Here is a 41,508-nt window from a genome sequence, read left to right as displayed (position 1 = left end):
CCGCAGCCATGTTTTCACGCCAGCAAGGCGTACCCGAAGGGAACAGGGAGACTGACCTGAGAAAAGACGTATCCGACGCTGAACGCCGGGAGGCGTACGGCCGTACTACCCGGCATCCCCGGCGGCGATCAGCCGGGGAGCAGACGCGCCGCACCTGGAGGGTCGTCCGTTGTTCAGCATCACCGTTCGCGATCACATCATGATCGCCCACAGCTTCCACGGCGAGGTCTTCGGACCGGCCCAACGCCTGCACGGGGCCACGTTCCTCGTGGACGCCACGTTCCGGCGCGAACAGTTGGACGAGGACAACATCGTCGTCGACATCGGCCTGGCCACACAGGAACTCGGGGCCCTGGTCGGCGAGCTGAACTACCGCAACCTCGACAACGAACCGGACTTCGCGGGGATCAACACCTCCACGGAGTACCTGGCCAAGGTCATCGCGGACCGGCTCGCCGAGCGCATCCACAAGGGTGCGCTGGGCGAGGGCGCCAAGGGCATCGCGGGGCTCACGGTCACCCTGCACGAGTCGCACATCGCCTGGGCGAGTTACGAGCGTGCGCTGTGACCGACACGACGATCCACGTGACCGGCAAGGCCATGGACAAAGCCACCGCCAACGCCTTCGACCGGGCCCGCCTGGACTACGTACCCCAGCAATCCGCCGCCCAGGCCTCCGCTCGATGGAACGGCGGGATCATTCCCATGTCCCTGCGCCGTGTGCACTTCCTGATGCCGGGTGGCGTCGACGACCCGTCGGTGCCGAGCGGCGGCAACGCGTACGACCGGCGCGTGTGCCTGGACCTGCCCGGATTCGGCTGGCAGGTGGAGCGGCACGCCGTGGCCGGCGACTGGCCCCGCCCGGACGCCACCGCCCGCGCCGCACTCGCCCGCACCCTGCGCGAACTGCCGGACGGCACCGTCGTCATGCTGGACGGACTGGTCGCCTGCGGGGTCCCCGAGATCGTCGTCCCGGAGGCGCAGCGGCTGCGCATGGCCGTCCTCGTCCACCTTCCGCTCGGCGACGAGACCGGGCTCGCCCCGGCCCTCGCCGCCGACCTGGACGCCCGCGAGCGTACGGTGCTGCGCGCGGTGCCCGCCGTGATCGCCACCAGCGACTGGGCGGTACGCCGCCTGGTCTCCCACCACGGACTCGCGCCCGACCGCGTCCACGTCGCCGCCCCCGGCGCCGACATCGCACCCCTCGCCTCCGGCACCGACGGCGTCTCCCGCCTCCTCTGCGTCGCCGCCATCACCCCGCGCAAGGGGCAGCACCGGCTGGTGGAGGCACTGGCCGCGGTGTCCGACCTGCCGTGGAGCTGCGCCCTGGTCGGCGGGCTCGCCCACGACCCCGAGTACGTCACCCATCTGCGGTACCTGATCGGCAAGCACGGTCTTGAGGACCGGCTCGAACTGACGGGGCCGAAGGCCGGAGCCGAACTCGACGCCAGTTACGCCGCCGCCGACCTGATGGTCCTCACCTCGTACGCCGAGACGTACGGCATGGCGGTCACCGAGGCGCTGGCCCGCGGCATCCCGGTCCTGGCCACCGACGTCGGCGGCCTGCCCGAGGCGGTCGGCCGCGCCCCCGACGGCGGGGTGCCCGGCATCCTCGTCCCGCCGGAGAACCCCGCCGCCATCGCCGTCGAACTGCGCGGCTGGTTCGGTGAGGCGGACGTCCGCCGCCGGCTGAAGGCGGCCGCGCGCGGCCGGCGTGCCGCGCTCGGTGGCTGGGCGAGCACCGCACAGAGCCTGGCGACGGTACTGCGCCGGCTTCCTACCGAACCCCGGAGGGCCGCATGACCAACCAGGCGACGACACAGCAGGCCGGCGGCGGCACGGACATCGGCACGAGTGCGGCTACGGCTATGGCTACGGACACAGGCCCCGGCACCGGCACCGGCACGCCGGGCGGTGCGATCCCGGCCCAGCCCGGTCCCCAGGACGACGAGGCCGCGCATTCCGTCATCCCCGGCGCCGGTCCCGCACTCCGTCCCGGTGAGCGGGCCACGCTCCGGCTGCGGGGCAACGACACCGGTTCCGAGGCCGACGAACCCGCCCGCTACGCGCCCGAATGGCTCCAGCTGCGCGAGCCCGCCGACGCCTTCGCACGGGCCCACGATCTGCTCGACCCGCTGCGCATCCGGCTCGCCAACCTGCCGAAACGGGCCGACGGTTTCATCATCCACGACATCGGCTGCGGCACCGGCTCGATGGGCCGCTGGCTCGCGCCCCGCCTGGACGGCGCCCAGCACTGGATCCTGCACGACCGGGACCCCTACCTCCTGCACTTCGCCGCCGTCGCCTCCCCGCGGTCCGCCGCCGACGGCAGCCGCGTCAGCGTGGAGACCCGGCGCGGTGACGTCGCCCGGCTCACCCCGGACGCCCTGTCCGGGGCCTCCCTGGTGACGGCGTCCGCACTCCTCGACGTCCTCACCCGCGAGGACGTCGACGCCCTCGCCGCCGCCTGTGCCGGAGCCGGCTGCCCGGCGCTGCTGACGCTGTCGGTGGCCGGACGCGTCGAGCTGACCGCGCCGCACCCGCTGGACCAGGAGATCACCGAGGCGTTCAACGCCCACCAGAAGCGGGGCGGACTGCTCGGCCCGGACGCGGCCACCGCGGCCGCGGAGGCCTTCTCCGAACACGGGGCGACCGTACGGCTCGCCCCGAGCCCCTGGCGGCTCGGCCCCGAGCATGCCGAGCTGACCGCACAGTGGCTGCGGGGCTGGGTCGGCGCGGCGGTGGAGGAACGCCCCGAACTGGCCGAGCCCGCGGGCCGTTACCTGACCGAGCGCCTGGAGGCCTGTGCCGCGGGCGATCTGCGGGTCGTCGTCCACCACAGCGACCTGCTAGCCCTGTGCCGGCCGGTGGGTGGCGCGGCGTGACTGCCAGGGCGGTGGAGTCTTTGGTACCGGGCATGCAGGTTCCGGAGACAGCGGCCTCGGGGACGGGAACGGGGAGGCGGACGGGGACGGGGACGGAGACATCCACGCCGGACCCCGTACGCACCGGCGCCGGTGTCGGCGCCGGCCCCCGCGCCTTCCTCGCCCGGCTCAACACCCCCGCCGTACGCACCCGTCTGGGCACCCTCGCCGGCGTCGTCATCCTCGCCGTGCTGCTGTGGCGCCTGGGCACCGGTGTCTTCGTCGACGGGCTGCGCCGGATCGACGGGCCGTCCCTGCTGGCGGCGCTCGGGATCGGGCTGGTGACCACGGTGTTCAGTGCCTGGCGCTGGGCGCTGGTGGCCCGCGGCCTGCGCATCCGGCTGCCGCTCGGCCCGGCGGTCGCCGACTACTACCGCGCCCTGTTCCTGAACGCGGCCCTGCCCGGTGGTGTCCTCGGTGACGTCCACCGCGCGGTGCGGCACGGGCAGAGCACCGGTGACCTGGGCCGCGGGGTGCGGTCCGTCGTCCTGGAGCGGATGGCCGGACAGTTCGCGCTGTTCGCCGCCGGGGCCGTGATGCTGCTGACCCTGCCGTCCCCGGTCCGGGACGACCTCCGGCAGGCGGCACCGCCGGCGGGTCTCGCCGTGCTGGGCGCCTGCGCCGTCGTCCTCGCCCTGCGCATGAACCGGTCGACGCCGTCCCGCCGTGGCCGGGCACTGCGGTCGGCGCTCGCCGAGGCACGCGAAGGGCTGCTGTCCCGGCGCAACGGACCGGGTGTCCTCGTCTCCTCCGCCGTCGTCCTCGCCGGATACCTGGCGATGTTCGTCCTCGCCGCCCGCGTCGCCGGAGTCGATGCGGCGGTGACCGAGCTGCTGCCACTGGCCGTGCTGGCGCTGCTCGCCATGTCGCTGCCGCTGAACGTCGGCGGCTGGGGACCCCGCGAGGGCGTCGCCGCCTGGGCGTTCGGCGCCGCGGGACTGGGCGCGGGCCGGGGCCTGACCGTCGCCGTGGTCTACGGAGTGCTCAGCCTCGCGGCGAGCCTGCCCGGCGTGATCGTGCTCGTCGCCCGCTGGTACGCCGGCCTGCGCGCCGGACGCCGGACGGCCGCCACCACGGCCCCGGCAGCACCCGCACCCGTCTCCCACGCCCAGGACGCCCCCGACCACGCGCCGCTCGCCCCGGACTACGCGCCACCGCCGCCACCGGAGGTGAGCATCGAGAAATACGCGCCGAAGGAATCCACAAGGCTCACCAGAAGTTCCCTGCCCTTTTCCGCGGAACCCAGCGAAGGGCGGCCGATGACACCGGAATCGGTGTAGGCGGACATTCCCAGCGTGAGCAACTGGCGCCGTTCGTCGGCGACATGATCGGAGGTCTCATAACCGGGTCGGAGCAATTCGGGATGAGTGTGCAGAAGGATGGAGGTCTCGATTTCCCCCGCGTGCATGTCGGTGAGCAGTGAGGTTGCCACGCCGGCGTGCCGGAGCGCGGTCTCCCAGTCCTCCGGGGCGGGGAACAGCGCCATGCGCTCGCCGCGGGCGGAGGATTCCTGAACGACGTTGCCGAGTACGTAGTTTCCGCCGTGTCCGTTGACCACCACCAGGGTGTCCACGCCGGACCGGCGCAGCGAGTCGGCGATGTCCCGTACCACCGCGTGAAGGGTCACGGAGGAGATGGAGACGGTCCCCGGCCAGGCCGCATGCTCGTGCGAGCAGCCGATCGTCACCGGAGGCAGGAGATGCACCGGGTACGCGTCGGCGATCTCCCGCGCGACGGCACACGCCACCAGCGTGTCGGTCGCCAGCGGCAGGAACGGGCCGTGCTGCTCGAAACTGCCGACGGGAAGGACCGCGATCTGCCGTGAGACGTCGGCGCCCCGCTTCCGTACATCTTCTGTAGTATCCGCCGGCAACAGACCGTGGACCGGGCCGTATGCCGCCGACCGCTTTGGTGAACCACTCATATCCTCACGGCCTTTCGTCTCTGCTTAGGAACTCGAGAATCATGACAGAAAACATAGGCGTACTCGGCAAGAAGCCCTCGCAGCGGACCGGCGTGGAACGCGTCGTGAATGCGCCGTTGCCCACCGTGTACGGAAAGTTCCAGGCAGTCGGCTACCTGGACCACGACCGCGGTGACGAACAAGTCGCCCTGGTCTACGGAGACATCGGCACGGACCAGGTCCTCACCCGGCTGCACTCGGAATGCCTGACCGGGGACGCGTTCGGCTCCCAGCACTGCGAGTGCGGCGACCAGCTCGCCTCCGCGCTGCGCGCCGTCGCCGCCGAAGGAGCGGGCGTCGTCGTCTACTTGAGAGGGCACGAGGGCCGCGGCATCGGCCTGCTGGCAAAGCTGCGCGCGATGGCCCTGCAGGCGGAGGGCCTGGACACGGTCGAGGCGAACCTCGCCCTCGGCCTGCCGGTGGATGCCCGCGACTACGGCGTCGCCGCCGGCATCCTCCAGGACCTGGGCGTGGAGTCGGTCCGGCTGATGTCCAACAACCCCCGCAAACGCGACGCGTTGCAGCGGCACGGTATCCAGGTCACCGAACAGGTACCGCTGTTGATCCCGCCGTGCGAGAGCAACATCACGTACCTGCGCACCAAGCGGGAGCGCCTCGACCACAACCTGCCCCATCTCGACGCGGTGGCGCACTGGTCCTGACGGCGCCCCCGGCCGGACAGCAGCGGGTTCAGCCGGTCACGGCCTCGTGCACGAGCCGCTTGAGGTCCCGGAAGGCCGTGTGGGAGGACCTGGGCCGCACCTGCGTGTAGAACTGCACGGTCAGGTCGCGGCCCGGGTCGACCCAGAACGCCGTGGTGGCGACCCCCGTCCAGCCGTACGTGCCGAGGCCGGACGGGGCCTGCGTACGGGACGGGGTGACGACGACGGAGACGCCGAGGCCGAAGCCGACCCCCTCGTTGCCGGGCCCGTCGTGGGCCGGACGGCTGCCGAAGGCGCGCAGATCGGCGCCGCCGGGAAGCTGGTTGCGGGTCATCAGGTCCACGGTCTGCGGAGCGAGCAGTCGGACCCCGTCCAACTCGCCTCGTCGCCGCAGGAGTTCCATGAAGCGGTGCATGTCGTGGGCCGAGGCCACCAGGCCACCGCTGCCGGACAGGAACCGGGGCCGGCTGTGCAGCGGCAGCCCGGCGACGGGCTCGAGGCCGTAGCCGGCACCGTCGCCGGAGCCGTCCGTCTCCCCGTACAACTCCGCGAGTCGCCCGGCCTGTTCGCCGGTGACGTGGAACCCGGCGTCCGTCATCCCCAGCGGGCCGAGGATCCGCTCGGCGAAGAAGACGTCGAGCGGCTGCCCGGAGACCACCTCGATGATCCGCCCCAGCACATTGGAGGAGACCGAGTAGTTCCACTGCGTCCCCGGGTCGAACTGCAGCGGCAGCCGCGCGTACACGTCGACCGTCCCGGCGAGGTCCGTTCCCGGCGCCACGGACGACTCCAGCCCGGCCTCGCGGTACAGGCCGTCCACGGGATGGGCGTGGTAGAAGGCGAACGTCAGCCCGGCCGTGTGGGTCATCAGATGCCGTACGAGCAGGGGGCCCGCGGCAGGACGCGTCCGTATCCCGTCGCCGGAGCCGCTCTCGTACACGCGGGGCTCGGCGAACGCCGGCAGGTGGCGGCCGACCGGGTCGTCCAGGGACAGCCGGCCCTCCTCCACGAGGATCAGCGCGGCCACGGCCGTCACCGGTTTGGTCATCGAGTAGATCCGCCACAGTGTGTCGCTCTCCACCGAAAGCCCGGCCGCGACGTCCCGTCGCCCGTACGCCGTGAGGTGGGCGATCCGCCCGCCCCGCGCGACGGACACCAGGAATCCGGGCAGCCGCCCCTCGTCGACCTCGTGCGCGAAGTGCCGGTCCAGCCGGCGCAGCGCCTTCGGGTCCAGACCGGTCTCCTCCGGGTCGGCCTCTTGCCGCAGCAGCCCCATGGCACTCCTTCGATCATGCTCACAAACCGATTGCGGCATACCCCGCCCGGACCATGTCGGACCTCGCCGGAGCACGGGAACACACCAGCGAACCCCGCCGGGAACACCCGACCCCATGTGTCCCGTTGAGCCGGGTATGACACAGGACACACAGCGGGCCCTGCTGGAGCTGATCGGTGACGAGAACGGCGGAGTGCTCGTCACCCTGAAGCAGGACGGACGGCCCCAGCTGTCGAACGTCAATCACGCCTACTACCCCGACGAGCGGTTGATCCGCGTCTCGATCACGGACGACCGCGCCAAGACCCGCAACCTGCGGCGCGACCCCCGGGCCTCCTACCACGTGACGACCTCCGACCGGTGGGCGTACACGGTCGCCGAGGGCACCGCCGAGCTGTCGCCCGTCGCCGCCGACCCGCACGACGAGACGGTGGAGGAACTCATCCGGCTCTACCGCGACGTCAACGGCGAACACCCCGACTGGGACGACTACCGCGCCGCCATGATCCGCGACGGCCGCCTCGTGCTGCGGCTGCGGGTGGAACGGGCGTACGGGATTCCGCGGCGCGGCGAGTCGTAGGCCCCCGGGCCCCGCCGGACGGCCGATGCCGACGCGAGACCCCCGGAGCCGGGGTACGGCTCCGGGGGCCGAAGCCGGCGGGTCGGGCCGTCACTTCCGGTGGGTCAGGTCGTCACTTTCTCCGGCCGGGCCACGCCGCCGTCGGCCGTGCGTTCGCCGAGCAGTTCGGTCGGAACGCGGTGCGTCTCCCGGGCGGAGAGCGCCGCGACCACCGGCGGCACGCACAGGGCGGCCGTGAACAGCGCCACCGCCATCCAGTCGTCGCCGTCCGGGCCGGCGATCTGCGCGGCGAAGGTGACCGCGAACCCGGCCACCGCGAACCCGATCTGGGTGCCGATCGCCACGCCCGAGAGCCGCACCCGGGTCGGGAACATCTCGCCGTAGAAGGAGGGCCACACACCGTTCGCCGCGCTGTAGACGACACCGAAGGTGATGATGCCCAGGAGCATCGTCAGCGCGAAGTTGCCGGTGGAGATGGCCCACAGGTAGACGAACATCGCCACCGCGCTGCCCGCGGCGCCGACCAGGTAGACCGGCCGGCGGCCGATCCGGTCGGAGAGCGTGGCCCACAGCGGGATCGCGGCGAGCGCGGCGACGTTCGCCAGCGCGGCCACCCACAGCATCGACGTACGGGACATGCCGACCGAGTCACTGGTCGAGTACGCCAGCGCCCACACCGTGAAGATCGTGCTGACCGAGGCGACCAGCGCACCCGCGATCACCCGTAGGACGTCCGCCCAGTGCTCGCGCAGCAGCACCACCAGCGGCAGCTTCACGACACCCTCGGTCGCGGTCTGCTGCTCGAAGGCCGGCGTCTCGTCGAGCTTGCGGCGGATCACGTACCCGACGACGGCGACCGCGACGCTCATCCAGAACGGCACCCGCCAGCCCCACGAGAGCAACTGCTCCTCGGGCATCGAGGCCACCGGGATGAAGACCAGCGTGGCAAGCAGCTGACCGCCCTGCGTGCCGCTCAGGGTGAAACTGGTGAAGAAGCCGCGCCGGTGGGGCGGCGCGTGTTCCAGGGTCATCGAGTTCGCGCTGGCCTGCTCACCCGCCGCCGAGATGCCCTGCAGGATGCGGCACAGCACCAGCAGGACCGGCGCGAGGGTGCCGACCTGGTCACGGGTGGGCAGGCAGCCGATGAGGAACGTCGACAGGCCCATCAGCATCAGGGTGAAGACCATGATCTTCTTCCGGCCGACCCGGTCCCCGTAGTGGCCCAGGAACAGCGCGCCGACGGGCCGGGCCGCGTACGCGACACCGAACGTCGCCAGTGACAGCAGGGTGGCGGTGGCCGGGTCGGAGTCGTCGAAGAAGACCTCCGGGAAGATCAGCGCCGCCGCGCTGCCGTAGATGAAGAAGTCGTAGTACTCCAGGGCACTGCCGATCCAGGCGGCGGTCGCCGCCTTCTTCGGCTGCCCGGGCGGCTGTCCGGGCGGAGAGGAGTCACGGGGCGGGTTGGGGACGGACACGGCGGGCTCCTTCGGGGGACTCCGCGACAGTACGCGGAGGACGAGCGGAGGGGAGGCGCCGCAGTGCTAATTAACCCACTGGGTAGTTAGTCGCGGCTGGATACGGATGCTGCGCCCGACCGTCCGCGGTGTCAAGGGGTGGCGTCGTACGGACTTGGCCCGGGGCCCGCCGGAGCGGGCGCCGACACGCGCCGTGCGCAGGTCAGTCCGTCGCCCGCTCCGCCGTCAGGTACGCGATCACCATGTCGCCCAGCATCGCCCGGTAGTGTTCGCGTCGGTCCGCGTCGACCAGGTCGCGGCCGAACAGCGCGCCGAAGGTGTGCCGGTTGGACACCCGGAAGAAGCAGAACGCGCTGATCATCGCGTGCAGGTCGACGGCGTCCACATCGGCCGTGAACAGGCCCGACCTCTGTCCGGCGGCCAGGATCCGGCGGATCACGTCGAGCGCGGGCGAGCCCATCCGGCCGAGCTTCTCGGAGGCTGCGATGTGCTGTGCGTCGTGGATGTTCTCGATGCTCACCAGGCGGATGAAGTCCGGATGCTGCTCATGGTGGTCGAAGGTCACCTCGGCGAGGCGCCGAATGGCCGCCACCGGGTCCAGGTGATCGACGTCCAGCTCCTGTTCGGCCTCCCGGATCACGCCGTACGCGCGCTCCAGCACGGCCGTGAACAGCCGCTCCTTGCCGCCGAAGTAGTAGTAGATCATCCGCTTGGTGGTGCGGGTGCGGGCGGCGATCTCGTCGACGCGGGCACCGTCGTAGCCGGCCCGTGCGAACTCCCGGGTCGCCACGTCGAGGATCTCGGCCCTGGTGCGGGCGGCGTCACGGACACGCTCGCGCTCGCCGGGCCGTGCCGGTTCTTCGGCGCTGGTCATGGGTTCCTTCGGGTGAGAGGGCAGTGCCGGTGATTGTAGAAGGGGGCCGTTGCCGACCCGTCGGGTCTTCCGTGCCGTCCGACCGGCTGATATAGCTAACGTACTGGTTCGTACATTCGTGAGCCGTTCTCTGGAGGCGTCGGTGCTCAAGGACTCGTATCTCGTCGGGCTGATCGGCTCCGGCATCGGCCCGTCGCTCAGCCCCGCGCTGCACGAGCGGGAGGCCGACCGGCAGGGCCTGCGCTGTCTGTACCGGCTCCTCGACCTGGACACGATCGGCGTACCGCCCGAGGGTGTGGGCGAGCTGCTGAGCGCGGCCCGGCTGCTCGGATTCGACGGGCTCAACATCACCCATCCGTGCAAGCGGCACGTCGTCGAGCACCTGGACGCGCTCGATCCGCAGGCCGAGGCGCTCGGCGCGGTCAACACCGTCCTCTTCGAGGACGGCCGGGCCGTCGGCCACAACACGGACGTCACCGGCTTCGCCGCCTCCTTCGCCCGCGGCCTGCCCGACGTGCCGCTGGAGCGCGTGGTGCAGCTCGGCGCGGGCGGCGCCGGCGCCGCCGTCGCGCACGCCGTCCTCACCCTCGGCGCCGGACGGGTCACCGTGGTCGACGCCCTGCCGGAACGGGCCGACGAACTCGCCGGCTCCCTGAACCGCACCTTCGGTGCCGACCGCGCCACGGCCGCACCGCCGGCCCTGCTGCCCGAGCTCCTCGCCCAGGCCGACGGCAGCGGCGGCCTGGTGCACGCGACCCCCACCGGCATGGCCGCCCACCCGGGCCTGCCCCTGCCCGCGAAGCTGCTGCACCCCGGACTGTGGGTCGCCGAGGTCGTCTACCGGCCGCTCGAGACGGACCTGCTGCGTGCCGCCCGTGCCGCGGGCTGCGCCACTCTCGACGGCGGCGGCATGGCCGCCTTCCAGGCCGCCGACGCGTTCCGCCTGTTCACCGGCCGGGAACCCGACCGCGCCCGCATGCTCGCCCATCTCACCGACCTCACCGGCCCGGTGCCCGCCCCCAAGTAGCCCTCAGCGGACCTTCACGAGCCTCGTGAACCGCAGGTACTCCACGGAACGTCACGGAAGCAGAGGTACCGACGTGCGTACGTCCATCGCCACCGTCTCCCTCAGCGGCACCCTCACCGAGAAGCTCACGGCCGCCGCCCGCGCAGGCTTCGACGGCGTGGAGATCTTCGAGAACGATCTGCTCGCCAGCCCGCTCACCCCGCGGGAGATCCGCGCCCGCTGCGCCGACCTGGGACTCACCGTCGACCTCTATCAACCGATGCGGGACGTCGAGGCGGTGCCCGCCGAGCTGTTCGCCCGCAATCTGCGGCGCGCCCGGCACAAGTTCGGGCTGATGCGTGAACTCGGCGCCGACACCGTGCTCGTCTGCTCCAGCGTCGACCCCGAGGCGGTCGACGACGACGCCCTCGCCGCCGCGCACCTGCGCGAACTCGCAGACCTGGCCCAGAACTTCGGCATCCGCGTCGCCTACGAGGCGCTGGCCTGGGGGCGGCACGTCAGTACGTACGACCACGCCTGGCGCATTGTCGAGGCGGCAGGGCATCCGGCGCTCGGCACCTGTCTGGACAGCTTCCACATCCTCTCCCGGGGCTCCGACCCGAAGGGCATCGAGGACATCCCCGGCGAGAAGATCTTCTTCCTCCAGCTGGCCGATGCCCCGCTGCCCGCGATGGACGTGCTCCAGTGGAGCCGCCATCACCGCTGCTTCCCCGGACAGGGCGGCCTCGACGTCGCCGGTCTCGTCCGGCACGTACTGCGCACCGGCTACGCGGGGCCCCTGTCCCTCGAGGTGTTCAACGACGTGTTCCGGCAGGCCGAGGCGGCCCCGACCGCCGTAGACGCCCGCCGCTCCCTGCTCGCGCTGCAGGAGGAGGTGAGCGGGGCGGAGGGGAAGCGGCCGTCCGCCCCGCTCACGGCCACCCCGGTCCTCCCGGCCCCCGTCGTTCCCACCGGCTTCGCCTTCGCCGAACTCGTCGCCGCCGACGCCGAACCCCTCACCGGGCTGCTTGCCGCCCTGGGCTTCGCCCGTACCGCCCGCCACCGCAGCAAGCCCGTCGACCTCTGGCAGCAGGGCGAGGCCCGGATCCTCGTCAACACGGGAGCCGTCGTACGCCGCGACGGGGCCCAACTCGCCGCCGTGGGTCTGGAGTCACCCGACCCCGGCGGGGCCGCCGGCCGCGCGGAGGCCCTGCTGGCGCCCGTGCTGCCCCGCCGCCGCGCCCCCGAGGACGCCCCGCTGGACGCGGTCGCCGCCCCCGACGGCACCGAACTCTTCTTCTGCGACACCCGGCGCGACGCCCGACACACCGACTGGCGGGCCGACTTCGAGGACGTCGGACAGGCCCCGGCCGTTCCCGGTGTCCGCCGCATCGACCATCTCGCGCTCACCCAGCCCTGGCACCACTTCGACGAGGCGGCCCTCTTCCACCGCAGCGTGCTCGGACTGAAGGCCGAGGAGAGTGTCGACGTCGCCGATCCCTACGGCCTGCAGCGCAGCCGCGCGCTCAGCAACGCCGACGGCACCGTACGGATCGTCCTCACCGTCGGCGCCGCGCCCACCGACGACACCGTGCACGCCCAGCACATCGCGTTCGCCACCGACGACGTGGTCGCCGCCGCCCGCAGACTCCGCGACGCGGGCGCCCCGTTGCTGCCGATCCCGGCCAACTACTACGACGACCTCGCGGCCCGCTACGAGTTCACCGACGGCGAGCTGGAGACCTACCGCGAACTGGGCATCCTCTACGACCGCGACGAGCACGGGGGCAACCTGCGGCACTGCTACACCCGCACCGTCGGCCGGGTGTTCTTCGAACTCATCCAGCGTGACGGCGGCCACCGCGGCTACGGCGCCCGCAACGCGCCGGTACGGCTGGCCGCCCAGCACGCCGTACGGACCGCGAGCGCCCTTGGCGGCGGCTGAGGTGCCGAGAGCCGGCCCCGCAGTGCCGAGTCGTCGCTCAAGGCCGGATGTTCCACTCCGCGACCACCGGACTGCCGTGCTCCAGTGACAGCCGGCTCAGCGTGCCCGTCTCCAGCCGGAACAGCCGTCCGTCCGCGGGCGGCAGGCCCAGTCGGCGTGCCGTCAGGACCCGCAGCAGATGGCCGTGCGCCACCAGCAGCACATCGCCCGTGCCGAGCGCCCCGGCCACCGCGGACAGCACCCGGTCGGCTCGCTCGCCGACCTGGCCGGGGGACTCGCCGGGGAACTCGGGCCCGGCCGGTACCCCGTCGGTCCACAGGTCCCAGTCGGGCCGGGTGCGGCGGATGTCGGCGGTGGTGACGCCCTCATAGCCGCCGTAGTCCCACTCCCGCAGGTCCGGCTCAGTCAACGCCCTCGACAGACCGGCCAGTTCGGCGGTACGCCGGGCGCGAACCAGCGGGCTGGTGAGGACGAGGGCCAAGGAGCGGTCCGCGACCAGAGGGGCCAGGGCCCTCGCCTGTGCCTCACCGTCCTCGGTCAGGGGCAGGTCGGTATGGCCGGTGTGCCGCCCCGACCTGCTCCACTCCGTCTCACCGTGCCGGGCGAGCAGCAGATCGCCCACGGCCGCTACGCCTCGTCCGGGTTTCCCGGGCTCCCCGGGCTTCCCGGGCCCGCCGGGCTTTTCCGGTCGGGCCGGTCCGCGGACGTGACCGCGTGCCCGCCGAACTGGTTGCGCAGTGCCGCGACCATCTTCATCTGCGGCGAGTCCTCCTGCCGGGAGGAGAACCGGGCGAACAGCGAGGCGGTGATCGCGGGCAGCGGCACCGCGTTGTCGATGGCCGCCTCCACGGTCCAGCGGCCCTCGCCCGAATCGTCGGCGTACCCGCGCAGCTTCTCCAGGTGGGCGTCGTCGTCGAGGGCGTTGACCGCGAGGTCGAGCAGCCAGGAGCGGATGACCGTGCCGTTCTGCCAGGAGCGGTACACCTCGCGGACGTTGTCCACCGAGTCGACCTTCTCCAGCAGCTCCCAGCCCTCGGCGTAGGCCTGCATCATCGCGTACTCGATGCCGTTGTGGACCATCTTCGCGAAGTGCCCGGCACCGACCCGGCCCGCGTGGACATAGCCGTACGGGCCGTCCGGCTTCAGCGCGTCGAAGATCGGCTTCAGGCGCTCCACGTGTTCCTCCTCGCCGCCGACCATGAGGGCGTAGCCGTTCTCCAGCCCCCACACACCGCCCGAGACACCCGCGTCGACGAAGCCGATGTCCCGGACGCCCAGCTCCTTGGCGTGTTTCTCGTCGTCCTTCCAGTGGGAGTTGCCGCCGTCGACGACGGTGTCACCGGGCTTGAGCAGGCTTCCCAGCTGGTCGATGACGTGCTGGGTGACCGCCCCGGCCGGGACCATCACCCATACCGCGCGCGGCCCGTCGAGCCGGTCGACCACGTCGGACAGATGGCCGACGTCGGAGAGGTCGGGATTGGTGTCGTAGCCGACGACGGTGTGCCCGGCGGCACGGATGCGCTCGCGCATGTTGCCGCCCATCTTGCCGAGACCAACAAGACCGATCTGCATGTCAGTTCACTTCCCGATGTCGTGGTGGGCGGCCCACCGGGGCGGCGGGTCGGTGCGGACGTGTCACACATGTCAGGCGCGGGCGGGGGGAGTCTCAGGCAGGGGCGGGGGCCTCCTCCGCGGTCCCGCCGCGCAGGGCAACGGCGTACATCTCGTCCGCGTCGAGCCGCCGGAGCTCCTCGGCGATCAGCTCGGACATGGGGCGGATCTTCAGTGCGAGTCGCCGCGAGGGCTGCCCCGGCAACGACAGCGTCGCCATCGGGCCCTCCGGACGGTCGATGGCGATCTCGCCGTCCACCGTGCCCAGCCGTACCCCCGTGACCACCGGGCCGGCCGTCAGCACCCGCTCGACCGGCACGTTCAGCCGGGCCCCGAGCCAGCGCGCCAGCAACTCCGCGCTGGGGTTCTCGGCCTCGCTCTCCACGGCCGCCGACGTCACCGTCAGCCGGGCCTGATCCAGGGCGGCCGCCAGCATCGAACGCCACGGCGTCAGCCTGGTCCAGGCCAGGTCGGTGTCCCCGGGCGCATAGGTCCGCTCCCGGGCCGACAGGACCTCCAGGGGGTCCTCGACCGCGTACAGGTCGGTGATCCTGCGCTGGCCCAGCGCGCCCAGCGGGTCATTCGAGGGGTGCTCGGGCGCGTCGGCCGGCCACCAGACCACCACCGGCGCGTCCGGCAGCAGCAGCGGCAGCACCACGGAGTCGGCGTGGTCGGACACCTCGCCGTAGGTCCGCAGGATGACGGTCTCGCCGGTACCGGCCTCCAAGCCGACCCGCACCTCGGCGTCCAGCCTCGGATGGGTGCGCTCGCGCGGGGTGCGGGCATGCCGCTTGATGACGACCAGCATGCGCGAGGGGTGCTCGTGCGAGGCCTCCTCGACGGCCTTGATCGCGTCGTAGGCGTTCTCCTCGTTCGTGACGATCACCATCGTCAGGACCATGCCCACCGCGGGGGTGCCGATGGCGCGGCGCCCCCGCACCAGCGCCTTGTTGACATCGCTTGCCGTGGTGTCGGTCAGATCGATCTTCATGGCCTGCGCCAGCTCCGTCCGTCTCGTGCGAGCATCTCGTCGGCTTCCGCGGGTCCCCAGGTACCGGCCGAATACTGGGCCGGCCTGCCGTGGTTGTCCCAGTGCTCCTCGACGGGGTCGAGGATCCTCCAGGACTCTTCCACTTCCTGATGGCGGGGGAACAGGTTGGCGTCCCCCAGCAGGACGTCGAGGATGAGCCGTTCGTACGCCTCCGGGCTGGACTCGGTGAACGACTCGCCGTAGGCGAAGTCCATCGACACGTCCCGGATCTCCATCGAGGTGCCCGGCACCTTGGAGCCGAACCGCACCGTGACACCCTCGTCCGGCTGGACGCGGATCACGACGGCGTTCTGCCCGAGCTCCTCGGTCGCCGTGGAGTCGAAGGGGGAGTGCGGTGCCCGCTGGAACACCACCGCGATCTCGGTGACCCGGCGGCCCAGCCGCTTGCCGGTGCGCAGGTAGAAGGGGACGCCCGCCCAGCGGCGGTTGTCCACGCCCAGCTTGATCGCGGCGTACGTGTCGGTGTTCGAGGAGGCGTCGATGCCCTCCTCTTCCGTGTAACCGCACACCCGCCTGCCGCCCTGCCAGCCCGCCGCGTACTGCCCGCGCACGGTGTGCCGGCCCAGGTCCTTCGGCAGCCGCGCGGCCCGGAGCACCTTCAGCTTCTCGGTGAGCAGCGACGCCGCGCCGAAGGAGGCCGGCTCCTCCATGGCGGTCAGCGCCATGAGCTGGAGCAGGTGGTTCTGGATGACGTCACGGGCGGCACCGATGCCGTCGTAGTAGCCGGCCCGGCCGCCGATGCCGATGTCCTCGGCCATGGTGATCTGCACGTGGTCGACGAAGGACCGGTTCCAGACCGGCTCGAACATCGTGTTCGCGAAGCGGAGCGCCAGGATGTTCTGGACGGTCTCCTTGCCCAGGTAGTGGTCGATGCGGAAGACCTGGTCCGGGGCGAACACCTCGTGGACGATCGCGTTGAGTTCCTTGGCCGACTTCAGGTCGTGGCCGAACGGCTTCTCGATCACCGCGCGCCGCCAGGCGCCGGCGGGCGCGTCGGCCAGCCCGTGCTTCTTCAGCTGCTGGAGCACCTTCGGGAAGAACCTCGGCGGTACGGAGAGATAGAAGGCGAAGTTGCCACTCGTGCCCTGGGAGCTGTCCAACTCGTCGACGGCCAAGCGCAGTCGCTCGAACGCCGTGTCGTCGTCGAAGTCACCCGGCACGAACCGCATGCCCTCGGCGAGCTGCTGCCAGACCTCTTCGCGGAAGGGGGTGCGGGCATGCTCCTCGACCGCGTCGTGCACCACTTCCGCGAAATCCTGGTCCTCCCAGTCCCGGCGGGCGAAACCGACCAGTGAGAAGCCCGGCGGCAGCAGACCCCGGTTGGCGAGGTCGTACACCGCCGGCATCAGCTTCTTGCGCGACAGGTCGCCGGTCACCCCGAAGATGACGAGCCCGGAGGGGCCGGCGATGTGCGGGAGACGGCGGTCGCGCGGGTCACGCAGGGGATTGGACCATTCGGTACCGGCCGGATCCCCGGGCGTCTCCTTGTTCGGAGCCTCGGTCGTCTCCTCGGTCATTCCCGTCAGCTCCTTGTCGTCGAGGTGGTCGAGGGCCTGCCCCACCGTTGCCGCGGATTCCTGCCGGGCGTGCCCGTCCTTCGTGACGCCCTCGGTCCTCCTCTTCCCCTACAGGGTGTCCCGGTACGCCCGAACCTTCACCTCCGTAACACGTTTACCAGTAAAAGTATGACGTATTCGCGGGAAGACGGCCCTGCAGTGCGGGCGTCCCAGGGAAGCGTCGGGCCGCTGACATGGGTGAGGGGGCCCCACGCGTGCGTGGAACCCCCTCGGCCGGTCGGGGAAGTCGGTGGTTCAGGTCAGCGGCCGGTCACGGGGACCGGCCGGTGGTCAGCGGCTGAACGTGAACCAGTTGACGTTCACGAAGTCCTGCGGCTGGCCGCTCGTGAAGGTCAGATACACGTCGTGCGTGCCCGTCACGGACGCGATGTTCGCCGGCACGGTCCGCCACGACTGCCAGCCGCCCGTGTTGCCCACCGAGAAACTCCCGATGGGGGCGTTGTCGCGGCTGTCCAGACGCACCTCGACCAGACCGCTGACCCCGGTGGGCGCACCGCTCGCCACCCGGGCCGAGAACTGCCGGGCCGCGGGCGAGCCGAAGTTGACACCCTTGAACTGCAGCCAGTCGCCGTTGGCCAGCGCGCCCACGTTCTGACCGCCGCCGGAGTCCGAGGTGGTCTCCGTGATCGTGCCGGACTGGCCGTCGAAGGACTCGGCCTGGATGGTGCCGTACGCGTCGCGGTTGCCGGTCGGCGGGGGCGTGGTGCCACCGCCGCCGGAGGTCAGGACCTGGACGTAGTCGACGAGCATCGAGTGTCCGGGCTGCGTACCGGCGTCCGGGCCGCCGCCGAAGGCGTCGGGGAAGCCGCCGCCCATCGCCACGTTGAGAATGACGAAGAAGCCGTGGTCGGTGGCGTTCCTCCAGGTCGTCGCGTCGACCTGGTTCTCCCGCACGGTGTGGAAGGTGTTGCCGTCGAGGGAGAAGCGGATCTCCTCCACGCTTCTCGAGCGGTCCCACTCCAGCCGGTAGGTGTGGAAGCCGGCCTGACAGGTCGTTCCCTGACAGGTGGTCGAACTCCCGATACCGCTGTTCTCGTTGCACGGCCCGCCGGGCGCGGTGCCGCAGTGCATCGTGGCGAAGACGGTGTTGTTGCCCTGCGTGTTCTCCATGATGTCCAGCTCGCCGACAGCCGGCCAGTTCCAGTAGTTGCCCCGGTACGGCGCGCCCAGCATCCAGAACGCCGGCCAGTAGCCCTTGGCGGCGGCACCGGTCACGTTCGGCACCTGGATGCGGCTCTCGACGCGCAGGGTGCCGCCGACCGGCGGCACGAAGTCGGCACGGTTGGTCTCGACACGGCCGGAGGTCCAGTTTCCGGAGGCGTCCCGGCGCGGGGTGATACGGAGATTGCCGTTGCCGTCGAGGGAGACGTTCTCCGTGCTCGACGTCATCGTCTCGATCTCACCGGTGCCCCAGTTGGTGGGGCCGCCCGGATAACCCTTGCCGGTCGCGTACCGCCAGTTGGAGGTGTTGACGCCGCTGCCCGCGGCGCCGTTGAAGTCGTCGACGAAGACCTGGTTCCAGCCCGACGGGGGAGCCGGGGCGGAGGCGCTCGCCGACGGCAGGGCGACGGTGGAGGCCGCGAGCGCGAGCCCGAGGGTGCCGACGGCGGCCAGCAGCGCCCGCCGCAGCGGGCGGGATCTGCGCGGGACGCGGGGTCTGCGGGGGGTGCCGGAGGTGTCACTCATGTGGGGATGCCTCTCGGAGACGGATGCGGATGCGTTGGTCGATCCAGGTGCGGATCCAGGTGCGGATCCAGGTGCGGGGGAGTGCCTGAGAGCCCTGCTCGTCGGTTTTGAGAGCGCTCTCAAGGTGTCGCCAATGTGCTCCGCGGCCCTCTGGACGTCAAGAGGTGTAACCGAGAAAGTCCTTGCGTGCGAGGAGGGTTCACCTCATGAATTGACGCGAATGGGTGCAACAGCGCCACGCCCGGCCGTACGAAGCGGCGTCCGTCCGGTGACCGGGTGCCGCGCGCGGCTTTCCGTTCGACCACACGCCGGACGCGTGTGCGCCGCTCGGTCTCGGACCTTCGCCGGCACCCGCGGGCGGGGCCTCACCGGTGAGAGGGGTGCCCCCGGGCCCGGGCGGGTGCCCCGCTGCCGGCCGAAGGCGTCATGATCGAGGGCAGTGACGTGGTGGACGATCGGATCGGCAGGCGTCGACGCCGCCGCGGTGGGAAGGGTGCGGACGTGAGACTGACGATTCTGGGCGGCGGGGGATTCCGGGTCCCGCTGGTGTACGGCGCGCTCCTCGGGGACCACGCCGAGGGACGGGTGACACGGGTCGTTCTCCATGATGTCGACGACCGTCGACTGTATGCGGTCGCCCGTGTACTGGCCGAACAGGCAGCCGGCGTGGCCGACGCTCCCGAGGTGAGCACCACCACCGACCTGGACGAAGCACTGCGGGGCGCCGACTTCGTCTTCTCCGCGATCCGCGTCGGCGGCCTCGAGGGCCGGGCGAACGACGAACGGGTCGCGCTCGCCGAGGGCGTCCTCGGGCAGGAGACGGTCGGCGCGGGCGGCATCGCCTACGGGCTGCGTACCGTCCCCGTCGCCGTGGACATCGCCCGGCGGGTGGCCCGGCTCGCCCCCGACGCCTGGGTCATCAACTTCACCAACCCGGCGGGCCTGGTCACCGAGGCCATGTCCCGTCACCTCGGCGACCGGGTCATCGGCATCTGCGACTCGCCGGTCGGCCTCGGCCGTCGCATCGCCCGGGTCCTCGGCGCGGACCCGCGGGAGGCGTGGATCGACTACGTCGGCCTCAACCACCTCGGCTGGGTGCGCGGCCTGTACGTCAAGGGCCGTGACGAACTCCCGCGCCTGCTCGGCGACCTGCCCCTGCTCGGCTCCTTCGAGGAGGGCAGGCTCTTCGGTGCCGACTGGCTCCAGTCCCTGGGCGCCGTCCCCAACGAGTACCTGCACTACTACTACTTCAACCGGGAGACCGTACGCGCCTACCAGCAGGCCGAGAAGACCCGCGGCGCCTTCCTCCACGACCAGCAGGCCCGCTTCTACACGCAGGTGGGCAACCCGGACATCCCCGCTCTCGCCACCTGGGACCGCACCCGCGCCGAACGCGAGGCCACCTACATGGCCGAGAACCGCGAGACCGCCGGCGCCGGCGACCGCGACGAGGACGACCTGTCCGGCGGCTACGAGAAAGTGGCCCTCGCCCTGATGCGGGCCGTCGCCCGCGACGAACGCACCACCCTGATCCTCAACGTCCGCAACCGCAGCACCCTTTCGGCGCTGGACGGGGACGCGGTCATCGAGGTCCCCTGTCTGGTCGACGCCCAGGGGGCGCACCCCGTCTCCGTCGATCCGCTGCCGGACCACGCCACCGGCCTGGTCTGCGCGGTCAAGGCGGTCGAGCGCGAGGTGCTCCGTGCCGCCGAGTCCGGCTCCCGTACCCATGCGGTCAAGGCGTTCGCGCTGCACCCGCTCGTCGACTCCGTGAACGTGGCCCACCGCCTCGTCGACGGCTACACCGCCGTCCACCCCGGCCTCGCCTACCTCAAGTAGCCGTGCGAGAAGAGCACTTCAGGAGGAGAGCGCTTCATGCATGACGAACGCCACCGGATCGAGCACCGCGCCGAGCGGCTCCACCACCAGCGCGTCAAACCCGCGGTTCACGCCGCCACCGTCCCGCTCACCGTCGAGGCCTGGCACGCGCCGGGCGATGCCTCCGGTGACGTCGTCGTCCGCCTCTACGAGTCCCGCGGCGGGCGGGCCGCCGGCACTCTGCGCACCGGCTTCCCGCTCGGCGCCGCCATGGTGACCGACCTCCTGGAGCGCCCGCTGGAACCGGCGGACACCGACGGGGACGCCGTGCCGGTGGCCCTGCGACCCTTCCAGGTGCTGACCCTGCGGCTAGGGCCTGTCCGGCGGATCATGCCGGAGACGTGAGGGCGGGCACGCGCTACCCCCAGCGGCGTTGCCGTCGGTTGCCGACTCCCCCCGAACTCTCGGCTTCTCCCCCACTCTCGACTTCGCTCGAGCGGGGGGACCCCCATGAGCGGGGGCCCCATGAGCAGGGGGACCCCCCTCGCGTCGACGCCCTCCTCCGCCGTGCGGCCGAGCGCACCAGCCCCCGCTCACCCCAGCCGGACGGATACCGCCCGTCACCCCCGACCCGATCCGCCGGACAGGCCCTGACGGTGGGGCGGGACTGACGGTGTGCATCGGGTCGGCCGGTCGCTCCCCGTGACAGCGGCCGACCGACCCGAGCCCCCCGTTCCCCCGTGCTTTCCCCCGCCCCCCTTCGAAAGGCTTCCCCGTCCCCCGGAAGGGGTTCCCCCGTCGCCCTTCACCGTTAAGAGCGCGACACTCGCCGCCTGATACACCCTCCGGCGAAATTTCCCGAAAAAAATCCGGTCCCGGCACAGGAAGCGCGCCGGGACCGGTCGGTGGGGAAGGAGTGCGGACGACATTCGGCTTCTAGCGGTGGTGCGTTCCCCAGGCGGGGCCCCCGGCCACGGCGTCCGCGGCGGTGGCGCGCACCTGACCGGAGTCGGCCGCGGCCCGCGGCCCGGTGGGCACGGCGGGGGCCGGTACACCGCCCAGCGCGGGGGCGGGGACGTCCGTGGGGACGTCCGCGGGCACGTCCGCGCGCTGCTGCGGCACCGACACCGGGCGCAGCGGACGCGGCCCCGACACCACCGAGTAGTCCTGGCCCAGGAACGGCGGGGACATCTCGCCCGGATCGTCACCGAGCGCCAGCCGCACGGCGGCCCACGGCGCGTTCACCCCGCACAGCGACAGCTGGTGCAGCCCGCCGGCCGGGCGGGTGTTGACGTCCATCAGCACGGGCCGCTCGCCGAACATCCGGAACTGGATGTTGGACAGATGGTGCAACCCGAAACCCTCCGCGATCCGCCGGGCCGGCTCCAGCCAGCGCTCGTGCACGGTGAACCCCCTGCGGCGGCCGTTCTTGGTGCGGCCGACGGCCAGCCGGACCCGGTTGTCCGGCCCGGTGAGGCAGTCCACCGACACCTCCGGCTGCTCCAGCACCGGCATCACCAGCCAGTCCACCGGCTCCTCGGCCTGCCGCACCGCCTCCAGTACCAGATCCAGCGGCACATGCGGACTGGGGAAGCCGTTCAGCTGCGTGAGTGAGAAGGGAGTCCGGGTGATCACCCGGAAGCCCACACCGCCCGCGCCGGACGCGGGCTTGAAGCAGGCCCGATGGCCCTGCGCCTCCAGCTCGTCCACCGCGCGGACCAGCTCGTCCGCCGACCGTACCCGCCACCACGGCGGCACCGGCGCCCCGATCGCCTGGACGGCCTCGTAGGCGATCACCTTGTCGTGGAAGACGGCCACCGCCTCGGGCGGCGGAGCCAGCAGCGCCGTACCGGCCGCCTCGAACTCCGCGCGGTGCGCGGCGATCGCTCCCTGGTGCAGCCGGGGCACGAACACGTCGATGCCGCGCCGCGCGCACTGGGCGAGCGCGTACTCGACGTACGCCGCCGGGGACAGACCCTCGGGCTCCAGCTCGGCGGTGTCGGCGGCGGCCAGTACGGGGGAGTCCGGGTCGCCGTGGGTGGCATGGATCTCCACGGCCCGGTCGCTGGGATTCTTTCTCAGCTGATCCATGAAGAACACGTTCTCCGCGTACGTGCGGTTGAGCCATACGCGTACGCCAGAGGCCATGCAGGGCCGCCTTTCACGGTTCGCGGGCAGGCGTCGGCGGCCCGTGCCCGGGCAGAGGGTATGAGGGATCGCCGGACGGCCCTGCGAAAGGGCTACACTGCGGCGGTGTTGCGGCCGATCATACGGCTTCGGCACGCGGCCCCGAACCACAGGCGTGTTACGGATCCGCGCTCCCTTCCTCCTGCGACCATACTCCTCGTGCATGCTGTTCGTACGGGTTGATCGTTCATGCTCAGGGGGCAACGGGTGACGTCAAGGGCAGGCCGCGGCGGACAGATGTGGGCCATCAGCGACCTTCACATCGGCTACGACGAGAACCGCGCCCTGGTGGAGCGGATGCGCCCCGAGTCGGACGAGGACTGGCTCCTCGTGGCCGGAGACGTCGCGGAGACCGTGGACGACATCCGCTGGACGCTCAGGACCCTCGCGGGCCGGTTCCGAAAGGTCGTCTGGGCGCCCGGCAACCACGAACTGTGGACCCACCCGAAGGACACCGTCACCCTGCGCGGCGTCGCCCGCTACGACCATCTCGTCGAACAGTGCCGCGACCTCGGCGTGATCACCCCCGAGGACCCCTACCCCGTCTGGGAGGGCCCCGGCGGTCCCGCGGTCGTGGCCCCCCTCTTCCTCCTGTACGACTACTCCTTCCTGCCGGCCGGGTGCGCCACCAAGGACGAGGGGCTGGAGTACGCGCACGGCACCGGCGTCGTCTGCGCCGACGAACACCTGCTGCACCCCGACCCGTACCCGACCCGGGAGGCCTGGTGCCGGGCCCGGGTCGAGGAGACCGAACGGCGGCTCGCCGGACTGCCCGACGACCTGCCCGTCGTGCTCGTCAACCACTACCCGCTGCACCGGCATCCCACGGCCGTCCTGTGGTACCCCGAGTTCGCCATGTGGTGCGGCACCGTACTCACCGACGACTGGCACCGCAGGTTCAACGTCCACACCATGGTCTACGGCCATCTCCACATCCCGCGGAGCACCCGGCAGGACGGCGTCCGTTTCGAGGAGGTGTCCGTGGGCTACCCCCGCGAATGGCGGAAACGGCCGACCCCGCCGGGGCGGCTGCGCCGGATCGTGCCGGGGGATGCGCCCGGGACGGGGGCCGGCACCGGGTCCGGGGCCGTGGTGGGAGAGGGCGGTGGCCGGTGATCGGGGAGTTGCTGCCCGGGACGGTCGTCGTCGTGGAGGCCTACGGCGACGAGGGTACCGACGCTCCGCTGTACCCCGAGGAAGCGGAGGTCGTGGCGCGGGCCGTCGACAAGCGCCGCCGGGAGTTCACCGCGGTGCGCTCCTGCGCCCGCCGGGCCATGAAGAAGCTCGGCGTGCCCCCGCGGCCCGTCCTGCCCGGCGAGCGCGGTGCACCCGGTTGGCCGGACGGGCTGGCGGGCAGCATGACCCACTGCGCGGGCTACTGCGCCGCCGCCCTGGTCCGGACGGCCGACCTGGCCTCCCTTGGCATCGACGCGGAGGTCCGAGGGCCGCTGCCCGAGGGGGTGTTGTCGTCCGTGGCCCTGCCCGGAGAGGCGGAGCGCATCGGCCGGCTGGCCCTGGAGCGGCCCGGGGTGCACTGGGACCGGCTGCTGTTCAGCGCCAAGGAGGCCGTGTACAAGGCGTGGTTCCCGCTGACCGGGAAGTGGCTGGACTTCATGGAGGCCGACATCGAGCTGTTCACCGAACCCGGCGACGGCAGCGACACCGGTGGGTCCGGCTCCGCTGGCGCTGCCTTCGGTGGTTCCGGCGCTTCGGTGCGCGGCGGGTTCCGGGCGGCGCTCCTGGTGCCCGGCCCCTGGGTGGGCGACCGCCGCCTCGACCACTTCGACGGCCGCTGGACCGTCGAAGGCGGTCTGGTCGCGACCGCGGTCGCCGTACCGCACGGCTGACCGGGGCGGCGGGTCCGGGAACAGCGCGGCGCCGTGCCCGCCCCCGATGCGGCCGGCTCCGGTCAGCGGTGCGGCCGGGTCACGGCTCCGGGTGCCAGTCGCGGAGCTTCCGGAAGAAGGACTCCTCGTTGCCGGACAGCCCCGCCCGGGCCAGGGCGGTCTCCGCCTCCGCGAGGACGGAGGGTGCCACGACCGGGGGCCTGCGGGTGCCCGGCGGTCCGGTCTCCATGTCGTAGGCGGCGCGCACCGTGTGCAGCAGTCGCAGATAGGCCTGGACGGCGGTGCGCTCGCGGTCGATCAGTACGGCGGTGGGCATCGCTTCGCTCTCCCCGAGTCATGATCCGGCATCGGGCGTCCCGCACGGTGCGGGCGTACCCCCAGCTTGTCGCCCACCACTGACATCGATGCTGATACTCGGGTTCCGGTGGTCGTGGCCCAGCCACTGACCGATGCCCTGCCGGGCCGTCTTCCCGCTGTTCAGCCGGTGCGTGCCGCACGCCGGCCCGCCCACCCGGCTGAAGCGCCCCGCCCAGTCGGGGCCCGTCGCGTGGATCGTGCCGGGCTCGCGGGCTCGCGGGGTCCGGTGCCGTGCCTCGCCGCGTTGCCGTCGGTGCCCGGGGCTCCTTTCCCGAGTTCTCGGCTTCTTCCCCCGCTCTCGGCTCCGCTCGAGCGGGGGGACCCCATGAGCAGGGGAGACCCCGACCGGCTCCCTCCTCCGCCCTGCGAAGCTCCTCCCACCGCCCGAAGGGCGTGGGCGGTGCCCCGGCACCGGGCCCCGCTCCCTGAGGTGGCGTCCCGCCGGGTGGTGCGGCCGGTCGGGGTGCCGGAATCCGCGGGTCGGGGACGGTGGCTCCGCCGGACCGGGCGTTCAACCCGTCTCAGCGGGGCGCCTCGTGGACCGCCGCCTCTTTCGAGATCGTCAGGGGTCTCGTACCGGAACGCGTCACGCCTGATCCCCTCCACCACGACGCGGGACACGACCCTCCCCGATCCGGCCCGGCCCGGCCCGGACGAAAGACCCTAGGCCTTGGGCCGCTGGACGCTCTCCAGGAGCATGTCCAGCCACTCCGCGACCTTGTCGCGGTGCTGGTCGGTGGGGAGTTGGGCGGCCCGCCACGCGATGCCGCGCACCCCGTGGTCCTGCAGCAGCCGCTCCAGCGGGTCGTCGGCCGCCGCGGCGGCCCGCCGCTCACGGTCCGCCAGGCTCTGCAGCAGCTCCTGCTCGGTGTGCTGGAGCGCGTTCGCGAGAGCTTCGGGGTCCTCGGCGGTGAGGAATCCGGCGTGCACCCGGAAGAACCGCTGGATGGCGTCGCAGTGTTCCATGGTGGGCCGCCGGTCGCCGTTGATCAGGGCACCGGCCTGCTGCCGGGACATGCCCGCGCCGTCGGCTATCTCCTGCTGCGTGTACTTGCGGCCGTTCGGCTTGAGCCGGGTGCGGCGCAGCAGGTCCAGGCGCTGTACGAACCGGGTCTGCACCTCGGGCTCGCCCGCGGGACGGCCGCTCAACAGGGCCTTGACCACCGACTCCGGGACCCCGGAGGCCGCGGAGAGCCGGCCGATGCCGAAGACCTCGGTGTGCGGCACGTCGAGCCGGTCGGCGAGTGCGGCGACGCGGGCGACGACGGCCGGCAGCGCGGTCGACGGCGCGGTGTCCTGACCCTCACCCACGAAGCCACCCGTCACCGACAGATCTCCTACGTCTCTCACAGGCTTCTCACATGCGGTTGCCGTGAACTTCACGGAGACTAGCCCGTGTCTCGAACTCACATCCAGGTCTCGCCACAACTGTGGCCAATTTCAGCCGTCAACCGGCATGAAATGCCACGATAGTTGACACACCCGAGGTCCGGGCCGCAGGATCGGGGCGCCGCGTCAAGGCCGCACAGGCAAGAGGGGTGACCTCCCGATGGCACACCAGGCAGGAGGGCAGCGGCCGATACCGCGGCCCGGCCCCGAGACTCCCGAGGCGCAGGCCTATCTGGAGGACTACGCCGTGTTCCTCCAGGCAGTGCCCTTCCCCTCCCTGGTGGTCGACCGCCGCTGGGACGTGCTGCTGGCCAACACCGCTTTCCGGACACTTTTCCGGGATGTCGAACCGCATCCGACGGCCATGCCCGGTGACAACTTCCTCCGGTTCGTCCTCTTCCATCCGGACGCCGCCACCGTGCTGGGGGAACACGAGTCGAGCTGGTGCCTGCCGATGCTGGCGCACTTCGCCAAGACGGTGGAGCGGCACGGCCACGACCGCGGGCTGCAGGCCATCCGCCAGGACATCGCCCAGGACCCCATCATGGAGGCCGCCTACCGGCAGGGGCTGCCGCACTGGCTCCGCGCCGTCGGCGAACAGGCCGCCGAACACGACGGCGCCGTAAGGCCGTTGCGGCACCCCGATCCACGCTGGGGGGTCACCGACTGCCGTCTCGTCGTGGAGACGACCAGGATTCTCGACGACATGGACTGCATCCGGCTGACGCTGGTCCTGCGCGAGGCGCGCCGCACCCCGCCCGGCCACCGCAGACGCCGACGCACCGCTTCCCATCTCAGCGTGGTACCGGCCGCCGGCCGGCCGACGGGCTGACAGGCGGGCCGAAGGGGCGGCAGGCGAGGGCGGGCCGGCGGGTGGGGGCCGACCGGCAGGCCGACCGGCGGTCGGCTGTCTCCTGCCCTGTCCCGACTCCGGAACTGTCCTGACGCGTCAGTTCCTTGCACGTTCACGCAAGCTTCTTGCATGACTTGCGCTATTCTTGCGTTCATGACGCGACGACTTGCTGTGGTGGCGAAGAAGGTCGGGGTCAGTGAGGCCACGGTCAGCCGGGTGCTCAACGGCAAGCCGGGAGTCTCCGAGCCCACCCGGCAGGCCGTGCTCTCCGCCTTGGACGTGCTCGGTTACGAGCGGCCCACCCAGTTGCGCGGCGAGCGTGCCCGGCTGGTCGGCCTGGTGCTGCCCGAGCTGCAGAACCCGATCTTCCCCGCCTTCGCCGAGGTGATCGGCGGCGCGCTGGCCCAGCTCGGACTGACGCCGGTGCTGTGCACCCAGACCCGCGGCGGTGTCTCCGAGGCGGACTATGTGACGCTGCTGCTCCAGCAGCAGGTGTCCGGCGTCGTCTTCGCCGGCGGGCTCTACGCCCAGGCCGACGCCCCCCACGACCACTACCGGCAGCTCGCCGAGCGCAACATCCCGGTCGTCCTCGTCAACGCGGCCATAGAGAACCTCGGCTTCCCCGGTGTCTCCTGCGACGACGCCGTGGCCGTGGAACAGGCCTGGCGGCATCTGGCCTCGCTCGGTCACGAGCGGATCGGTCTGGTGCTCGGCCCCGCCGACCACGTCCCGTCGGCCCGCAAGCTGGCCGCCGTCCGCGCGGTCGCCGGCGAGATGCCCGACGAGCACGTCGCCCGGGCCATGTTCTCCATCGAGGGCGGGCATGCCGCCGCCTCCCGGCTCATCGACCGGGGCGTCACCGGTTTCATCTGTGCCAGCGACCCCCTGGCCCTCGGTGCGGTACGGGCCGCCCGCCGCCGAGGACTCGACGTCCCCGCGCAGATCTCGGTCGTCGGATACGACGACTCGGCCCTGATGAACTGCACCGAGCCCCCGCTCACCACGGTCCGCCAGCCCATCGAGGCCATGGGCAGGGCCGCCGTGGAACTGCTGAACGCGCAGATCAACGGGGGTCAGGTCGCCGCCGAGGAGCTGTTGTTCGAACCGGAGCTGGTGGTGCGCGGGTCGACCGCGCAGGCCCCCCGGACCTGAGGGCCGGCCCGCCCCGCCGTCCCGGGGTCCGGACGGCACTGTCCCAAAGTTCCGGCCCGTTTCGGGCCTGATTCCGCCTCGCTTCCGGTTGACTGTCGAATAATTTCAAATTCTGCGCGACATCTTGCGGACCCCTGTCGTCGGTGCTTGAGTGTGCCCCGCCCACCGCTCCTGTTCCGAGGGGTTCACTCGCTCCTGTCCCAGAGGGGTCCACCGATGAGAAGCACCGGGATCCGCCGCACCCTCGTCGCGTTAGGCGTCGGCGCCCTCACGCTCACCGCCTGCGGGTCGAACGACGACCAGGCCGCCGACGGCAAGACCCGCATCACGGTCAACTGCATGCCGCCCAAGAGCGCCAAGGTCGACCGCCGGTTCTTCGAGGAGGACATCGCCGCCTTCGAGAAGAAGAACCCGGACATCGACGTCGTCCCGCACGACGCGTTCCCCTGCCAGGACCCGAAGACCTTCGACGCCAAGCTCGCCGGCGGGCAGATGGAGGACGTGTTCTACACGTACTTCACCGACGCCGGCCATGTCGTCGACATCCACCAGGCGGCCGATCTCACCCCGTACGTCAAGGAGTTGAAGAGCTACGGGACGATCCAGCAGCAGCTGCGGGACATCTACACCGTCGACGGCAGGATCTACGGCGTACCGCGCACCGGGTACTCCATGGGGCTGATCTACCACCGGCAGCTCTTCGAGCAGGCCGGACTCGACCCCGACCGGCCGCCCACCACCTGGGCCGAGGTCCGCGACGCCGCGAAGAAGATCGCCGCACTCGGCGACGGCACCGTGGGCTACGCCGACTACAGCGCCCAGAACCAGGGCGGCTGGCACTTCACCGCCGAGCTCTACTCCCAGGGCGGCGACGTCGTCACCCCCGACGGAGAGAAGGCGGCCGTCGACTCGCCCGAAGGCCGTGCGGTGCTGCAGACCCTGCACGACATGCGGTGGACGGACGACTCCATGGGCAGCAAGCAGCTGCTCGTCATCAACGACGTCCAGCAGATGATGGGCGCCGGCAAGCTCGGCATGTACCTCGCGGCCCCCGACAACATCCCGATCCTGGTGAAGGAGAAGGGCGCCGAGTACAAGGACCTCGCCCTCGCGCCCATGCCCGGCGGACAGGCCACCCTCATCGGCGGCGACGGCTACATGTTCCACAAGAAGGCCTCGCCCGAACAGATCAGGGCCGGCCTGAAGTGGCTCGACCACATGTTCCTCACCCCCGGCGACGGCTTCCTCGGCGACTACGCCCGCGCCAGGACGAACGACGCGCCGGTCGGCCTGCCCGAGCCCCGGCTGTTCACCGGCGCCGCCGACGCCAAGGACCAGCGGGCCAAGGAGTCCCACGCCAACGTGCCGGTGGAGAACTACCAGGCCTTCCTCGACGGCAACCAGAGCCTGGAGATGAGGATCGAGCCGCCGCAGGCGCAGCAGCTGTACTCCGTCCTCGACGGTGTCGTCTCCGCGGTCCTCACCAAGGAGGACGCCGACATCGACCGGCTCCTGAAGGACGCCTCCACCAAGATCGACGGCATCCTGGCGCGAGGCTGACCGACGATGACCACCACCACGCGCGAGGCCGGCCCACGATGACGAAGACCGCCGCCGCACGGCCCGCCGCCCCGGCGCCCGCCGTCCGCCCGGTGAAGGCGCCGTCCCCGTCCAAAGACCGGAGACGGCGCCGCCTCGCCGACCAGGCACACGCCTACGGCTTCCTCCTGGGCGGCCTCGTCTGCTTCGCCCTGTTCTCCTGGTACCCGGCGATCCGCGCCGTCGTGATCGCCTTCCAGACGTACACGCCGGGCTCGCCGCCCGAATGGGTCGGCACCGCCAACTTCACCCGCGTCCTGTCCGACCCCGAATTCGGCGCGGCCTGGCGCAACACCCTCACCTTCACCCTGCTCGCCCTGCTGATCGGCTTCGCCGTCCCGTTCGTCCTCGCCCTCGTGCTGAACGAACTCCGGCATGCCAAGGCGTTCTTCCGCATCGTGGTCTATCTGCCGGTGATGATCCCGCCGGTGGTCAGCGCCCTGCTGTGGAAGTGGTTCTACGACCCGGGCACCGGCCTCGCCAACGAGGCGCTGCGATTCCTGCACCTGCCCACCTCCAACTGGTCCAACGGCGCGGACACCGCCCTCGTCTCCCTGGTGATCGTCGCCACCTGGGCCACCATGGGCGGCACCGTCCTGATCTACCTCGCCGCCCTCCAGTCCATCCCGGGCGAGCTGTACGAGGCCGCCGAACTCGACGGCGCGAACCTGCTCCAGCGCATCCGACACGTGACGATCCCTCAGACGAGGTTCGTCATCCTGATGCTGATCCTCCTTCAGATCATCGCCACCATGCAGGTGTTCACGGAACCGTTCGTGATCACCGGCGGAGGTCCGGAGAACTCCACCGTCACGGTCCTCTACCTCATCTACAAATACGCCTTCCTCTACAACGACTTCGGCGGTGCCTGCGCGCTGAGCGTCATGCTCCTCGCTCTCCTGGGGCTGTTCTCCGCCGTCTACCTCCGGCTCACCCGCTCCTCCGAGGAGGCAGCATGAGCAGCACCCGCACCCTCGTCTCCCCGGCCGTCCTGGCCCGCCCCCGGGGCCGGGCGATCTACTGGACCGTGTTCACCGGCGTCGTCCTGCTCTTCGCGCTGGCCTTCCTCTTCCCCGTCCACTGGATGGTCACCGGCGCGATGAAGTCCCCGGACGAGGTGGCGCGCACTCCGCCCGACCTTCTCCCCGACCGGTGGAGCACGAGCGGCTGGACCGACGCCTGGGAACTGATGCAGCTCCCCACCCACCTGTGGAACACGGTGGTGCAGGCGGCCGGCGCCTGGCTGTTCCAGCTGGTGTTCTGCACGGCCGCCGCCTACGCCCTGTCCAGACTGCGGCCCGCCTTCGGCAACGTGGTCCTCGGCGGCATCCTCGCCACCCTCATGGTCCCCGCGCAGGCCCTGGTCGTCCCCAAGTACCTCGTCGTCGCCGACCTGCCGCTGATCCACACCAGCCTGCTCAACGACCCGCTCGCCATCTGGCTGCCCGCCGTCGCCAACGCCTTCAACCTCTATCTGCTCAAGCGGTTCTTCGACCAGCTGCCGCGGGACGTCCTGGAGGCCGCCGAGATCGACGGCGCCGGACGGCTGCGCACCCTGTGGTCCATCGTGCTGCCCATGTCCCGACCGGTGCTCGGCGTCGTGTCGATCTTCGCCCTGGTCGCGGTGTGGCAGGACTTCCTGTGGCCGCTGATGGTCTTCTCCGACACCGGCAAGCAGCCGATCAGCGTGGCCCTGGTGCAGCTGTCGCAGAACGTCCAGCTGACCGTCCTCCTCGCCGCGATGGTGATCGCCAGCATCCCCGTGGTCGCGCTGTTCCTCGTCTTCCAGCGGCACATCATCGCCGGGATCGGCGCGGGCAGCACCAAGGGCTGACGCGGCACCGACGGCCGCCACGGCCCCGAGGGCCGACGCCGAACCCCTCCACCGAAGAGAAAGGCACGCACCGTGGGACAGCCCACCCCTGCCCGGAGCGACGACGACTGGTGGCGCTCCGCCGTCATCCACCAGGTGTACGTCCGCAGCTTCGCCGACGGTGACGGCGACGGTACCGGAGACCTCGCCGGAGTCCGGGCGAAACTGCCGTATCTCGCCGAACTCGGCGTCGACGCCCTGTGGTTCAACCCCTGGTACCTGTCCCCGATGAAGGACGGCGGCTACGACGTCGCCGACTACCGGATGATCGACCCGGCCTTCGGCACCCTCGCCGAGGCGGAGAAACTCATCGCCGAGGCACGGGAACTCGGCATCCGCACGATCATCGACATCGTGCCCAACCACGTCTCCGACCAGCACACCTGGTTTCGCGCCGCCCTGGCGGGCGGGCCCGAACGGGACCTGTTCCACTTCCGGCCGGGCCGCGGCGAGCACGGCGAACTGCCCCCGAACAACTGGACGTCGGAGTTCGGCGGCCCCGCCTGGACCCGCCCGCCCGTCTCCCACCACCGCCCTTTCGGGGAAGGCCCTTCGGGCCCTGCCGACTCCGACGGCGACTGGTACCTCCACCTGTTCGCCCCCGAGCAGCCCGACCTCAACTGGGCGCATCCCGCGGTCCGCCAGGAGCACGAGGACCTCCTGCGTTTCTGGTTCGAACGGGGCGTGGCCGGGGTCCGCATCGACTCCGCCGCGCTGCCGGCCAAGGACCCCCTGCTGCCGGACCTCGTCGAGGGCCACGGCCCGCACCCGTACGTCGACCGGGACGAACTCCACGACGTCTACCGGGCGTGGCGGGCCATCGCCGACGAGTACGGCGCCGTGTTCGTCGGCGAGGTCTGGCTGCCGGACGCGGAACGCTTCGCGCGCTATCTGCGCCCCGACGAACTGCACACGGCGTTCAACTTCTCCTTCATGACCTGTCCCTGGGACGCGGCGCGGCTGCGGACCTCCATCGACGAGACGCTCGCCGAGCACGCCCCCGTCGGCGCGCCCGCCACCTGGGTGCTGTGCAACCACGACGTGACCCGTACGGTCACCCGCTACGGCCGCTCGGACACCGGATTCGACTTCGCCACCAAGGCCTTCGGCACCCCGACCGACCTGGCCCTCGGCACCCGACGCGCCCGCGCCGCGGCCCTGCTGTCGCTGGCGCTGCCCGGCACGGTCTACCTGTACCAGGGGGAGGAACTGGGCCTGCCCGAGGTGGAGGTGGCACGGGAGCACATCCAGGATCCGATGCACGCCCGCTCGGGGGGCACCGATCCGGGGCGAGACGGGTGCAGGGTGCCGCTGCCGTGGGCGGCAGAGGAGCCGTACGCGGGATTCGGGTCCCGAAAGACACCGTGGCTTCCGCAGCCGGACCACTGGGCGACGTACGCGGTCGACCGGCAGCAGGACGACCCCGGCTCCATGCTCACCCTCTACCGCCGGGCGATCCGCCTGCGCCCCGCCTTCGGCACGGGCCCGCTCACCTGGCTCCCCGCACCCGAAGGCGTCCTGGCCTTCGAGCGCGCCGACGGCCTGCGGTGCCTCGTCAATCTCGCCGACACCCCGGCCGACCTGCCCGAGCACGCCGGGATCCTCCTCGCCAGCGGGCCCCTCGGCACCGGGAACCGGCTGCCGAGGGACACGGCCGTCTGGCTCCGTACGCGGACAGCCCGGTTCAGCGAATCGGAGGCGCGTCCTTCCTGAAGCCCCCGCGGTGTCCTAGGACGCGGTGTCCGCGGACGCTCCGGGGGCCTCGGCCACCCCGGCGTCCTCGGACGCCGTCGCCGCTCCCCGCTTCGCCGCCTGGATCTGCTCGTACACATGGGTCCGCAGCTCGGCGAAGCGCGGGGTGACCCGGGTCGTCAACTGGTCCCGCTCCCGCGGCAGATCGACCTTCAGCTGCTCCTGGACCACCGTGGGGGACTTGGACAGCACGATCACCCGTTCGCCGAGATAGATGGCCTCGTCGATGTCATGCGTGACGAACAGGACGGTCATCGACCGCTCCTGCCACAGCCGGCGCACCAGGTCCTCCAGATCGGCCCGGGTCTGCGCGTCCACGGCGGCGAACGGTTCGTCCATCAGCAGCACATCGGGCTCGTACGCCAACGCCCGTGCGATCGCCACCCGTTGCTGCATACCGCCGGACAGCTGCCACGGATACGCCCCGGCCGCGTCCGCCAGTCCCACCGACTCCAGGGCGTCGGCCACCAGCTCCTTGCGCCGGGCCGCGCTCAGGCCCTTCTGCTTCAGCGGGAGTTCGACGTTCGCACCGACCCGCATCCACGGGAAGAGGCTGCGCCCGTACTCCTGGAAGACGAACGCCATACCGGGCGGCGGCCCGTCGACCTTCTGCCCGCCCAGGGTCACCTCGCCGGACGTCGGTGCGAGCAGTCCGCTCATGCACTTCAGCAGGGTCGTCTTGCCACAGCCCGACGGGCCGACGAGACAGACCAGTTCACCCGCCTCGACCGTGAAGGTGAGATCGCGGACCGCTTCAATACGGCGTCCAGAACCCTCGTAGACCTTTCGCAGGCCGCGTACGTCGAGCATGGACCCTCCTTTCTCGAGCTTCACGACGACCCCCTGGTGGCGTCGCGCAGGCCGTGGTACCAGGCGAGCGCCCGCCGTTCGGCCGACTGGAAGAGGACCGACAGGGCGAAGCCCAGCAGGCCGAGCAGCAGAATGCCGGTCCACATGTCGGGGATCGCGAAACTCCGCTGGAACTGCACGATGGTGAAGCCGAGCCCGTTGCTGGCGGCGAACATCTCGCTGATCACCATGAGGATGATGCCGATCGACAGGGCCTGGCGCAGACCCGCGAAGATCTGCGGGCTCGCCGACGGCAGCACCAGGTCCCGCAGCCGCGCGACGCCCGTGATGCCGTAGGAGCGGGCCGTCTCGGACATCACGGAGTCGACTGCCCGTACCCCCTCGACGGTGTTGAGCAGGATGGGCCACACACAGCCGCTCGCGATGACGACGATCTTCATCGCGTCGCCGATACCGGCGAACAGCATGATCACCGGAACCAGCACCGGCGGCGGCACGGCCCGCAGGAACTCCAGCACCGGTTCGCACACCGCACGCACCCGCCGGTAGGAGCCGATGACCGTGCCGAGCGCGACGCCCACGACGGCGGCGAGCGCGACGCCCGCCGCGAGCCGGAGCACGCTGGGCAGCACGTCGCCGGTCCACCGATCGGCGGTCCACACCTCCGGAAACGCCTCCACGATGGTGCGCAGCGGCGGCCAGTACACGTCCTGGCTGCCGGCCGACATCACCCACCACACGGCCACCAGGACCACGGGCAGGGCGAGCACGAAGGCCAGCTGCCGCAGCAGCCGCCCCCAGACGCTCGACCCGGCCGGGCCGGGGACTGTCCCCTTCACACCGTCACCTCCCCGCGTACCGACTGGTGCCAGGCCAGAGCGCGCCGCTCGACCGTCCGGGCACCGATGTTGATGAGCAGCCCGAGCAGACCCGTGACCACGACCAGCGCGTACATCTCCGGTACCGCCTGCGAGGTCTGGGCGACCGCGATGCGCGCGCCCAAACCCGGTGCGCCGATGACGAGTTCGGCGGTGATGGCGAGGATCAGCGCCACCGCTGCCGCGAGCCGCACCCCGGTCATGACGTAGGGCAGCGCGCTCGGCCACATCACGTGCCGCACCCGCGCCCAGGTGCCGAGCCCGTACGAGCGTGCCGTCTCCTCGGCGACCGGGTCGACGTCCCGCACGCCGTACAGCACCTGGAGCAGGATCTGCCAGAACGCGGCGTACACGACGAGCAGCAGCACCGACTGGAGCTCCGTGCCGTAGAGCAGCACCGCCAGCGGGATCAGCGCGACCGAGGGGATCGGGCGCAGGAACTCGATGGTGGACGCCGTCGCCTCGCGGAGGTACGGCACCACCGACAGGAGCACACCGACGACGATCCCGGCCACGACCGCGATCACCAGGCCCAGCGCCCAGCCGGTGAGGGTGTCACCGAGCGCCGTCCAGAAGGCGGAGTCCCCGACCTCCGTGCCGAGCGCTTCGGCGATCCGGCTGACCGGCGGGAAGTACTCCTGCTTGACCAGGCCGAGCCGTGGGATCACCTCGCCCAGGACGAGGAAGCCGGCGAGCCCGGCCGCACCGAGCGCGGCGTTCTCGCCCCTCACGGGAGCAGCTTGTCCAGGTCGGGCGTCTGCTTGAACAGGTCGCCTTCCTCGCCGAGCTTCACCAGCTGCTCGATGGAGGCGCGATTGGGGTCGGTCGGCCACTTCGGCAGGGTCACCTGCTCCAGTACGGCCGGCGGGATCTTCGTGTACGTGGTGACGATCTCGCGCACCTCGTCCGGGTGGGAGTCGGCGTACGCGAGGGACTCGGCGGTGGCCTCCTGGAACTTCTTCACCACCTCCGGGTTCTTCTGCGCGTACTGCGTGGAGGTGAAGTACAGGGAGATGGTGAGGTCCGGGGCGATGTCGACCATGGACGACGCGATCTCCCGGCCGCCCTGGCCCTTGATCGTGGCCAGCGCCGGCTCGACCACCATGGCGGCGTCGATCTGTCCGCCGTCGAGCGCGGCGGGCATCTGGTCGAAGGTCATCTCGACGAAGTCCACCTTGTCGGGGTCGCCGCCCGACTTCGTCACCGAGGCGCGTACGCCGAGCTCCATGGTGTTCTTCAGCGTGTTGACGGCGACCTTCTTGCCCTCCAGGTCCTTCGCCGACTTGATCGGGCTGTCGCCCTTGACGGTGATCGCGGCGAAGTCCTCGCCCTCCACACCGGTCGAGGCGTTGCCGGTCGCCACCCCCTTCACCGGCACGCCGTTGGACTGGGCGATCAGCAGCGAGGTGGTGTTGGAGAACCCGAACTCGAACTGACCGCTGGCCACGCCGGGCACGATCGCCGCGCCGCCCTGTGCGCTGGAGATCGACAGCTTCAGGCCGCGTTCGCTGAAGAAGCCTTTCTTCTCGCCCAGGTACAACGGCGCGACATCGACGATCGGGATGAGGCCCACCTTCACCTCGGTGGTGCCGCCGGACGAGGCGTCCGAGCCGGAGGCGCCACTCCCGCCGGACGAGCCGCACGCGGTCGCGGTGACCAGGACGGAAGCGGCCGTGAGGCCGATGAGCAGACGACGACGCATGAAGGGGTCCCCCTTGTGGGACTGGGGTGAGGTACTCAGAAGAGTTGTGCGCAGACAGAACGCCTGTGCTCAGAGGGAACTTAGGGCTCCACTTGAAAGCGGGTCAATCCCCCTGCAGGGTCGGGTTTTTCTGCGTTCGACCACGTCGTTCACCGACCGATGCTCCGGACACCCGCCGGGGGTCACCTCGTTGACACCCTCCATCGCCTACTCGTAGCGTGCGCACTGCGTACACTCGTACGTCATTCCGGAGGTCACATGACTGCTGAGATCCGCGGACCGCACTTCGTACAGTCCTTCGAGCGCGGCCTCGCCGTACTCCGCGCCTTCGACGCCGACCATCAGCAGCTCACCCTCAGCGAGGTCGGCCGCGCCTGTGGGATGACCCGGGCGACGGCCCGCCGTTTCCTGCTCACGCTCGCCGACCTGGGCTACGTCCACACCGACGGCCGGCTCTTCCGGCTCACCCCGCGCGTACTGGAGCTCGGCTACTCCTACCTCGCCAGCTTCACGCTGCCGGAGATCGCCGAGCCTCATCTGGAACAACTCGTCGCGCAAGTAAGGGAGTCGTCGTCGCTGTGCGTCCTGGACGGCGACGACATCGTCTACGTGGCCCGCGTCCCGACCCGGCGCATCATGAGCGCGGCCATCACGGTGGGCACGCGCTTCCCCGCCCACCTCACCTCGGTCGGCCGGGTCATGCTCGCAGATCTGCCGGACGACGGGATCGACGCCTGGCTGGACCGCGCCGACCTGCGCCCGAACACCTCCCAGACCCTCACCTCGCCGCGCGCCCTGCGTGCCGAACTGGTCCGGGTCCGCCGCCAGGGGTACGCACTGGTCGACCAGGAACTCGAGGAGGGCCTGCGGTCGGTCGCCGCCCCGGTGCGGGACCGGGACGGCACGGTGGTGGCCGGCGTGAACATCGCGGTGCACGCCGGCCGCAACTCCGTGGAGTCCGTCCGCCGGGACCTGCTGCCGCACCTGCTGGCGACCGTCGCGCGGATCGAGGCGGACCTGTGGATCACCGGGCCGGCCCGGGCCTCCTCCCATGGGAACGGAGCCAGGAACAGGGCCGAGGCCGAGAGGTGAGCGCGATCGTCCCGCCGTGCCGTCATCCCGCTCCGGCGCCGGGCTCCCGGCCCGACTCCGGTGCCGTACGTCGTGCAGGATCTGCTCGTAGTCGTCACGGTGGAACTCGTACGGCAGCTCCAGGCGCAGCTCCGACACGGCCGGGAGCACCGGGTCGGCGGTCAGCTCCTCCAGGATCTGCTCCGCGGTCCCGACCACGTCCGGCGCGAACAGGATCCGCTTCGGCCCCCGGGGTGCCAGGGTCCGCGCGTGCCGGGAGACCGCGTACGCGCGGTAGCGGACCCGGGGGCCCGCGCCGGCGCCGTCGAACGGCACGATCACCCGCCCGAGCGCCACTCCGGTCGGCGCCACCTGGGCCCGCGAACGTCCCGCGAGAACATGCCGGTACTCGTCGAGCAGGGTGAGCTGGGCCGTACGGTCCTCAACTCCACCGGCGTACGACACGATGCTCCGCCACCCCCCAGGAATCCGTCGCTGTACCGGCGGGACTGTTGGGGATGTACCCGCGTACGCCGGGGACGCGTGAGGAGGGCAGCCTGCGGCCCACCCAGCAGGGCACCGCGTTGGCCAAGGACGTCTGGCTGATCGGCATCGGCATCGGGATCGGGATCGGGTTCGTCGTCGACGAGTCGGCGCGCGACAGCCGGTGACCGTTCCCGTTCCCCGCCCCCGCCCCCGCTCCGCCCCGATCTCGCCATGGAGCCGTCTACGCCACGTCGGCCGGGTGTCCCGGTTCGGGCTGCCGGTGTCGGAACCGGGACCGGGGTACGAGGCCGGCGGGTTCGGATGGTGCCGGTCCGGGGCGCAGGGTGAGGACCGCGGCCTCGGGGCGAGCGGCCTCGGGGTGAGTGGCCACGGAGCGAGCGGCCTCGGGGCGGTCCGGCACGGAAGAATCCGCCCCGGACTGCTTTTTGGCGTGGTCTCCGGAGTGCGGGCGTGGTGTCGCCCGGGTCAGGAGGATCACGCCCCGCGACGCGAGCGCCGCGCCGGTCAGTGCGAGCAGTACCCCCGTCGGGCCGCCCCGGAACCGCTCGCCGAGCAGACAGAGTCCGATCACCGCGGCGGCCACGGGGTTCGCCAGGTTCACCATCGCGAGAGGGGCGCCCAGCCCGCTGCGGTAGGCGGTCTGGGACAGCAGCAGCCCGCCGGCCGCGAACACGGCGACGAGCAGGGCCACCCCGATCACCCGGACGTCCGGCAGCGGACCCGAACGGTCCGTCACAGCCACCGTCACGGTCTGGGTGAGCGCCGAGGCCACCCCGGAGGCGATGCCCGACGCGGTCGCGTGCCGCAGTCCGGGCCGGGCACGTGGTCGTGACAGGACGCCGATCAGGGCAGCCGTGGCACCCGCGACCAGCAGCGCCTCGGACACGGACAGGGTGTCGTCCGGTGCCGGCCCCGACGCGGTGACCAGGATCGCAGCGAGACCGGCGAGGGTGAGCGCCGTGCCCCGCCACTCGGTCCGGCCCACCCGCCGCCCCGCGACCCACGCACCCATGGGCACGGCCACCACCAGCGTGAGCGCGCCGAGCGGCTGGACCACGGTCAGCGGGCCGTACGCGAGCGCCACGACGTGCAGCAGCGCGCCCGTGGCGTTCAGCACGACCGTCCACCACCAGGCGCCGCTGCCCAGCAGCCGCAGCGCACCGGCGCCGGGGGACCGTGACGCCAGCAGTGCCTGGGCGACCGCGGCAGCCGCGTAGGCGACGGCGGAGACGAGGGACAGGGCGACGGCGACGAGGATCGCGCTCATCGGCGCGCCCCCACGAGTCCCTCGACCTCGGCCCTCGCCGCGTCAGCCTCGCCGCTCTGCGCCGGCACGGTGGGCACGGCCGGAGGCCGGCGGGCAGGGTGCGGGAGGCGCAGGGCCGCGAGGGCGGTGCCGAGCAGGGCGGCCGCCACGATCGCGTCCAGCCAGAAGTGGTTCGCCGTCCCCACGATCACCAGCAGCGTCAGCAGCGGATGCAGCAGCCACAGCAACCGCCACCGCGAGCGGGTGGCGACGACCAGGCCGATCGCCACCATCAGCGCCCAGCCGAAATGCAGCGAGGGCATCGCCGCGAACTGGTTCGACAACGTGTCGGTCTGCGGAGGCCCGTACACCGACGGCCCGTAGACCCGCCCGGTGTCCACCAGGCCGGTGGCGGCGAGCATCCGGGGCGGGGCGAGCGGGAACGCCAGATGCAGCACCAGAGCGGCGGCGGTGACCGCGGCAAGCACGTGCCGCGCCCACAGGTAGTGGACCGGACGGCGCAGGTAGAGCCAGATCAGGAAGGCGGCGGTGGCCGGGAAATGGACGGCCGCGTAGTAGGTGTTCGCGAGGTGCACGAGGCCGCCGCCGTGCAGCAGCAGGGACTGCACCGCTCCCTCGCCGGGCAGGTGGAGCGCTCGTTCCAGCTCCCACACGTCGTACCCGTTGCGGAGGGCGGCCTCGGAGTGTCCCGTCGCGAGCCGCCGGCCGAATGCGTAGACGAGGAAGAGCCCCACCACGAGCAGGAGCTCACGGAGCAGGGGTGGGCGCGCCGATGCGCCGGCCGCCGACGGCGCGTCGGGCCTCGCCGGTGGCGGCTCGCTCGGTGGCTCGCTGCGGGCATTCATCCCCCGGCCCTTTCGCCGACGCTGGTTCTGAGGTGGTGCGGGTGGCAGTGGTGGTGCCGGGTCGCGCTGTGGTGCCGGCCTTCATCGGTACGGATTCGATTCGAAACCCGTCCGTACCGAAACCCGTCCGTACCGAAACGGGAGTGTACCGATACGGAACCGTTCCGGTACACTCCCGTATCGATAGGCAGGGGACACAGGCGCACCGGAAGCCGGCACCCCGAAGGAACCGTCTTCAGGACAAGGAGCCGAGCCGATGACGTCGCAGGCCGCGGACCAGCCGGAACCGGTCGGCAGTTCGCGCCGCTCCAAGATCACGCCCGAGCGTGAGCGGGAGTTCTTCGACGCGGTTCTGGAGCAGATCCGTGAGTGCGGCTACGACGCCGTCACCATGGACGGGGTCGCGGCCCGGACGCGGTGCAGCAAGTCCACGCTGTACCGGCAGTGGCAGACCAAGCCCCGGTTCGTCGCCGCGGCGCTGCGGTCCAGCGGGCAGACGCGCTTCACCGGCATCGACACCGGCACCCTCGCGGGGGACCTGCGCGAGGCCGCCCGGAGCGCGGGCGCGTGGTCGGCGAAGGACACCTCGCTGTTACAGGCACTCGGGCACGCGGTCACGCAGGACCCGGAGCTGGCACAGGCACTGCGCGAAGCGCTGGTCGAACCGGAGATCGTCGCGCTGAAGGCGATCCTGCGGCGCGGGGTCGAACGCGGTGAGGTCCCCGCGGAGAACCCGGCGTTGGCGTACATCCCGGCCCAGTTCTTCGGCGTGCTGCGGGTGCGGCCCCTCCTGGAGGGGCAGAACGCGGACCCGGACTATCTGCTCCGGTTCGTGGAGGCCGCCGTACTGCCGGCGCTCGGCCTCGAATGAGACCAGGGCCGCCGTTCCCGGATGACCGGGCGGCGACCCGACCGCGCCGCACCGTGGGGACGGGGGCGGCGCGCACCACCGGCCGGGTGGGGCTCCCCTT

37 protein-coding genes and 2 pseudogenes are annotated in these 41,508 nt (G+C 71.5%); 21 read left to right on the top strand and 18 right to left on the bottom strand.

The annotated features are described in order from the left end of the window. Positions 1 to 169: 169 nt before the first annotated feature. The 4 genes from ACFP2V_RS20600 to ACFP2V_RS20585 all read left to right on the top strand — a co-directional run bounded on the left by ACFP2V_RS20600 (position 170) and on the right by ACFP2V_RS20585 (position 4,204). Positions 170 to 568 (top strand): 6-pyruvoyl trahydropterin synthase family protein, encoded by a 399-nt coding sequence (locus ACFP2V_RS20600; RefSeq protein WP_381214286.1) that lies wholly within the window; start codon positions 170 to 172, stop codon positions 566 to 568. After that, entirely contained in the window at positions 565 to 1,803 is a 1,239-nt protein-coding gene (locus tag ACFP2V_RS20595; protein WP_381214283.1) for a glycosyltransferase family 4 protein, read from the top strand. The genes ACFP2V_RS20600 and ACFP2V_RS20595 overlap by 4 nt, the downstream gene beginning before the upstream one ends. 65 nt (positions 1,804 to 1,868) lie before the next feature. Continuing rightward, entirely contained in the window at positions 1,869 to 2,885 is a 1,017-nt protein-coding gene (locus ACFP2V_RS20590) for a class I SAM-dependent methyltransferase (RefSeq protein ID WP_381214309.1), read from the top strand. 32 nt (positions 2,886 to 2,917) lie between these two features. Next, positions 2,918 to 4,204, top strand: coding sequence for a lysylphosphatidylglycerol synthase transmembrane domain-containing protein (locus ACFP2V_RS20585; protein ID WP_381214280.1), 1,287 nt, complete (start codon positions 2,918 to 2,920; stop codon positions 4,202 to 4,204). Here ACFP2V_RS20585 and ACFP2V_RS20580 read toward each other — a convergent pair. Further along, positions 4,087 to 4,848, bottom strand: a pseudogene (locus ACFP2V_RS20580) (creatininase family protein); the annotation flags it as partial. The gene ACFP2V_RS20585 and the pseudogene ACFP2V_RS20580 sit on opposite strands and share 118 nt — an antisense overlap. A 41-nt stretch (positions 4,849 to 4,889) precedes the next feature. Here ACFP2V_RS20580 and ribA point away from each other — a divergent pair. Then, positions 4,890 to 5,549: a GTP cyclohydrolase II gene (ribA, locus tag ACFP2V_RS20575; protein WP_381214277.1), complete on the top strand. Its 660-nt coding sequence runs from the start codon at positions 4,890 to 4,892 to the stop codon at positions 5,547 to 5,549. A 28-nt stretch (positions 5,550 to 5,577) separates the two neighbouring features. Here the strand turns inward: ribA and ACFP2V_RS20570 are convergent, their stop codons facing one another. Beyond that, the gene (locus tag ACFP2V_RS20570; protein ID WP_381214274.1) at positions 5,578 to 6,825 is read right to left on the bottom strand and encodes a serine hydrolase domain-containing protein; all 1,248 of its coding nucleotides are present in this window, start codon (positions 6,823 to 6,825) and stop codon (positions 5,578 to 5,580) included. A 136-nt stretch (positions 6,826 to 6,961) separates the two neighbouring features. Between ACFP2V_RS20570 and ACFP2V_RS20565 the strand changes: the two genes are divergently transcribed. Continuing rightward, complete coding sequence (locus ACFP2V_RS20565; RefSeq protein WP_381214271.1) at positions 6,962 to 7,405, top strand: PPOX class F420-dependent oxidoreductase; 444 nt, start codon at positions 6,962 to 6,964, stop codon at positions 7,403 to 7,405. 104 nt (positions 7,406 to 7,509) lie between these two features. Here ACFP2V_RS20565 and ACFP2V_RS20560 read toward each other — a convergent pair whose 3' ends face one another. Then, positions 7,510 to 8,880, bottom strand: coding sequence for an MFS transporter (locus ACFP2V_RS20560; RefSeq protein ID WP_381214268.1), 1,371 nt, complete (start codon positions 8,878 to 8,880; stop codon positions 7,510 to 7,512). A gap of 202 nt (positions 8,881 to 9,082) precedes the next feature. Next, positions 9,083 to 9,754 (bottom strand): TetR family transcriptional regulator, encoded by a 672-nt coding sequence (locus ACFP2V_RS20555; protein WP_381214265.1) that lies wholly within the window; start codon positions 9,752 to 9,754, stop codon positions 9,083 to 9,085. Positions 9,755 to 9,896: 142 nt separating this feature from the next. Here ACFP2V_RS20555 and ACFP2V_RS20550 point away from each other — a divergent pair, with 142 nt between their 5' ends. Together ACFP2V_RS20550 and ACFP2V_RS20545 are read left to right on the top strand one after the other, a co-directional pair. Further along, positions 9,897 to 10,781 carry a shikimate dehydrogenase gene (locus tag ACFP2V_RS20550; RefSeq protein ID WP_381214307.1) on the top strand — a complete coding sequence of 295 codons (885 nt, stop codon included), beginning with the start codon at positions 9,897 to 9,899 and terminating at the stop codon, positions 10,779 to 10,781. A gap of 73 nt (positions 10,782 to 10,854) precedes the next feature. After that, positions 10,855 to 12,705 (top strand): bifunctional sugar phosphate isomerase/epimerase/4-hydroxyphenylpyruvate dioxygenase family protein, encoded by a 1,851-nt coding sequence (locus tag ACFP2V_RS20545; RefSeq protein ID WP_381214262.1) that lies wholly within the window; start codon positions 10,855 to 10,857, stop codon positions 12,703 to 12,705. A 37-nt stretch (positions 12,706 to 12,742) separates the two neighbouring features. Here ACFP2V_RS20545 and ACFP2V_RS20540 read toward each other — a convergent pair whose 3' ends face one another. From ACFP2V_RS20540 to ACFP2V_RS20520, 5 genes are all read right to left on the bottom strand, one after another. Beyond that, complete coding sequence (locus tag ACFP2V_RS20540; RefSeq protein WP_381214259.1) at positions 12,743 to 13,327, bottom strand: histidine phosphatase family protein; 585 nt, start codon at positions 13,325 to 13,327, stop codon at positions 12,743 to 12,745. A gap of 5 nt (positions 13,328 to 13,332) precedes the next feature. Then, the gene (gene gnd, locus ACFP2V_RS20535) at positions 13,333 to 14,277 is read right to left on the bottom strand and encodes a phosphogluconate dehydrogenase (NAD(+)-dependent, decarboxylating) (protein ID WP_381214256.1); all 945 of its coding nucleotides are present in this window, start codon (positions 14,275 to 14,277) and stop codon (positions 13,333 to 13,335) included. 94 nt (positions 14,278 to 14,371) lie between these two features. Beyond that, positions 14,372 to 15,307 carry a glucose-6-phosphate dehydrogenase assembly protein OpcA gene (opcA, locus tag ACFP2V_RS20530; RefSeq protein ID WP_381214253.1) on the bottom strand — a complete coding sequence of 312 codons (936 nt, stop codon included), beginning with the start codon at positions 15,305 to 15,307 and terminating at the stop codon, positions 14,372 to 14,374. Then, positions 15,304 to 16,884: a glucose-6-phosphate dehydrogenase gene (gene zwf / locus ACFP2V_RS20525; protein ID WP_381214304.1), complete on the bottom strand. Its 1,581-nt coding sequence runs from the start codon at positions 16,882 to 16,884 to the stop codon at positions 15,304 to 15,306. Before zwf ends, opcA begins: the two co-directional genes overlap by 4 nt. A gap of 330 nt (positions 16,885 to 17,214) precedes the next feature. After that, positions 17,215 to 18,630, bottom strand: coding sequence for a glycoside hydrolase family 16 protein (locus tag ACFP2V_RS20520; protein ID WP_381214250.1), 1,416 nt, complete (start codon positions 18,628 to 18,630; stop codon positions 17,215 to 17,217). 501 nt (positions 18,631 to 19,131) lie between these two features. Here ACFP2V_RS20520 and ACFP2V_RS20515 point away from each other — a divergent pair. Both ACFP2V_RS20515 and ACFP2V_RS20510 read left to right on the top strand, forming a co-directional pair. After that, a complete protein-coding gene (locus ACFP2V_RS20515; protein ID WP_381214247.1) occupies positions 19,132 to 20,469 on the top strand; it encodes a 6-phospho-beta-glucosidase in 1,338 nt (445 codons plus the stop codon). 96 nt (positions 20,470 to 20,565) lie between these two features. Next, positions 20,566 to 20,853 (top strand): annotated as a pseudogene (locus ACFP2V_RS20510) (glycosyl hydrolase-related protein); the annotation flags it as partial. A 531-nt stretch (positions 20,854 to 21,384) separates the two neighbouring features. Here ACFP2V_RS20510 and ACFP2V_RS20505 read toward each other — a convergent pair. After that, the gene (locus tag ACFP2V_RS20505) at positions 21,385 to 22,596 is read right to left on the bottom strand and encodes an ATP-grasp domain-containing protein (protein WP_381214244.1); all 1,212 of its coding nucleotides are present in this window, start codon (positions 22,594 to 22,596) and stop codon (positions 21,385 to 21,387) included. A gap of 246 nt (positions 22,597 to 22,842) precedes the next feature. On the opposite strand from ACFP2V_RS20505, the gene ACFP2V_RS20500 reads away from it, so the two are divergent. Further along, on the top strand, positions 22,843 to 23,751 hold the full coding sequence (locus ACFP2V_RS20500) for a metallophosphoesterase family protein (protein WP_381214241.1): 909 nt from the start codon (positions 22,843 to 22,845) through the stop codon (positions 23,749 to 23,751). Then, positions 23,748 to 24,482 carry a 4'-phosphopantetheinyl transferase family protein gene (locus tag ACFP2V_RS20495; RefSeq protein ID WP_381214238.1) on the top strand — a complete coding sequence of 245 codons (735 nt, stop codon included), beginning with the start codon at positions 23,748 to 23,750 and terminating at the stop codon, positions 24,480 to 24,482. The genes ACFP2V_RS20500 and ACFP2V_RS20495 overlap by 4 nt, the downstream gene beginning before the upstream one ends. 79 nt (positions 24,483 to 24,561) lie before the next feature. On the opposite strand, the gene ACFP2V_RS20490 is transcribed toward ACFP2V_RS20495, so the two are convergent. Together ACFP2V_RS20490 and ACFP2V_RS20485 are read right to left on the bottom strand one after the other, a co-directional pair. Then, a complete protein-coding gene (locus ACFP2V_RS20490; RefSeq protein ID WP_381214236.1) occupies positions 24,562 to 24,798 on the bottom strand; it encodes a hypothetical protein in 237 nt (78 codons plus the stop codon). A gap of 704 nt (positions 24,799 to 25,502) precedes the next feature. Next, positions 25,503 to 26,165 carry a helix-turn-helix domain-containing protein gene (locus tag ACFP2V_RS20485; protein ID WP_381214232.1) on the bottom strand — a complete coding sequence of 221 codons (663 nt, stop codon included), beginning with the start codon at positions 26,163 to 26,165 and terminating at the stop codon, positions 25,503 to 25,505. A gap of 223 nt (positions 26,166 to 26,388) precedes the next feature. On the opposite strand from ACFP2V_RS20485, the gene ACFP2V_RS20480 reads away from it, so the two are divergent. The 6 genes from ACFP2V_RS20480 (at position 26,389) to ACFP2V_RS20455 (ending at position 33,418) form a co-directional block, all read left to right on the top strand. Beyond that, positions 26,389 to 27,060, top strand: a complete 672-nt coding sequence (locus ACFP2V_RS20480) for an MmyB family transcriptional regulator (RefSeq protein WP_381214229.1) — start codon at positions 26,389 to 26,391, stop codon at positions 27,058 to 27,060. A 174-nt stretch (positions 27,061 to 27,234) separates the two neighbouring features. Next, positions 27,235 to 28,233 carry a LacI family DNA-binding transcriptional regulator gene (locus tag ACFP2V_RS20475; RefSeq protein WP_381214226.1) on the top strand — a complete coding sequence of 333 codons (999 nt, stop codon included), beginning with the start codon at positions 27,235 to 27,237 and terminating at the stop codon, positions 28,231 to 28,233. Positions 28,234 to 28,449: 216 nt separating this feature from the next. Beyond that, positions 28,450 to 29,793, top strand: coding sequence for an ABC transporter substrate-binding protein (locus ACFP2V_RS20470; RefSeq protein ID WP_381214223.1), 1,344 nt, complete (start codon positions 28,450 to 28,452; stop codon positions 29,791 to 29,793). 38 nt (positions 29,794 to 29,831) lie between these two features. Continuing rightward, entirely contained in the window at positions 29,832 to 30,791 is a 960-nt protein-coding gene (locus ACFP2V_RS20465) for a carbohydrate ABC transporter permease (protein WP_381214220.1), read from the top strand. Beyond that, positions 30,788 to 31,666 (top strand): carbohydrate ABC transporter permease, encoded by an 879-nt coding sequence (locus tag ACFP2V_RS20460; RefSeq protein WP_381214217.1) that lies wholly within the window; start codon positions 30,788 to 30,790, stop codon positions 31,664 to 31,666. The genes ACFP2V_RS20465 and ACFP2V_RS20460 overlap by 4 nt, the downstream gene beginning before the upstream one ends. A 72-nt stretch (positions 31,667 to 31,738) precedes the next feature. Then, positions 31,739 to 33,418, top strand: coding sequence for a glycoside hydrolase family 13 protein (locus ACFP2V_RS20455; RefSeq protein ID WP_381214214.1), 1,680 nt, complete (start codon positions 31,739 to 31,741; stop codon positions 33,416 to 33,418). A 15-nt stretch (positions 33,419 to 33,433) separates the two neighbouring features. Here the strand turns inward: ACFP2V_RS20455 and ACFP2V_RS20450 are convergent, their stop codons facing one another. The 4 genes from ACFP2V_RS20450 to ACFP2V_RS20435 form a co-directional block, all read right to left on the bottom strand. Further along, positions 33,434 to 34,267, bottom strand: a complete 834-nt coding sequence (locus tag ACFP2V_RS20450) for an ABC transporter ATP-binding protein (protein WP_381214211.1) — start codon at positions 34,265 to 34,267, stop codon at positions 33,434 to 33,436. A gap of 20 nt (positions 34,268 to 34,287) precedes the next feature. Continuing rightward, positions 34,288 to 34,995 carry an ABC transporter permease gene (locus ACFP2V_RS20445; protein ID WP_381214301.1) on the bottom strand — a complete coding sequence of 236 codons (708 nt, stop codon included), beginning with the start codon at positions 34,993 to 34,995 and terminating at the stop codon, positions 34,288 to 34,290. 107 nt (positions 34,996 to 35,102) lie between these two features. Continuing rightward, a complete protein-coding gene (locus ACFP2V_RS20440) occupies positions 35,103 to 35,876 on the bottom strand; it encodes an ABC transporter permease (RefSeq protein WP_381214209.1) in 774 nt (257 codons plus the stop codon). Continuing rightward, positions 35,873 to 36,847: an ABC transporter substrate-binding protein gene (locus ACFP2V_RS20435; RefSeq protein ID WP_381214206.1), complete on the bottom strand. Its 975-nt coding sequence runs from the start codon at positions 36,845 to 36,847 to the stop codon at positions 35,873 to 35,875. Before ACFP2V_RS20435 ends, ACFP2V_RS20440 begins: the two co-directional genes overlap by 4 nt. 258 nt (positions 36,848 to 37,105) lie before the next feature. Here ACFP2V_RS20435 and ACFP2V_RS20430 point away from each other — a divergent pair, with 258 nt between their 5' ends. Then, positions 37,106 to 37,939 (top strand): IclR family transcriptional regulator domain-containing protein, encoded by an 834-nt coding sequence (locus ACFP2V_RS20430; RefSeq protein WP_381214204.1) that lies wholly within the window; start codon positions 37,106 to 37,108, stop codon positions 37,937 to 37,939. 497 nt (positions 37,940 to 38,436) lie between these two features. Further along, entirely contained in the window at positions 38,437 to 38,589 is a 153-nt protein-coding gene (locus ACFP2V_RS20425) for a hypothetical protein (RefSeq protein ID WP_381214201.1), read from the top strand. Between the two features lie 56 nt (positions 38,590 to 38,645). Here ACFP2V_RS20425 and ACFP2V_RS20420 read toward each other — a convergent pair whose 3' ends face one another. Together ACFP2V_RS20420 and ACFP2V_RS20415 are read right to left on the bottom strand one after the other, a co-directional pair. Next, the gene (locus ACFP2V_RS20420) at positions 38,646 to 39,692 is read right to left on the bottom strand and encodes a DMT family protein (protein ID WP_381214199.1); all 1,047 of its coding nucleotides are present in this window, start codon (positions 39,690 to 39,692) and stop codon (positions 38,646 to 38,648) included. Further along, complete coding sequence (locus ACFP2V_RS20415; protein WP_381214196.1) at positions 39,689 to 40,537, bottom strand: phosphatase PAP2 family protein; 849 nt, start codon at positions 40,535 to 40,537, stop codon at positions 39,689 to 39,691. Before ACFP2V_RS20415 ends, ACFP2V_RS20420 begins: the two co-directional genes overlap by 4 nt. 256 nt (positions 40,538 to 40,793) lie before the next feature. On the opposite strand from ACFP2V_RS20415, the gene ACFP2V_RS20410 reads away from it, so the two are divergent. Continuing rightward, a complete protein-coding gene (locus tag ACFP2V_RS20410; RefSeq protein ID WP_381214193.1) occupies positions 40,794 to 41,408 on the top strand; it encodes a TetR/AcrR family transcriptional regulator in 615 nt (204 codons plus the stop codon). Positions 41,409 to 41,508 lie beyond the last annotated feature (100 nt).

It is taken from the genome of Streptomyces incanus, from assembly GCF_042656345.1.
In the GTDB taxonomy this organism is placed as follows: domain Bacteria; phylum Actinomycetota; class Actinomycetes; order Streptomycetales; family Streptomycetaceae; genus Streptomyces; species Streptomyces incanus.
Note: the sequence above shows the minus strand (reverse complement) of the source record. Positions and strands in the feature narration are given on the sequence as shown.

What these genes read in the sequence shown, in the direction of transcription:
- zwf (WP_381214304.1), bottom strand. Translation starts at nt 16,884, where the DNA reads ATGACCGAGGAGACGACCGAGGCTCCGAACAAGGAGACGCCCGGGGAT.
- ACFP2V_RS20460 (WP_381214217.1), top strand. Translation starts at nt 30,788, where the DNA reads ATGAGCAGCACCCGCACCCTCGTCTCCCCGGCCGTCCTGGCCCGCCCC.
- ACFP2V_RS20430 (WP_381214204.1), top strand. Translation starts at nt 37,106, where the DNA reads ATGACTGCTGAGATCCGCGGACCGCACTTCGTACAGTCCTTCGAGCGC.
- ACFP2V_RS20415 (WP_381214196.1), bottom strand. Translation starts at nt 40,537, where the DNA reads ATGAATGCCCGCAGCGAGCCACCGAGCGAGCCGCCACCGGCGAGGCCC.
- ACFP2V_RS20590 (WP_381214309.1), top strand. Translation starts at nt 1,869, where the DNA reads ATGGCTACGGACACAGGCCCCGGCACCGGCACCGGCACGCCGGGCGGT.
- ACFP2V_RS20570 (WP_381214274.1), bottom strand. Translation starts at nt 6,825, where the DNA reads ATGGGGCTGCTGCGGCAAGAGGCCGACCCGGAGGAGACCGGTCTGGAC.
- ACFP2V_RS20555 (WP_381214265.1), bottom strand. Translation starts at nt 9,754, where the DNA reads ATGACCAGCGCCGAAGAACCGGCACGGCCCGGCGAGCGCGAGCGTGTC.
- ACFP2V_RS20465 (WP_381214220.1), top strand. Translation starts at nt 29,832, where the DNA reads ATGACGAAGACCGCCGCCGCACGGCCCGCCGCCCCGGCGCCCGCCGTC.
- ACFP2V_RS20565 (WP_381214271.1), top strand. Translation starts at nt 6,962, where the DNA reads ATGACACAGGACACACAGCGGGCCCTGCTGGAGCTGATCGGTGACGAG.
- ACFP2V_RS20425 (WP_381214201.1), top strand. Translation starts at nt 38,437, where the DNA reads ATGTACCCGCGTACGCCGGGGACGCGTGAGGAGGGCAGCCTGCGGCCC.
- ACFP2V_RS20585 (WP_381214280.1), top strand. Translation starts at nt 2,918, where the DNA reads ATGCAGGTTCCGGAGACAGCGGCCTCGGGGACGGGAACGGGGAGGCGG.
- gnd (WP_381214256.1), bottom strand. Translation starts at nt 14,277, where the DNA reads ATGCAGATCGGTCTTGTTGGTCTCGGCAAGATGGGCGGCAACATGCGC.
- ACFP2V_RS20450 (WP_381214211.1), bottom strand. Translation starts at nt 34,267, where the DNA reads ATGCTCGACGTACGCGGCCTGCGAAAGGTCTACGAGGGTTCTGGACGC.
- ACFP2V_RS20410 (WP_381214193.1), top strand. Translation starts at nt 40,794, where the DNA reads ATGACGTCGCAGGCCGCGGACCAGCCGGAACCGGTCGGCAGTTCGCGC.
- opcA (WP_381214253.1), bottom strand. Translation starts at nt 15,307, where the DNA reads ATGAAGATCGATCTGACCGACACCACGGCAAGCGATGTCAACAAGGCG.
- ACFP2V_RS20490 (WP_381214236.1), bottom strand. Translation starts at nt 24,798, where the DNA reads ATGCCCACCGCCGTACTGATCGACCGCGAGCGCACCGCCGTCCAGGCC.
- ACFP2V_RS20445 (WP_381214301.1), bottom strand. Translation starts at nt 34,995, where the DNA reads ATGTCGGCCGGCAGCCAGGACGTGTACTGGCCGCCGCTGCGCACCATC.
- ACFP2V_RS20505 (WP_381214244.1), bottom strand. Translation starts at nt 22,596, where the DNA reads ATGGCCTCTGGCGTACGCGTATGGCTCAACCGCACGTACGCGGAGAAC.
- ACFP2V_RS20520 (WP_381214250.1), bottom strand. Translation starts at nt 18,630, where the DNA reads ATGAGTGACACCTCCGGCACCCCCCGCAGACCCCGCGTCCCGCGCAGA.
- ACFP2V_RS20480 (WP_381214229.1), top strand. Translation starts at nt 26,389, where the DNA reads ATGGCACACCAGGCAGGAGGGCAGCGGCCGATACCGCGGCCCGGCCCC.
- ribA (WP_381214277.1), top strand. Translation starts at nt 4,890, where the DNA reads ATGACAGAAAACATAGGCGTACTCGGCAAGAAGCCCTCGCAGCGGACC.
- ACFP2V_RS20435 (WP_381214206.1), bottom strand. Translation starts at nt 36,847, where the DNA reads ATGCGTCGTCGTCTGCTCATCGGCCTCACGGCCGCTTCCGTCCTGGTC.
- ACFP2V_RS20470 (WP_381214223.1), top strand. Translation starts at nt 28,450, where the DNA reads ATGAGAAGCACCGGGATCCGCCGCACCCTCGTCGCGTTAGGCGTCGGC.
- ACFP2V_RS20475 (WP_381214226.1), top strand. Translation starts at nt 27,235, where the DNA reads ATGACGCGACGACTTGCTGTGGTGGCGAAGAAGGTCGGGGTCAGTGAG.
- ACFP2V_RS20420 (WP_381214199.1), bottom strand. Translation starts at nt 39,692, where the DNA reads ATGAGCGCGATCCTCGTCGCCGTCGCCCTGTCCCTCGTCTCCGCCGTC.